This window comes from Cupriavidus sp. DB3 (assembly GCF_020418465.1).
GTDB classification, from domain to species: Bacteria; Pseudomonadota; Gammaproteobacteria; order Burkholderiales; family Burkholderiaceae; genus Cupriavidus; species Cupriavidus cauae.
In genome coordinates this window covers 229514-283674 of sequence record NZ_JAIZPL010000005.1, presented here as the reverse complement: position 1 = coordinate 283674, position 54161 = coordinate 229514, and the positions used below count along the sequence as shown (strand labels likewise).

The following is a 54161-nucleotide window of genomic DNA, read 5'->3' as shown; positions in this document are numbered from 1 at the left end:
GGATTGCAACAGCGGCAATGGCAACAACTGCGGCAACCAGCGGCGTCGGCAACAAGCATCGACAAACGGCGACTAACCGCAACACCCTCACGCCGCCGCGAAGCAACGCCTCAGCGCTTGCCGTTGGTCGAGCTGACTTCGGCCAGCACGTCGGAGAACTCCGACACGTCCTCGAAGCTGCGGTACACCGAAGCGAAACGGATATAGGCGATCTTGTCGAGCTTGCGCAGCTCGCGCATCACCAGTTCGCCGACCTGGCTGCTCGGGATTTCCTTCTGTCCCAGCGCCAGCAGCTTTTCCTCGATGCGCGCGATCGCCTCGTCGATGGCCTCTGCCGAGACCGGCCGCTTGCGCAGGGCCAGCCGCATCGAATCCTTCAGCTTGCTGCGTGCGTAATCGACGCGGCTGCCGTTCTTCTTGACGATGGCGGGGAAGAACAGCTCGATCCGCTCATAGGTGGTGAAGCGCCGATCGCAGGCCTCGCAACGGCGGCGCCGGCGCACGGTATCGCCTTCCTCGGACATGCGGGTGTCGAGCACCTGGGTATTGGAGTGACCGCAGAAGGGACATTTCATCGGACCACCTGGAGGCGGAGGTTGAGCGGCCGCGCGCCGCCCGCCGAAGCGGCCGCGCGCGGCGACGGCCGATCAGCCGTAGACCGGGAAGCGCTTGGTCAGCGCCGCAACCTGCTCGCGCACGCGCGCGATGTTGTCGGCATCGTGCGGGTTGTCGAGCACGTCGGCGATCAGGTTGGCGACCTGGCGGGCTTCCTCTTCCTTGAAGCCGCGCGTGGTCATCGCCGGCGAACCCAGGCGGATGCCCGAGGTGACGAACGGCTTTTCCGGATCGTTGGGGATCGCGTTCTTGTTGACCGTGATATGCGCGTCGCCCAGGATCTTCTCGGCTTCCTTGCCGGTGATCTGCTTGGCGCGCAGGTCGACCAGCATCACGTGGCTCTCGGTGCGGCCCGAGACGATGCGCAGGCCGCGCGCGATCAGCGTCTCGGCCAGCGCCTGGGCGTTCCTGACGACCTGCTGCTGATAGGCCTTGAACTCCGGCGACAGCGCTTCCTTGAACGCGACCGCCTTGCCGGCGATCACGTGCATCAGCGGGCCGCCCTGGATGCCGGGGAAGATCGCCGAGTTGATGGCCTTCTCATGCTCGGCCTTCATCAGGATCACGCCGCCGCGCGGGCCGCGCAGGCTCTTGTGCGTGGTGGTGGTGACGAAGTCCGCGTGCGGCACCGGGTTCGGGTAGACGCCCGCGGCGATCAGGCCGGCGTAGTGCGCCATGTCGACCATGAAATAGGCGCCGACCGACTTGGCTACGGCGGCGATGCGCTCGAAGTCGATGCGCAGCGAGAAGGCCGACGCGCCGGCGATGATCAGCTTCGGCTTCTTCTCCTGGGCCAGCTTTTCCAGCGCGCCGTAGTCGATGTCCTCGTCGGCGTTCAGGCCGTAGCTGACCACGTTGAACCACTTGCCGCTCATGTTCAGCGCCATGCCGTGGGTCAGGTGGCCGCCTTCGGCCAGGCTCATGCCCATGATGGTGTCGCCCGGCTTGAGCACGGCGAAGAACACGCCCTGGTTGGCCTGCGAGCCCGAGTTGGGCTGCACGTTGGCGGCCTCGGCGCCGAACAGCTGCTTGACTCGGTCGATCGCGAGCTGCTCGACGACGTCGACGTATTCGCAGCCGCCGTAGTAGCGCTTGCCGGGATAGCCCTCGGCGTACTTGTTGGTCAGCTGCGAGCCCTGCGCGGCCATCACGGCCGGCGAGGTGTAGTTCTCGGAGGCGATCAGCTCGATATGGTCTTCCTGGCGCTGATTTTCCTGCTGGATGGCGGACCAGAGTTCGGGATCGATCTGGTCGATCGTGTAGCGGCTGCGTTCGAACATGGCGAAAACTCGTCTGTAGAAGGATCGGTGAAAACCGTGCAATGACGGCGGATTGACCGAAGGATACGGGAACGGAACGACGGTAGGGCGCGCGGGGAAGACGCATGCGAACCGCGTCGCCGGCCTGGGCGGGGGCCCGGGACTGGCGGCGCAGGGCGCACCCTGCTTCCCATTCGCTGGCCCAGGCGAGCGGCAGGCGCGGCGGCTATCGCAAGGGGCCGGGGCCGGGCGTTGCGCCCTGGCTTCGGACCGCTTCCGGTGGCTTGGCGCCAGAGATCTTGCGCTTCCTCGTGGTAGTACCCACTGACTTCGCCAGTCGCGCAAGGTGGAATGGTTGGCCGGAGTTTACGCGAGGCCCCGGCTCGCCGCAAGCCGGCCAGGCCGCCTGGGACGGGGGCTGGGGACGGGCCTGGCGGGCGGGAAGGGACCCGCCCGTCTGTAGGACGGCCCGGCGTTGCGTTGTCGGACGCCGTGTGACACCGAAGCCGCGCCCGCGTCCGTTACAATCGCGGCCATGACGAATTTCGTATGGCCGCTGCGCGTCTACTGGGAAGACACCGACGCCGGCGGGGTGGTGTTCTACGCCAACTACCTCAAGTTTTTCGAACGTGCGCGCACCGAATGGCTGCGCTCGCTCGGTATCGAGCAGCAGGCCCTCGCCGACGAATCGGGCGTGGTCTTTGTCGTGCGCAGCACGGCGGTGGAATACAATGCGCCCGCCCGGCTGGACGACCTGCTGGAGATCCGCACCCGTATTGAACGGGTCGGGCCGGCCTCGGTCCAATTCGCCCAGGAAGCGTGGCGCGGGCCGCTGATGCTGGCCGCGGGCACGATCCGGGTGGGATGCGTGGACCGCGACAGCTTCCGCCCGGCGCCGATTCCCGCATCCGTCCTCGCAACCATCAAGACCGCTCGATGAATCCCGTGACCGTCACGCAAGACATGTCGATCCTTACGCTGGTGATGCACGCCAGCTTCCTGGCGCAGGCCGTGATGGCCTTGCTGGTCGTCATGTCCTTGTTCTCCTGGACCTATATTTTCCGCAAGCACATGGCGCTGCGCGCCGCGCGCACCCAGACCGAGGGCTTCGAGCGCGATTTCTGGGCGGGCGGCGACCTGCAGGCGCTGTATCACAGCGCGGCCAACAACCGGCACAGCACCGGCGCGCTCGAGCGGATCTTCGAGTCCGGCATGGGCGAATACCTGAAGGCGCGCGAGCGCAGCAACGACGCCGGCGCGCTGCTCGACGCGGCCCGCCGCGCGATGCGCGCCGCCTACCAGCGCGAGATGGACGTGCTCGAGTCCCACCTGCCGTTCCTCGCCTCGGTCGGCTCGGTCAGCCCCTACATCGGCCTGTTCGGCACGGTCTGGGGCATCATGAACGCGTTCCGCGGCCTGTCCAACGTCCAGCAGGCGACGCTGGCCTCGGTCGCGCCCGGCATCGCCGAAGCGCTGGTGGCCACCGCGATCGGCCTGTTCGCGGCGATTCCGGCCGTGATCGCGTACAACCGCTACGCGACCGAGATCGACCGGCTGGCGATCCGCTTCGAGAGCTTCATGGAAGAATTCCTCAACATCCTGCAGCGGCAGACCCGCTGAAGGCCAGGCCAAGGAGAAGCGCAGCATGGCAGCCATTCAGCGCCGCGGCGGCTCGCGCCGCCGGGCCAGCGCCGACATCAACGTCGTGCCGTATATCGACGTGATGCTGGTTCTGCTCGTCATCTTCATGGTGGCGGCGCCGATCGTCAGCCCCGCCGTGGTGGACCTGCCGACCGTGGCCGACGCCACGCCGCAGCAGAAGACCCCGCCGATCGTCGTCACCGTGCACGAGGACGGCACGCTGACCGCGCGCGGCAAGAGCCCGGAGGGCGCCTCGTTCGAGCGCAAGCTCGACACCAAGGGCCTGCTGGACTTCGTGCACCAGCGCCAGAACGAGAACCCGGACCAGCCGGTGGTGATCGCCGCCGCCCGTGCGGTGAAGTACGAGGCGGTGCTCGACGTGATGTCCGAACTGAAGGCCGATGGCGTCAAGCGCGTCGGCCTGATGGTCAAGTCCAAGTAATCGCTGGATGACGACCGGATGTCGCCCGGAACCTTGCCGTTAGCCTTTCCCATGAAGACCGCCGACTCCTATCCGTATCAGCCGGTCAAGGAACGCGGCACGCTGCGCTCCTTCCTGCTGGCGCTCTTCATGCATCTGCTGCTGGCCATCGTGCTGTACTACGGTGTCAACTGGCAGATCAGCACCCCCGCCGGCGTCGAAGCCGAGCTGTGGGAGGAAGTCCCCGATACCCCGGCCCCGGAGCCGACGCCGCCGCCCCAGCCCCGGCCGACGCCGGCGCCGCCGGCGCCCGTGGCGCAGCCCAAGCCCGAGGAGGACGCCGACATCGCGCTCGAGCGCCAGAAGCGCCGCGAAGCCGAGGCGCGCGAGGCCGCGCGCAAGCAGGCCGAGCTGAAGGCGCGCCAGGAGCGCGAGGAACGCGAGGCGGCCGAGCGGCGCGAGGCGCAGCGCAAGGAAGAACAACGCAAGGAAGCCCTGCGCAAGGAAGAGCAACGCAAGGAAGCCCTGCGCAAGGAAGAACAGCGCAAGGAGGCCCAGCGCAAGGAAGACCAGCAGCGCGCCGAGGAGCAGAAGCGCAAGGAACAGGCCGAGCGCAAGGAAGAGCAGGCGAAAAAGGCCAAGGCGGACGCCGAAGCCAAGGCGAAGGCGAAGGCAGACGCGGAGGCGAAGGCCAAGCGCGAGGCCGCCGCCAACGCCCAGCGCCAGGCCGAACTGGCCCGCCTGAAGGCGCTGGCCGGCGGCAGCGGCTCGGGCGGCGGCACCTCCGACAACGCCGGTTCGGGCGGCCGCGCCTCGCCGGGCTACGCCGACAAGGTGCGCCGCCGGGTCAAGCCGAACATCGTCTTTACCGAGGACGTGCAGGGCAACCCGACCGCCGTGGTGTCGGTTTCGCTGGCGCCGGACGGCTCGCTGCTGTCGGCCCGCCTGTCCAAGTCCAGCGGCAATTCGGCCTGGGACAACGCCGTGCTGCGCGCGGTCGAGCGTTCCGACCCGCTGCCGCGCGACGACAACGGCAAGGCGCCGTCCAGCTTCACGATCACTTTCCGGCCCAAGGACTGAGGCAGGGAAGCGTATGATTTGCAACATAGTGCAACCGGGATCGCTGGCCGCCGGGCGGCTGGCTACCATCGACGGTTGCCTGGCGCGGCCCGGCGGCGCCTCGCTCCGCGCGCCGTTGCCGACGCGTCCGATGCATCGATTGACGATCTCGATATAGATAGAGGAGCAGCATGCGACCGCTTTTGGCCCTCCGCCAACGCACCCCAGCCAACCCCCTCGCCAACCGGCGCACCGTCCGTGCGGCCGTACTCGCCTGGATCACCATGGCGCTGGCCATGATGCTGACGATGGGCCCGGCCCACGCGCAGCTGAACGTCGAAATCTCCGGCGTCGGCTCCAGCCAGTTCCCGATTGCCGTCGCCAACTTCCAGAATGAAGGCGCGGCGCCGACCAATCTGACGGCGATCATCCGCGCCGACCTGCAGCGCAGCGGGCGCTTCCGCAACGTCGACGTGGCCGGCGCCACCGTCCCGGAAACCGCCAACGTCGACCTGGCCGGCTGGAAGACCCGCGGCGCCGACGCCTTCGTGGCCGGCAGCGTCACGCCGGCCGGCGGCGGCCGCTACGAGGTCCGCTTCCGCCTGTACGACACCGTCAAGGGCGCCAGCCTGGGCGGCCTGGCCTTTACCGTCGGCCAGGACCAGCTGCGCGTGACCGCGCACAAGATCGCCGACTATATCTACGAGAAGCTGCTGGGCGAGCGCGGCGTGTTCGCGACCCGGCTGTCCTACGTCTCGCGCGTCGGCAACCGCTTCCAGCTGCTGATCTCGGACTCCGACGGCCAGAATTCGCGCGTCGCGCTGACCAGCAACGAGCCCATCATCTCGCCGTCGTGGTCGCCGGACGGTGCCAAGGTGGCCTATGTCTCGTTCGAGGCGAAGAAGCCGGTGGTCTATGTGCATGACCTCGCCACGGGCCGCCGCACGCTGGTGTCGAACCAGAAGGGCAACAACAGCGCCCCGGCATGGTCGCCGGACGGCCGCCATCTGGCGCTGGCGCTGTCGCGCGACGGTAATACGCAGATCTATCAGGTCAATGCCGACGGTTCGGGGCTGCGCCGCCTGAGCCGCAGCAGCGCGATCGATACCGAGCCGCAGTATTCGCCGGACGGCCGCCATATCTATTTCACCAGCGACCGCGGCGGCGCGCCGCAGATCTACCGCATGCCGGCGGCCGGCGAGGAGTCGGGCGCGGCCCAGCGCGTGACCTTCAAGGGCAACTACAACGTCAGCCCGCGGGTTTCGCCGGATGGCAAGCAACTGGCGTACATTAGCCGCGGCGGCGGCTTCAAGCTGCAGCTGATGGACCTGGGCAGCGGCGATGTCACCGCGCTGACCGACACGGCCAACGACGAGGCGCCCAGCTTCGCCGCGAACGGCAAGTACATTCTCTACGCCACTCGCGTCGGCGGTCGCGCGGTGCTGGCGGCGGTGTCGACCGATGGACGTACCAAGCAGGTTTTGTCGCTCCAGTCCGGCGAGGTTCGCGAGCCGTCCTGGGGACCCTTCATGCAATAACAGAAACAGGAGCCTCCTACCATGTCCAACATGATCACCAAGTCTCTCGCCATCACCGTTCTGCTGACCCTCGGCGCCTGCTCGTCGGGCGTCAAGCTCGACGACTCCGCCAAGGCCGGTGCCGGCACCGGCGGCACCTCGACCACCGATCCGCGCGCCGTCGCGCCGGTCGACGTCTCGCGCGATCCGCTGAACGACCCGAACAGCCCGCTGGCCCGCCGCAGCGTCTATTTCGACTTCGACAGCTACAGCGTCAAGCCGGAATACCAGGGCATGCTGAACGAGCACGCCAAGTACCTGCAGGGCAACCGCAGCCGCCGCATCCTGATCCAGGGCAACACCGACGAGCGCGGTACCAGCGAGTACAACCTGGCGCTGGGCCAGAAGCGTGCCGAGGCGGTGCGCCGTTCGCTGGCGACCATGGGCGTGCCCGAGAGCCAGATGGAGGCCGTGAGCCTGGGCAAGGAAAAGCCCAAGGCGCTGGGTCATGACGAAGCGTCGTGGGCCGAGAACCGCCGCGCCGACATCGTTTATTGATCCCCGTCTGGATTCGTTTCGATCCGTTGATCCCGCGCTGAAGAAAGTCGATCCATGAAAGCACGCGTCTCTACTCTGTCGTGGCTAGTCGCCGCAGTTTGTGCCGGCCTGTTGCCGGCCGCCCAGGCACAGGCCGGTGTCTTCGACGATGACGAGGCGCGTCGCGCCATCATCACGCTGCGAGAGCAGTTCAATGGCTTCCAGGCCACTGCCTCGCAGCGGATCGACCAGAACAGCCGGGCCCAGATCGATATCCAGAACCAGCTCGAAGGGATGCGCCAGGAAGTGGCGCGCCTGCGGGGCCAGAACGAGGTGCTGCAGAACGAGGTCGCCAATCTGCAGCGCCAGCAGAAGGACTACTACGCGGACCTGGACGCGCGGCTCAAGAAGTTCGAGCCGCAGCAGGTCACCGTGGAAGGCCAGCAGGGCCTGGCCCAGCCGGGCGAAAAGACCGAGTACGACGCCGCGCTCAAGCAGTTCCAGACCGGGGACTTCAAGGGCGCCGGCGCCAACTTCTCGGCCTTCATCAAGAAGTATCCGCAGAGCCCGTACCTGCCGCTGGCGCAGTACTGGCTGGGCAATTCGCTGTATGCCCAGCGCGACTACCGCGGCTCGATCACGGTGCTGCAGAACATGGTGCAGGCCAATCCGACGCACCCCAAGGTGCCCGACGCGATGATCGCCATCGCCAACAACCAGCTGGAATCGAACCAGAAGGCGGCGGCGCGCAAGACGCTCGAGCAGGTGGTCGCCAAGTATCCCGGCACCGAGGGCGCCCAGGCGGCCAGCAACCGGTTGAAGACGCTGAAGTAAGGCACGCCGAAGCAGCAAGGCGCGCCGAGGTAAAGCGCCGAAGTCGGGCGCCGAAGTCGAGCGATTCTCGCGGCGGCGACGCCGGCGTCCCAGGTGCCAAGGCCCGCGCAAGCGGGCCTTTTTTCGTGGTCGCGCTAAAATAACGGGTTCCCCGATATACCGCGAAGGCCTGCTGGTCCTTCGCCGCTACCCGGCACGCGCCGCCCCGAGATGACCCAACGCGCAATCGTCCTGCTTTCCGGCGGTCTGGACTCCGCCACCGTGCTCGCCATGGCCAATGCCCAGGGCTTCGAGACCTATGCGCTGTCGATGCGCTATGGCCAGCGGCATTCGTCGGAGCTCGAGGCCGCCAAGCGCGTCGCCGCGGCGCTGGGCGCGAAGCGGCACGAGATCGTCGACCTCGATCTGCGCCGCTTCGGCGGCTCGGCGCTGACCGACGACGCGCTGGATGTGCCGACCGACGGCGCGGCCGGCGGTATCCCGGTGACCTACGTGCCGGCGCGCAATACCATCATGCTGTCGCTGGCGCTCGGCTGGGCCGAGGCGATCGGCGGCCGCGACCTGTTCTTCGGTGCCAATGCGGTGGATTATTCGGGCTATCCCGACTGCCGTCCGGAATACGTCCAGGCCTACGAGGCGCTGGCCAATCTGGCCACCAAGGCCGGCGTCGAGGGCGAGCGCATCCGCGTCCACGCGCCGATCATCGACATGACCAAGGCGGAGATCATCCAGGCCGGGGTCCGGCTAGGCGTCGATTACGGCATGACCGTATCGTGCTACCAGGCCGACGAGCAGGGCCGCGCCTGCGGCGTCTGCGATTCCTGCCGGATCCGCCGCGCGGGCTTCGAGGCCGCGGGCGTGCCCGATCCGACCCGTTACCAGAACGCCGCGTGATGCTGCTCGCCGCGGTCCGGCTTTTCCGCCTGTTCCGCCCGTTCCGCCTACCCCTTACCGTCCTGCCACCGGCAATCCGCCATGCCTGAAATCGACGTCCCCGCGCTGACGCGCACCGTGCTGGTCTGCACCTTCGCCCTGACCTTCCTGTTCGGGGCAGTCCTGCAGCGCACGCACTTCTGCACCATGGGCGCCGTCTCCGACATCGTCAACATGGGCGACTGGACTCGCATGCGCATGTGGGTGCTGGCGATCGGCGTCGCCATGATCGGCACCGGCGTGCTGGCGTGGTCGGGTCTGATCGATCCGGCGCGGACCATCTACGCGGCCGACAAGCTGGCCTGGCTGTCGGCGCTGGTGGGCGGGCTGCTGTTCGGCTTCGGCATGGTGCTGGCCTCGGGCTGCGGCAGCAAGACGCTGGTGCGGATCGGCGCCGGCAACCTGAAGTCGCTGGTGGTGTTCGTGTTCCTGGGCCTGTCGGCCTATATGACGCTGCGCGGCCTGTTCGGCGTCATTCGCGTGAACACCGTCGATGCCGTCGCGATGCAGCTGCCGACCTCGCAGGACCTGCCGTCGCTGCTGGCGCAGACCGGCCTGTCGCGCGGCACGCTGCAGCTGGTGCTGGGCTTGCTGCTCGGCGGCGTGCTGTCGCTGTGGGCGCTGGCCGGCAAGGGCTTCCGCACGTTCGACAACCTGCTCGGCGGCATCGCGGTCGGCCTGATCATCGTGGCGATGTGGTACGTGTCGGGCCATCTCGGCTTCGTGCCGGAAGATCCCAATACGCTGGAAGAGGTGTTCGTCGCCACCAACAGCGGCCGCATGGAAAGCCTGAGCTTCGTCGCCCCGTACGCCTATACGCTCGACTGGCTGATGATGTTCAGCGACAAGAGCAAGGTGCTGACCGTCGGCATCGTCAGCGTGATCGGCGTGATCGCCGGCGCGGCGGCCTATGCGCTGGCCTCGCGCACCTTCCGCTGGGAAGGCTTCGGCAACGCCGAGGACGTCGCCAACCATATCGTCGGCGGCATCCTGATGGGCGCGGGCGGCGTGACCGCGCTGGGCTGCACGATCGGACAGGGCCTGTCCGGCGTGTCGACGCTGGCGATCGGTTCCTTCATCGCGCTGGCCGGCATCCTGCTCGGCGCCGTGCTGGCGTTCCGCTATCAGATGTGGCGGCTGGAGAAGATGGTCTGAACGGCCATGCCGACGCCGCCAAGGGCAGTGCCGTTGACATGATCAGTCAGCAATGACTATAATCGCGGCTTCGGTTTTTTCGGGTCGTTAGCTCAGCCGGTAGAGCAGCGGACTTTTAATCCGTTGGTCGCAGGTTCGAATCCTGCACGACCCACCAAGTATTGAAGAAGGGCCTGTGGCGCAAGTCACAGGCCCTTTTTGCATGGTGTCCCGGGCGTGCTGGTGTCTCCGAGCCGTGCATGGTGTCCCGACCCGACCGTTGCGGCCGGGCAAGGCAAGGCTTTCAGCGGCTCGGCGTCGGAGGCTGGGTCGGCGGGGTGGGCGGGGTCTTCGTCGTCGTGTTCGACTCGGTCTCGCGCATCGACACGAACAGGTCCCAGCTGGCGATGAACAGCGCCGCGATCAGCGGTCCGATCACAAAGCCGTTGATGCCGAACAGCGCCATGCCGCCCAGCGTCGAGATCAGGATCACCCAGTCGGGCATCTTGGTGTCCTTGCCGACCAGGATCGGGCGCAGCACGTTGTCGACGGCGCCGATCACCAGCGCGCCGAACGCGATCACCGTGATGCCCTTCCACAGCACGCCAGTCAGCAGGAAATAGATCGCGACCGGTCCCCAGATCAGCCCCGCGCCGACCGCCGGCAGCAGCGACAGCACCGCCATCACCACGCCCCACAGCACCGCGCCCTGGATGCCGAGCACCGCGAACAGCACGCCGCCGAGCAGGCCCTGCAGCGCGGCCACGGCGAGATTGCCCTTGATGGTCGCGCGGATCACGCCGGTGAACTTCAGCAGCAGCATCTGCTTGTGTTCCTCGCTCAGCGGCAGCGCCAGGCGAATGCGCCGGGTCAGCTTGGCGCCGTCGCGCAGCAGGAAGAACAGCAGATACAGCATCACGCCGAAGCTGATGACGAACTGGAAGGTGTTCTGGCCGATGCTGAGCGCCTGCGTGGCGAGGTACTGGCTGATCTGTCCGGCCGCGGTGGCGAGCTTTTCCTGGATCGAGGCGACGTCGTTCAGCTCGAGCCGGGTCAGCGCCGAGTTCAGGCTCGACGGCAGCGCCGCCACGGCCTGTTCGAAATAGGCGGTGAAATTGATATGGCCGGAGCGGATCTGGTGCACCACCGCGGTGGTTTCATTGAGCAGCGAGGCGGTGACCAGGAACATCGGCAGCACCACCACCAGCAGGCACAGCAGCAGCGTGATCAGCGAGGCCAGGTTGGCGCGGCCGCGCATCTTGCGCGTCAGCAGATTGTTCAGCGGGGTGAAGATGATCGCCAGGATCACGCCCCAGAATACCGCGCCGAAAAACGGCTGAAGCACCCAGAAGAAGGCGATGGTGACGATGGCCAACAGGATGTAGAAGGCCTTCTGGTGCATGGCGGCTCAGTGTCGAGGTGTCGAGGTGTCGAAGACACGCGATGAATGGGCGATGCGCGGGCGAGCCCGCGCCCGGTTGCCGCGCGGATGCCAGTGCAATCGGGCTTCCCGCGGCGGGCGCGACGGCTCAGCGTACCAGCGGATCGTGAAAACCGGTATCGGTGCGCGCGGCGGCGTCGCCGCGGGCGGTGCTCGGCGCGGGGACATTGCCCTCGGGCGTCTGCGAGCGCGCCTGCTGCCAGGTCCGGTAGGCCCAATAGCCGGCGCCGGCGACGGCACCCAGCTTGGACAGCTTCCAGCCCCAGCGCAGCACCGGCACGCGGCGCATCAACGGCAGCGCCAGCGACAGGGCCGATCCCACGATCGGATAGTCCTTGGCCAGGCCCAGCAGCTTCCACATCGACTGCGGCCGCGCCATGCGCGGCAACCAGGCGCCGATTCGGCCGATGTTGCGGACGCTGGCGCGCACGTCGGCGAGCGACTGCGCGCAGTCGTAGCGCTCGAGCGCCGCGCGCGTGATCAGCAACTCCTTGCGGACCGCCAGCGGCAAGCGGACTTCGCGGGCCGTGCGCCGGCGTGCCGGCGGTTCGGAGCGCGCGGTCCGCGCGCCGACACCGGTCGGCGGCATCGGCGGCAGGCCGGCTTCGTCCAGCGCCGTGGCCGACGGCGCGGCGTAGGCGTCGGCGGACGATCCCGCGGATGGTGTTGGCGCCGGGACCGGCGCAGCGCCCGCGGTCGGGGCCGGGGAAGGGGACGGAATCGGAGTCGGAGCGGGGGTCGGGGTCATTGGCGCAGGCTCTCCCGGTCCTTGTCGATTTCGGCCAGCGTGGCTTCGAACATCGGCGGGGAATGGCGAACGATATTGCGCGCGGCGAGCAGGCAGCCGCCGCCGAGCAGCAGATAGACCACGATCACCGCGCCCAGCGCCTGCACCCGGTAGTTGTCCCAGAACAGCAGCACGACCAGGCCGGTCAGCGCGAACAGGGCGAGGCCGAAGAACACCAGGCCGACCAGGGCCAGCAGCGCCATGCGCAACAGCCGTGATTTTTCCTCGGAGAGTTCGACGCTGGCCAGTTCCAGCCGGGTCTGCACCATCGCCGCCACCGAGCTGCCCAGCGTGCGCAGCGAGTCCAGTAACTTGGGTGAGGAGGTGTCGTCGGTCATGCGGTTCCGCTGATTGGAGTGTCGTCATGCGCCGCGTTGCGGCACCCGGCAGGAGGGGGCCTGCGCGATCGGCGCGCCGGGAGCGCCCGCGAACGGGGTGCTCCGGAAGGGCGCCGGCGCGCAGGCCGGCAAGTCGCGGTCGGGCGCGGGAACCCGCGGGTTGCGGGTCCAGCGGTCCGACCGGCTGGCTTTACTTGCGGTTCAGCAACAGGCCGATCAGCAGACCGGCGCCGGCGGCGATGCCGACCGCGCGCCAGGGATGGTCGTGTACGTAGTCGTCGGTGGCGCGGGCCGCGGCCTTGCTCTTGGTGACGACGGCGTCCTGCAGATCCTGCGCTTTTTCCTTGGCTTGCTTCAGCAGGCCCATGCCACGCTCGCGCAGTTCGGCGGCCTTCTCGCCGGTGGTCGAGGCGGCTTGCTTGAGCAGTTCCTCGGCATCGGACAGGACGGTTTTGACATCGCTCATCAGTTTCTCCTGGTTGCGGGCGGTTGTTTCGGATAGTTGCATGTTGGCCTTCCTCGCTCTCGTAGGGTGTCTTCGCCTTGCTGCGGTCCAAGCATTTCCTAGGATATGCGGCGGTCTGCAATGGTTTCAAGACAGCGAGTCCTACAAGTCATGTAGGACATCGGCGCAGCGCGATGCAAACCTGAGCGGTTTTTATCGGCCGGCACGCCGTCGGGCGTCGCGCGCCCGTCCGGCGCGTCCCCGGATCGCGAGGTGGCGGCGGGTTTCGGCGTCACGCCAAAGCCTTCGACCATCGATTCGGCAAATGACTTCGCGTGATGTTGTAGTGACTTTATATTTGTTTGTGTCTCACCGCAATCGGAATAGACTGGTCTGAGTCCGGGCGCTGGCGGCCCGGAGGCAAGCAACATCCGACAGACCACTGACGACCGACAGGCAAGGAGGCAACCATGGCACTCAGGCTAGGCGACATTGCGCCGGACTTCGAACAGGATTCCAGCGAAGGCCGCATCCGCTTTCATGAATGGCTGGGCAACAGCTGGGGCGTGCTGTTCTCCCATCCGGCGGACTTCACCCCGGTCTGCACGACCGAACTGGGACTGACGGCCAAGCTCAAGGACGAGTTCGCCAGGCGCAACGTCAAGGCGATCGCGCTGTCGGTCGACCCGGTCGAGTCCCATCAGCGCTGGATCGAGGACATCAACGACACCCAGGGCTGCCAGGTCAATTTCCCGATCCTGGCCGACGCCGACCGCAAGGTGTCCGAGCTCTACGACATGATTCATCCGAACGCCAACGAGACGCTGACGGTGCGCTCGCTGTTCGTGATCGATCCGAACAAGAAGGTGCGGCTGATCATTACCTATCCGGCCAGCACCGGCCGCAACTTCAACGAGATCCTGCGCGTCATCGATTCGCTGCAGCTGACCGACAAGCACAGCGTGGCGACGCCGGGCAACTGGCAGCAGGGCGAGGACGTGGTCATCGTGCCGTCGTTGAAGGACGAAGAGGTGATCAAGCAGAAGTTCCCGAAGGGCTACAAGGCGCTGCGCCCGTACCTGCGGATGACGCCGCAGCCGGACAAGCAGCAGTAAGCCATCGGCTGCACGAGAAACAGCGCAAGAATCGCGGCGAGAAACCGCAACGATAAACGCAGCGGGAAACCGCAGCGATAAACAGAAGCGAGAACCAGAAACGAGAAACGCCGCGCCGCCCCGCGCGATGCAAGCGGGGCCGGCGCGGCGCCAACGGTGTCGTACCGACGGGTTCGCCCGTCGTCTCCTTGGTAGTGTGCTTTGGCCCGGCGACAGCCGGGCCTTTTTATTGGGCCGTGCGCACTGGCTCGGCCGGGGTCATTCCGGAGCCGTTCAGAAGAAGGCCTGGATGCCGGTCTGCGCGCGGCCAAGGATCAGCGCGTGGATGTCATGCGTGCCCTCGTAGGTGTTGACCACCTCGAGGTTGACCACATGGCGGATCACGCCGAACTCGTCCGAGATGCCGTTGCCGCCCAGCATGTCGCGCGCCACGCGGGCGATGTCGAGCGACTTGCCGCACGAATTGCGCTTCATGATCGAGGTGATCTCGACCGCCGCGGTGCCCTCGTCCTTCATCCGGCCCAGGCGCAGGCAGCCCTGCAGGCCCAGCGTGATCTCGGTCTGCATGTCGGCCAGCTTCTTCTGCACCAGCTGGGTCGCGGCCAGCGGGCGGCCGAACTGCTTGCGGTCCAGCGTGTACTGGCGCGCGGTATGCCAGCAGAATTCGGCGGCGCCCAGCGCGCCCCAGGCGATGCCGTAGCGGGCCGAGTTCAGGCAGGTGAACGGACCCTTCAGGCCGCTGACGCCCGGCATCAGGTTCTCTTCCGGAACGAACACCTGGTCCATGACGATCTCGCCGGTGATCGAGGTGCGCAGGCCGACCTTGCCGTGGATCGCCGGCGCGCTCAGGCCCTTCCAGCCCTTTTCCAGGATGAAGCCGCGGATGGTTTCCTTGCCGCCGTTCTGCGGATCGTCGGCGAGCTTCGCCCACACCACGAACACGTCGGCGATCGGCGAGTTGGTGATCCACATCTTGGCGCCGCTCAGCTCGTAGCCGCCGTCGACCTTCTTCGCGCGCGTCACCATCGAGCCGGGGTCGGAGCCGTGGTTCGGCTCGGTCAGGCCGAAGCAGCCGATCCATTCGCCGGTGGCCAGCTTGGGCAGGTACTTCTGCTTCTGCGCCTCGCTGCCGAATTCGTAGATCGGCACCATCACCAGCGACGACTGCACGCTCATCATCGAGCGATAGCCCGAATCGACACGCTCGACCTCGCGCGCGATCAGGCCATAGCTGACGTAGTTCAGTCCCGGGCCGCCGTACTGTTCGGGAATGGTCGGGCCGAGCAGGCCGAGTTCGCCCATCTCGCGGAAGATGGTCGCGTCGGTCTTTTCATGCCGGAACGACTCCAGCACGCGCGGCATCAGCTTGTCCTGGCAGTAGGCCGCGGCGGCGTCGCGCACCATGCGCTCGTCGGCGGTCAGTTGCTGATCGAGCAGCAGCGGGTCGGCCCAGTGGAATTCGGCGTTGGCGGCCATCGAGGTCTCCTTCGGTAGAGCGGTGAACGCGGGTCAGCGTGATTGGACTTGAAACGGAATGAGTGATCGGGCGCGGCGGACCGGCTGGCGGGGCGCTGCCGGTCTCGTTTTAAGGTTCCGCATTGCGGAACCGTGTTCCGATGCGTTAGTATAGCGCAAAGCGTCCGGCCGGCAACAGCCCGCCCGGGCCTCCCGACTTCGTTCACCGCCTTTCGACCAGGAGCCCGCCGTGGCCAACTCCGACGTGCTTTCCTCCGCCGCCAGCACCGGGAATGCGGCCGCCGCAGCCACCCCGGCCGCAAAGAGCCCTCCGGCCGCGGAGGCCACCAAGGCCACCAAGGCCACCAAGGCCACCGAGCCCGGGTCGGAGCGCGCCGCGCGCGAGAGCGACCCGAACTTCGTCACCGCGCTGGCCCGCGGCCTGGAGCTGCTGCGGTGCTTTCGCACCGGCGAGTCGATGCTCGGCAACCAGGACTTCGTGCGCCGCACCGGGCTGCCGAAGGCGACCGTCAGCCGCCTCGCCGGTACGCTGGTGCAACTGGGGTATCTGCGCTACGACGACAGCCTCGGCAAGTACGCGCTGGATGCCGGCGTGCTGGCGCTGGGCTTTGCCTATCTGTCGGCCTCCGATGTGGTGGCGCTGGCGCGGCCACATATGCTGGCGTTCGCGCAGACCCATGGCGTGTCCGTGTCGCTCGGCAAGCGCGAGCGGCTGGAGGTGATCTATCTGGAGTCGATCCGTAACGACGCCGGCTCGATGCTGGGCCTTGGGGTCGGATCGCGGCTGTCGCTGGTGTCGAGTTCGATGGGGCGGGCCTATCTGGCGGCGCTGCCCGGGCCGAAGCGGGAACGGCTGCTGGCCGAATTCGCGCAGGCCTATCCCGAGCAATGGAAGGCGCAGGAGGCGCCGATGCGGGCGGCGGTGGCCGAGGCCGAGCAGCGCGGTTACGCGGCCTCGTTCCGCGACTGGCATCCCGCCATCCACGCCTGCGCGGTGCCGTTCCGGCCGATCGGCGAAAAGGACATCCACATGCTGAGCTGCAGCGCGTCGTATGGCAGCGTCGACGAGGCGGTCTTCCACGAGACGCTTGCCCCGGCGCTGCGCGCGCTGGCGGCGCGGTTGTCGGAGGGCGCCGCGCGCTGAGCGCGGCGGCGTCCCGGCCGATGTGGTTGCTCGGGCCGCTGAGGCGGCCGAGGCGGCCGAAGCCGCTGAGCCGCCGAGGTGGCCGGGCCGCTGAGCAGCCGAGGTGGCCGGGCCGCTGAGCCGCTGAGGTGGCCGGGCCGCCGGGCCGCTGAGGTGGCCGGGCCGGCCGGCCGCAGAGGCGGCCCCGGTCATCCGAGTCGCTCGGGTCGCCGGGGCGGCTCAGCGAGCGATCGCCATCACAGGTCCGTGCGCAGCTTCCACAGTTCGGGGAACAGCACGATGTCGAGCATCTTGCGCAGATAGCTGACCCCCTCGGTGCCGCCGGTGCCGCGCTTGAAGCCGATCACGCGTTCCACCGTGGTGACATGGCGGAAGCGCCATTGGCGGAAGGCATCCTCGAGATCGACGAACTTCTCGCCGAGCTCGTACAGCTCCCAGTGCGCCTCGGGCTTGCGATAGACCTCCAGCCAGGCGGCTTCGACCGAGGCGTTGTAGCCGGCCGGCTCGGTCCAGTCGCGCTCGAGGCAGGCCGCGTCGATCCCGAAGCCGCGCCGCGCCATCAGCCGGATCGCCTCGTCGTACAGCGACGGCGTGCGCAGCGCCTCCTCGACCAGCGCATGGTGCTGCGGACGGTGTGCGTGCGGGCGCAGCATCGCGGCGTTCTTGTTGCCGAGGATGAATTCGATCTCGCGATACTGGAACGACTGGAAGCCGGACGACATCCCCAGATAGGGCCGCATCGCCGAATACTCCGGCGGCGTCATCGTCGCCAGCACGTTCCACGCCTGCACCAGCTGGTCCATGATGCGCGACACCCGCGTCAGCATCTTGAACGCCGGCGGCAGGTCGTCGCGCCGCACCGCCTCGCGCGCGGCGCGCAGCTCATGCAGCATCAGCTTCATCCACAGCTCGGTGGTCTGATGCTGGACGATGAACAGCATCTCGTTGTGATCGGGCGAGAGTGGATGCTGGGCGTTCAGGATCTGGTCGAGCGCCAGATAGTCGCCGTAGCTCATCTGCTGGCGCATGTCGAGCTGCGCGCCATGCCATTTGTCCCCGGGAGCCGACTTGTCGCCGGATGGAGATTCGGATGGAGATCCACCCTCGCGCGATGTTTCCCCGTGGTGCGCCCCGCCGCCCGACATCGGGCAGCCGCCGTGCCCGGCCTTGATGTTCTTCGATTCCATGGTCATCGTTTCGCTCGCTGCTCAGGTCACCGCCGTGCGCGTCTGGAAGCGCGCCGCTTCGTAGGCGCCGCTGTCGAGCACGTCGCGCAACACTTCCACCGCATCCCAGACGTCCGCAAAACCAGTGTAGAGCGGCGTGAAGCCGAAGCGGATGATCCGCGGCTCGCGGTAGTCGCCGATCACGCCGCGCTCGATCAGCGCCTGCATCACGGCATAGCCCTGCGGATGGGCGAAGCTGACCTGGCTGCCGCGGCGCGCGTGCTCGCGCGGCGTGACCAGCGTCAGCGGATGGTGGCCGCAGCGCGCTTCCACCAGCGCGATGAACAGATCGGTCAGCTGCAGCGATTTGGCGCGCAGCGCCTGCATGTCGGTGCGGCCGAAGATTTCCAGTCCGCATTCGACCATCGCCAGCGAGGTCATCGGCTGCGTGCCGCACAGGAAGCGCGAGACGCCGCTGCGCGGGCGGTAGTCGGGCTCCATCGCGAACGGCGCGGCGTGGCCCCACCAGCCCGACAGCGGCTGCCAGAACGCGTCGCGCAGCGCCGGTGCGACCCACAGGAAGGCCGGCGAGCCCGGGCCGCCGTTCAGGTACTTGTAGGTGCAGCCGACCGCGTAGTCCGCGCCGGACTCGCGCAGCGCGACCGGCACGGCGCCAGCCGAATGCGCCAGGTCCCAGACCGTCAGCGCGCCGCGCGCATGCGCCAGTTCGGTCAGCGCCGCCATGTCGAGCATCTCGCCGGTCTTGTAGTTGACGTGGGTCAGCATCAGCACGGCGGTATCGTCGCGCACCGCCGCGTCGATCTCGTCGGGGCTGTCGACCAGGCGCAGCGAATAGCCCTGCTGCAGCAGATCGGCCAGGCCCTGGGCGATATACAGATCGGTCGGGAAATTGCTGCGCTCGGAGACGATCACCCTGCGCGCCGGGCTGCGCAGCCCCTGCACGCGCAGCGCGGCGGCCAGCACCTTGAAGAGGTTGACCGAGGTGGTGTCGGTGACGACGACCTCGTCCTCGCCGGCGCCGACCAGCGGCGCCAGCAGATTGCCCAGGCGCTGCGGCAGTTCGAACCAGCCGGCGGTATTCCAGCTGCGGATCAGGCCTTCGCCCCATTCCTGCTCGACGACCTGAGCGGCGCGGGCGGCGGCCGCGCGCGGGCGGGCGCCCAGCGAATTGCCGTCCAGATAGATCACGCCGTCGGGCAGCGCGAAGGCGTCGCGCAGCGGGCGCAAGGGGTCTTGCCGGTCCAGCGACAGGCATTGCTCGCGGGTAGTTGCGGTCATGGCTTCCTTGATGATGGTTTGGCGATCGCCGCCAGCGGCGGTCGCGATCGGTGCGCAGATGCGGAAAGGCGGGGACGCCGGGGCGGTCGGCCCTCAGGACAGGCTGCGCAGCACCGCCCGCACCGGGCTGGCGTCCAGCGCGGCAAGGCGCAGCGGCAGCGCGATCAGTTCGTAGTCGCCGGGCGCGACGGCGTCGAGCACCAGCCCTTCGAGAATCGCCATCCGATGCGTTCGCACCATCCGGTGCGCATCCATGGTCTTGGACTGCTGCGGATCCAGCGACGGCGTGTCGATGCCGATCAGGCGCACGCCGCGTTCGGCCAGCAGCGCGATGGTTTCCGGCGCCACCGCGCAGAAGTCGGGGTCCCATTCGGTCAGCGGCGCGCTGCGATAGGTGCGCAGCAGCACGCGCGGCGGCACGCCGTCGAGCGCGTCCGCGACCTGTTCCGGCCGCACCAGCGGCGCCGCGCCGATGCAATGGATCACCCGGCAGGGGCCCAGGTACGGGTCCAGATCCACCTCGCCGATCGGCGCGCCGTCGGCCGCGTAGTGCAGCGGCGCATCCGCGTGCGCGCCGGTGTGCGGCGACAGCGTGATGCGGCCGACGTTGACCGGGCATTGCTCGTCCATCTGCCAGGCGCTCTGCTGCTGGAACGGCGTGTCGCCGGGCCACACCGGCGTCGCCGGCGACAGCGGGGGGCTGATGTCCCACAGCGCGCGGGCCGTGGTCGGGGAGGTCGAAAGGGCGTCGGACATTGGGGCGCGTCGAGGGGCTTGCGATGGGCCGATAGGGCGATAGGCGATAAAGCGACAGGCCGGTAATGCGGGAGGCGGGTAAAGCCATCGGCCGGGGACAGCAAAAGGCCGGCATAGCATTAGGCGGCGGTGGCGCCGATCCCGGCATGATAGTCAAGATTTCGGGAAAGAGGCTTGCTATTTCGACGGCTGGTTGAGCCGTAATTCGCATAGAATTCGATAAATCGAACACATTGCGAAAGGATCTGCGACATGACGCTCGACCCCATCGATCTGCGCATCCTGACCTGCCTGCAGCAGAACGGCCGCATCAGCAACCAGGACCTGGCCGAGCGCGTCGCGCTGTCGCCCTCGGCCTGCCTGCGGCGGGTGCGGCTGCTGGAGGAAAGTGGCGTGATCGGCGGTTATCGCGCCTGGTTCGACGCCGAGCGGCTGGGGCTGGAGCTGGAAGCGATCGTGCAGGTGTCGATGCGGCCGGCGGTCGAGGGCTGGCATGACACGTTCAACGCGGCGGTGCAATCGTGGCCGGAAGTGCTGTCGGCCTATGTGATCACCGGCGACAGCAACTACATCCTGCGCGTGCAGGCGCGCAACCTGAAGCACTACTCCGATTTCATCGTGAACCGGCTCTATCGCACGCCGGGCGTGATGGACATCCGCTCGAACATCGTGCTGCAGCGGATCAAGACCGAGGGCTCGCCACTGGAGCTGGTGCAGCCGCGCGGGCAGGGTTAGCCCGCCCGGCGCGGCGAAGGCGCGCGCCTGCCGCCGCGCGCGCGGCGCGATCAGCCAGCCGCGTGCCTACCGCCGCGCGTGCAGCGCGATCAGGCGCCGCAGCGTTTCCTTCAGCTGGTCGCCCTGGCTGGCACCGAAGGCGGCCAGCACCTGGGCCTCGTGTTCCGCGGCCTGGGCCAGCAGCGGCCGGGCCCGTTCGCGTCCGCGCTCGGTGATCGACACCAGCGCCTGGCGCCGATCGGGCGCGCCGTCGCGGCGGCGCTCGACCAGGCCGTCGGCCGTCATGCGGTCGAGCAGCTTGGTCAGCGTCGGCTGCTTGGTCAGGGTGATATCGGCCAACGTGCCGACCGTGCAGACGTCGCGGTCGGCCAGCGTCGCCAGCACGCGCCATTCGGGCACGCTCAGGCCCGCCAGTTCGACCTTGCGGTGGAATTCACCCGAAACCAGATGGCTGGCGCGCGCCAGCAGATAGGGCAGGTAGCCGTCGACGAAGGGCATGGTCACGTTGGGCCGGGGGCGGAGAAGCGCGCGGGGCGATCAGTCGCGCAGCGGGCTGGTGGTGGAGAACGCGCCGCCCTGGAATACCAGCGGCAGGCCGCCGCTGCTGTGGATGCCGCAGCGCTCGACTTCGCCCACGAAAATCACGTGATCGCCCTCGTCGTAGCGGCTGCGGTTGTGGCATTCGAACCAGGCCAGCGCATTGGCGAGGATCGGCAGGCCATTGGCCGACAGCCGGTAGTCGACGCCGGCGAAGCGGTCGCCCTTGAGCGTGGCGAAGCGCTGGCACAGGTCCAGCTGGGTCGCGGCCAGCACGTTGATGATGTAGTGCGAGCCGCCGCGGAACATCGGCAGGCTGTTGGCGCGGTTGGCCATGCTCCACAGCACCAGCGGCGGATCGAGCGAAACCGAGTTGAACGAGCTGGCGGTGATGCCGACGAAGGGCGGATCGGCCGGGGATTGGCGCATCGCGCGCGTGGTGATGACCGTCACGCCGGTGGCGAACTGCGACAGCGCGCGGCGGAAATGCAGGGCGTCGAAGTCCGGCGCGGCGGCTTGGCCGTGCGGGCTCAGGTTCCCGTCAGGCGGGTTGGCGTCGGGAAATCCCATAGGTCGGGTACCGCTGATTTCCATGAAATTTCATATATTATTTGCCGCAGAACGCAGAATCACAAGCCAAGAAACACGGCCAGGAAACCCGGCCAGGAAATTCGGGCGAAGAAGTTCGGGCGAAAAAACACAAGCGAAGAAACACGGCGCGGGATCGCAAACGGCAAGGCAGGACTTTGCTGCGAACGCCGCGGAACACCGAGGGGCAGGCCCGGCCTCAATCAGCAGCAGAGGAGGAGTGTCATGCTCGTCGAGCAGATCGAACACCGCTGGCTGGCGGCCTTTCGCCGGACGCTGGAGCTGTGCGCGCTTTCCGCGGGTGAAGTTGTCGGCATTGTAGCGGAGTCGCAATCCCGACAAGTCATCGTGGACTTGGCCGAACTGGCGGTGCAGTCCCTGGGCGCGACCCCGATCCGCGTGCGGGTGCCGACCCCCGGGTTGCAGGCGCCGGCGCCCGTGCGCTCGACCGGCGCCAGCGATGCACTGCAGCAACTGGAGCCGGTGATCGCCGCGCTGTCGCGCTGCCACCTGGTGCTGGACTGCACCGTCGAAGGGCTGCTGCACGCGCCGGAATTGCCGCGGATCCTGCAGGGCGCCGACGGCGTGGTGCCGCGGCTGCTGATGATCAGCAACGAACATCCCGAAATCCTCGAACGCTGCGTGCCCGATCCCGCGCTGGAGACCGCCGTGCGCGCGGCGATGCGCCGGCTGCGCGGTGCCGCCGAAATGCGCGTGACCTCCGGCGCCGGCACGGACCTGCGCATCGGCCTGGCCGGCGCGCGCGTCGGCGGGGTCTGGGGCTATTGCAACAAGCCGGGCCAGGTCGCGCACTGGCCGGGCGGACTGTGCCTGGCGTTCCCCGCCACGGGGCAGGTCGATGGCACGCTGGTGCTGGCGCCCGGCGACGTCAACCTGACCTTCAAGACCTATCTGCGCGATACGGTCGTCTGCCATGTCGAGCGCGACTACATCGTCGGCATCGAGGGCAACGGCGTCGATGCCGACATGATGCGCGGCTACTACGCGGCCTGGGCCGACAAGGAAGGCACGCGGGACGCCTACGCGGTCTCGCATGTCGGCTGGGGCATGAACCCGCAGGCGCGCTGGGACGCGTTGACCTTCTACGACAGGCGCGATTGCAACGGCACGGAGCTGCGCGCGTTTGCCGGCAATTTCCTCTATTCGACCGGCGCCAACGAAGTGGCCGGCCGCCATACGCTGGGCCATTTCGATCTGCCGCTGCGCGGCTGCACGGTGACGCTGGACGGCGTGGCCGAGGTCGAGCAGGGGCGGCTGGCGGAGATGGCACGCTGAACCGCTGGCGCGCGGACCCGCTGACTCGCCGACACGCTGACTCGCCGACACGCCGACACGCCGACACCCGCAAGGAGCCTCGATGCCCCCCTCCGACTCCCATCGCGAATCCAACCGCGATTCCCTGATCCGCCACCCCAACGGCATCGCCACCGTGGCCCGCGGCGACGGCCCCGTCGCCGTGGTGATGCTGCACGGCATCGGCGGCGGCAAGGCCGCGTGGCCCGCGCAATTCGATGCCCTGACCGATGCCGGCTACCGCGCCGTCGCCTGGGACATGCCGGGTTACGGCGACAGCGCGACGATCGCCCCGTACGACTTCGCCGGCCTTGCCGCGGCGCTGGCCCCGGTGCTGCAGGCCGAGCGCGACGCCGGCCGCCGCGTGGTGCTGCTTGGCCACAGCATGGGCGGCATGGTCGCGCAGCAGGCCTATGCGGCGATGCCCGCGGCGATCGGCGGCATGGTGCTGTCGGGCACCTCGCCGGCCTTCGGCAAGGCCGACGGCGACTGGCAGCGCGACTTCGTCGCGGCCCGCACCGCGCCGCTCGACGCGGGCCGGACCATGGCCGAGATGGCCGCCGGCCTGGTGCGGGGCATGGTTGCGCCCGATGCGCCAGCGGACGCGGTGGCCTTCGCCACGCGCGTGATGGCGCAGGTGCCGCCCGACACCTATCGCGCCGCGCTGCATGCGCTGGTGCGGTTCGACCAGCGCGCCGCGCTGGCCGGCATCGCGGTGCCGGTGCTGGCCTTGGCCGGCGAGCACGACGCCAATGCCGCGCCGGCCGTGATGGAACGGATGGCGGCGCGCATTCCCGGCGCCGAGTACCGCTGCCTGCCGGGCGTCGGCCATCTGGCCTGCATGGAGCGGCCGGCGCGCTTCAACGAGGCCGTGCTCGATTTCCTGGCGCGGCATTTCCCGGTCCGCTGACGTCGACCGGGACATCGCCGGCACGCACCATCGCACCGAACGTACCGACGTACCAACGCACGAACGCACGAACGCACGAACGCGCTCGACGCACAACAAGCTGACCACGAGAGACACCATCATGCCCCTGGACTTCGTTCCCGCTGTCGGCGAGGCCGATTTCACCGACGATCAGGTCCGCCTGCTGACGCTGGCCAACCGGCTCGGCCGCGAACGCTTCGCGCCGCGCGCGGCGCAATGGGACCGCGAGGCGAGCTTCCCGTTCGCCAACTATGACGACCTGCGCGAGGCCGGCCTGCTGGCGCTGTGCGTGCCGCGCGCGTTCGGCGGCGAGGGCGCGGACTTCGCGACCTACTGCATGATCGGCGCGGAGATCGGCCGCTTCTGCGGCGCCACCGCGCTGACCTACAACATGCATATCTGCTCGACCATGTGGACGGGCATGCTGGCCGACGGCATCGCGATGACCGACGAACAGCGCGCCGAACACGCGGTCCGCCGCGAGCTGCATTTCTCGCGCGTGGTCAAGGACGGCGCGGTCTACGCGCAACCCTTCTCGGAAGGCTCGGCGGCCGCGGCCGGCAAGGCGCCGTTCGGCACCACCGCTCGCAAGGTCGAGGGCGGCTGGCTGTTGAACGGCCGCAAGATCTTCGCCTCGCTGTCGGGCGCGGCCGACTACTACGGCATCCTCTGCACCGAGGACCGCGGCGACCACCATCCCGACATGCGGGACACGCTGTATATCGCGGTGCCCGGCAAGGCCGAGGGGCTGACCGTGACCGGCGACTGGGACCCGATGGGCATGCGCGGCACGGTCTCGCGCACGCTGCTGCTCAAGGACGTGTTCGTGCCGGACGACGAGCAGCTGATGCCGCGCGGCGTCTACTACAAGGCCGCGCAGACCTGGCCGGCGATGTTCTTCACGTTGTCGCCCACGTATCTCGGCGTGGCGCAGGCCGCCTACGACTTCACCGTGCAGTACCTGCGCGGCGAGGTGCCGGGCCAGCCGCCGGTCAAGCGCCGCATGTATCCGACCAAGCAGATCGCGGTGGCGCAGATGCGCATCCAGCTCGAGTCGATGCGCTCCCTGTTCTGGCGCGTCATTCACGAGGCGCGGCCCAATCCGTCGAAGGACCAGCGCATGCGTCTCTATGCGGCGCACTACGCGGTGATGGAGGGCGCCAACGATATCGCGCGGCTGGCGATCCGGACCTGCGGCGGCCAGTCGATGCTGAAGGACCTGCCGCTCGAACGGCTCTATCGCGATTCGCGCTGCGGCGCGCTGATGTTGCCGTGGACCGCCGAGCTGATCCTCGACCGCATGGGCCGCGAGACGCTGTACGAACCGGGCGAGCGCGACGAATGAGCGGCGCCTGCGGAGGGCGGCCGCATCTGGATGCGGCCAGCGTCGGCGCGCTGCTGCGGCCGCTGCACACGCTGGCCGACACGCAGCCGCAACGGCCGGCGCTGCATTTTCGCGGCCGCACGATCGGCTATGCCAAGCTGTGGAGCCGCATCGAGCGCGTCGCCGCGCACCTGCTGGCAGACTGGGGCGTCGCGCGCGGCGACCGCGTGGCGACGCTGTGCCTGAACCACGATCTGCAGCTGGCGCTGCTGTTCGCCTGCGCGCGGCTGGGCGCGATCTTCGTGCCGCTGAACTACCGGCTGGCGGTGCCCGAACTCGCCGCGATCGCCGCGCATGCCGGCGTGCGGGCGATCTTTCATGACGATGCGCATGCCGATGTCGCGGCCGCGGTCGCGCGCGCCAGCGAAGGGGCGGTCGCAGATGAGGGCGCTGGTGCAATTGCGGGCGAAGTGGCCGGTCAAGTCGCCGGTCAAGTTGCCGGTGAAGTCGCCAGTGCCGTGGTGAGGGCAGTTGCGGATGAAGCCGGCGCGGCTGGCCGGCGCAGTGCCGTGCGCCACGCCCATATCGACCGCCTGATCGACAGCCCGGCGCCGCCGGAGCCCATCGACGCGCCGATCGGCCCGATGCCCGACGACACGCCGCTGCTGCTGGTCTACACCTCCGGCACCACCGGCCAGCCCAAGGGCGCGCTGCATACGCAGGCCGCACTGCTGGCCAATGCGCGCGCCAGCTGGTGGGCCCACGAGATGCGCGATACCGACCATGTCCTGTCGACGTTGCCGATGTTCCATGTCGGCGGGCTATGCATCCAGACCGTGCCGGCGCTGCTGCTCGGCGCGCAGGTGACGCTGCACGAGCGCTTCACGCCCGACGCCTGGCTCGAGGCGCTCGCGCAGGCGCGTCCGACGCTGTCGCTGATGGTGCCGGCCACGCTGCGCGCGGTGCTCGAACATCCCGGCTGGGCTGATGCCGATCTGGGCGTGCTGCGCGGCGTGATGGCCGGCTCGTCGACGATTCCCCGCGCCTATATCGACGCCTTCCATGCGCGCGGGGTGCCGCTGGGGCAGGTCTACGGTGCCACCGAGACCGGCCCCGTCTCGATCGTGCTGCGCCTGCACGAGGCGATGGCGCGGCCCGGCTATGCCGGCTGGCCGCAGCCCGAGGCGCAGGTACGGCTGCTCGGCCGCGACGGCAAGGAGGTGGCCGACGGCGAGGTCGGCGAGATCTGCATCCGCGCCAGCAATCTGATGCGGGGCTACTGGCGCGAGCCTTTCCATCCCGGCTTCGTCGACGGCTGGTTCCGTTCGGGCGATCTCGCCCATCGCGACGCCGACGGCTGCATCGAGGTGGTAGGCCGCAGCAAGGACATGATCATCTCCGGCGGCGAGAACATCTATCCGGCCGAGATCGAGAACGCGCTGGTCGCGCTGCCCGGCGTGGCCGAATGCGCGGTGGTGGGTTTGCCCGATCCGCGCTGGGGCGAGGTGCCGGTCGCTGTCATCGTGCCGGCGCCGGGCGCCGACCGCGCCGCGCTGGCGACCGAACCGCTGCGCGAGACGCTGGCGGGGCGCATCGCCCGCTTCAAGCTGCCGCGCGAGGTGGTGCTGCTCGACGCGCTGCCCAGGAGCGCGCTCGGCAAGGTCCTGAAGCCGCAGCTGCGCGCGACGCTGGAGGCGGCGCGGGGCGCCAGCGATGGCAGTGGCGGCAGCTGCGCGAGTGCTGGCAGCGGCGGCAGTGGCGCGAGCGGTGGCAGCGGCGGCAGTGGCGCGAGCGGTGGCAGCGCTGCCGGTGTCGGCAGTGTGGGCAGTGGCGGTGGCGGCCGCGGCGGCATGAACTGAGCGCGGCGGGTATCATCGTTCGATCGCGCCTTGCGGCGCATCCAACGGGTAAGCATCCATGGAAGATCGAACCGAAATCGCCACGCTCGGTGGCGGCTGCTTCTGGTGCCTGGAGGCGGTCTATCAGCAGGTCGAAGGCGTGACCGCGGTGGAGTCCGGCTATACCGGCGGCCATGTCGACGATCCCAGCTATGAGCAGGTCTGCAGCGGCGATACCGGCCATGCCGAAGTGGTGCGGGTGTCGTTCGATCCGTCGGTGATCTCCTATCGCGAGATCCTGGAGATCTTCTTCGCGATCCACGATCCGACCACGCTCAATCGCCAGGGCAACGACGTCGGTACGCAGTACCGCTCGGTGATCTACACCCACTCGGACGCGCAGCGCGCGACCGCCGAACAGGTGATGGCCGACATCGCCGCGCGCCAGCTCTACGACGGGCCGCTGGTCACGCAGCTCGAGCCGGCGCAGCGCTACTGGCGCGCCGAGGCCTATCACCAGAACTACTTCCGCAATCATCCCGAACAGGGCTACTGCGCCTTCGTGATCTCGCCGAAGGTCGCCAAGTTCCGCAAGAGTTTCGCGCACCGGTTGCGGGCACAGTAAGCGCAGCAGCGGCGGCACCGCAGCGACGGCGCAGAGTCGGCAGCGACAGCGGCAGCAAAAGCGACTGCGGCGGGCCCAACGACGCCGGCAACCTTGGCAGCGACAGCGACAGCGACAGCGACAGCGACAGCGGCAGCGGCAGCGGCAGCGGCAGCAAGCGCGGCAGCCGCGGCAGTGGCACAGGCGGCCGTGGCGGAGGCTAGACGTCCAGCCGCTGCGCGATCGCCTCCGCCAGCCGCGCCAGCGTCAGCGGCGCGCAGCCCTCGGCGTTGTTGCTGACGATCAGATAGGCCGGCTGCCCGGCCTGCAGCGTGCGCACCGCCAGGTCGGCGGCGGCGGCCAGCGTCTGCGGATCGAGCGCGCGCAGCCGGTCGAACGGCTCGAACGCCGCCTCGGCCTGCTCGTAGCCGTAGCCCTCATGCAGCAGCCAGCGCAGCACCAGCGGCCCCGGCTCGCCTTCGTCGCGCAGCGCCTGCGCCGCGGCCTGGCGCGTCAGCGGCGGCATGCGGTCGCGCGCCGCGCAGCCGAAACGCACGCCATGCGTACGCAGCAGCTTGATGAAGCGCGGCGTCAGCAGTTCGGGGTCGCGCAGCTCGACCGCATAGCAGGCGTTCGGCGTCTGCGCCGGGTCGAGCGCGGGCAGCGCCGACAGGAAGGCGTCGAGCCGCGACAGAAAGCCCGCGGCATCGGCCGCCATCGCGCGCAGCGGCGACAGCTGGAACAGCAGCGGCCCGCATTTGGCGCCGAGCCCTGCGGTGGCCGGCGCGATGAAATCGCGGACGGCGATCTCCACATCGAGGAACGCCGCGTTGGCGAGCCGGCCTGCGCCATTGCTCGCGCGCAGCCACGGATCGCAGACGCTGGCGGGCGCCTTGACCAGGAAGCGGAAATCGTCGGGCACCTGGGCCGCATACGCGAGATAGTCGGCCAGCGGAATCGGCGCGTAGAAGCCGCGGTCGACGCCGGCGGCGCGCAGCAGCGGATGGGCGGCATAAGCGCTCAAGCCCTTGCGCGACAGCAGGCTGTCGCTGTAGTCGCCGTCGTAGACCAGGCCTTTCCAGCCAGGGTAGGACCAGGTCGAGGTGCCGAGATGGAGATGGGCGGGCAGCCGCGCGGCCAGCGCCGCCAGTTCGGGAGAGGCGGCGACCGGCTGGACCGTCTTGCCGCGCCGGGCCGGTTTGGTGGCCGCCGCCGACGCGGCCGGCGCCGCGGGAGCAGGAGCGGCGGCGGGAGAAACGATGCGACCCGATGTCTTTTCGGACACCGGGTCGCCGAACAGGTCTTCAGTCAAAGGTGGTTCAGTCGAGCCTGATTGAGTCAGCGAGTCAGCGAGTCAGCGAAGATCAGCGAAGCCAGCGCGCACAGCGCGCACAGCGAAGTCTGGCGTCATGCCGGCCGCCTCAATCCAGCGTCTTGTCGTAGATGTAATGGCGCGACCAGGGCAGCGTGCTCGACGGCTGGGTGGCCTTGTGGCAGACCACCTGGTAGATCGACATCTTCTCGCTGTCGAACGCCTGCGCGCAGCCGGCCAGATAGACGCGCCAGATGCGGTATTTCTTCTCGCCGACCATCGCGCGAATGGTCTCGCCGTGCGTCTCGAAGTTTTCGGCCCAGTGCCGCAGCGTCTGCGCATAGTGCCGGCGCAGCAGCTCCACGTCGTAGGCCTCCAGTCCGCCCTTGGCGAGCGTATGCAGCACCATGCTGATGTGCGGCAACTCGCCCTGCGGGAACACGTAGCGGTCCATGAACTGGGCACCGTCCATCGGCACCTTGCCGCTGTCCGGATCGGGCGAGGTGATGCCGTGGTTCATCGCGATACCGTCGTCGGCCAGCAGCTCGCACATGCGGCTGAAGTAGGTGACCAGGTTTTCCTTGCCGACATGCTCGAACATGCCGACGCTGGTGATGCGGTCGAAGGTGCCGCCGACATCGCGATAGTCCTGCAGGCGGATCTCGATGCGGTCCGACAGCCCGGCCTGTTTGACCCGTTCGGTGGCCAGCGCGAACTGGTTTTCCGACAGCGTGATGCCCACACAGCGCGCGCCGAACTTCTGCGCGGCGCGCAGCACCAGCGCGCCCCAGCCGCAGCCGATGTCGAGCAGTGTCTGGCCCGGCTGCAGGCGGATCTTGGTCAGGATGTGGTCGATCTTCTTGAGCTGCGCGGTGGCCAGGTCCTCGGTGCCGTGCTCGAAGTACGCACAGGAGTAGACCATGTTCGGGTCCAGCCACAGCTTGTAGAAGTCGTTGGAGACGTCGTAGTGGTATTCGATCGACGCCTTGTCTTCCTGCTTGGTATGGGTAAAGCGTTGCGCGACGCGGGCCAGCGTGCTGCCGGCCAGTTGCGTGGTGGCGCGCGAGAAGCCGTAACCGACCGCGATGATGTCGGCGAGCTTGCCCTCCAGATCGATCTTCTGCTGGACGTAGGCCTCGCCCAGGTTGTCCAGCGTCGGCGTCAGCAGCAGCGGCAGCGCGCCGGCCTCGCGCACGGTCAGCGTGACCGCCGGCTGCTCGAAGTTGCCCAGCGCATATTCGTGGCCATTCCAGAGCCGCAGCTTGACGGGGAGGTTGGCCTTGTCGCGCAGTTCCGCGACCCAGCGCTCCAGTTGCGTGTCCAGTGCTTGCTTGAAAAACATGCGGCTTTCCTCCTGATGAATGGCGGCATATTTCCGAACGAACAGCGCTCCAACCACAGCTGTGGGCGGCCTGGCCTTCCGATATATCAGGCTGTGCCATACCCAACGCCAGAGCCCGCTGCCTGGTGCGTCTGGCGTTTCACTTTATACGCCAAACCGCGCAGGTGTGCAGTGCACTGCCTAGACCCCATATCAATGACAGGGGCAAAACGGTGCGCGCCCGATGAGGACCATCGAGGCCACGCCACGGCGACGCTTCGGGTCGCCGTCGGGCGATCCTCAGGACGACCTCAGGCGATCCTCGGCGACCTCAGGCGCCCTCAGGCGACCTCACGGCGACAGCCGCGCGATGCGCCAGCTGCCGTCGGGCTGGCGCAGATAAGCGATGCGATCGTGCAGCCGCGACGGGCGGCCCTGCCAGAATTCGACGCGCGTCGGCGCCACGCGATAGCCGCCCCAGTGCGGCGGCCGCGGCGGGTTCTCGCCGAAGCGCTGGCGGAACTCGGCCTCGCGCTGTTCGAGCAGCGCGCGGTCGCTCACCTCCTGGCTCTGCGCCGAGGCCCAGGCGCCGATGCGCGAGCCCAGCGGCCGCGAGGCAAAGTAGGCATCGCTCTCGGCGTCGCTGACTTTCTCGACGGCGCCTTCGATGCGGACCTGCCGCTCGAGCTGTACCCAGTGGAACAGCAGCGCGGCGCGCGGATTGACCGCGAGGTCCAGCCCCTTGCGGCTCTCGTAATTGGTGAAGAAGGTGAAGCCGCGCTCGTCGATGCCCTTGAGCAGCACGATGCGGGCCGAGGGCTGGCCGCTGGCGTCGACCGTGGCCAGCGTCATCGCATTCGGCTCGGGCAGCTTGGCGGTCAGCGCTTCCTCGAACCAGCGTTCGAATTGCGCGATGGGTTGGGGCGCGACATCGGCTTCGGTGAGGGAACCGAGCACATAGGTACGACGGAGATCGGCGAGTTGCGTCATGGCGGGAAGGGCAGCGGCATGGCCGCGGCGGGGATGGCTGAAGATTCCTGAACGGGTCTCCGATTGCGTCGGCACAGCGTCTTGCGTGCGGTCGACAAGCGGATCCGGATGCCTGGAGTATAGCGAAGGCATCCCGGCCCGCGAGCCGGCCCGGACCGCGCTCCAGCCAGGCTTCAACCGCGCTCCGACCGTGTTTCAACCGCGCTACGACCTGAAGCGGCCTCAGGCGGCGGGCGGCGGCAGCTTGCGCGTCTGTCCGCGCGAATAGTAGCCGGCCACGCCCATCGCGCCGGCCATCGACAAGAAGATCGGCAGCATGCCCAGCGCGGTGCCGACCACGCCGAAGGTCAGCGGCCATACCACCTGGCTGGTGTTCAGCACGGCCGAGCGCAGGCCCAGCGCCTCGCCGGCGCGGCCCGACGGCGACGCGCTATGCAGGATGTTCATCACGTTGGGCTGCGCGCTGCCCAGCGCCAGGCCCAGCACGAACGCCAGGCAGCACATCAGCCAGAACGTCGAGACGAAGGGGTAGAGCAGGTACGCGATGCCGCCGACCAGCAGCGCGCCGCGGATGATCTTCCATTCGGACAGATGGCGCGTGACCAGCGGCATCGCGATGCGGATCGCCAGCGTGGCGATGGCGAAGGCGCCGAGCACCCAGCCGATCGACGAGGGCGACAGGCCGACGCGTGTGCCCTGGATCGGGATCAGGAAGGCATGCAGGTCCCAGGCGGCGGACAGCACCGCGCTGGCGACGAAGACGGCGCGCAGCTCGGGCACCTGCAGCAGATCCAGCGCGGAGCCGCGGCTGCCGTCGAGCGCGGCCTGGCGCGCGGCGCCGGCGCCTTGCGCGGGCAGGCGGTCATGGACGAGCCGCAGGCCGATCTGACCGATCAGCGCGACGCCGACCAGCAGCAGGAAGGCGGGGCGATAGCCGGCGTGCTCGATCACGTAGCCGACCGCCACCGGGCCCAGCGTGCCCGATACCGACAGCCCCAGCGCATGCCAGGTGTAGTTGCGAAGACGGGTCTCGTCGGTCGACAGCTGCCCGATCAGCAACTGCATCGCGACCTGGACCAGCATGAAGCCGACGCCGATCAGCGCGCACGACGCGTACAGCGCGGCGACGCTCGGCCAGATCGCCGGCAGCAGCGTGCCGCCGACCACCATCAGCGAACCCGCGGTCATCGGCCGGCGCGGCCCGATCTGGTCGATGCGGCGCCCGGCGCGGATCGCCAGCAGCATCGGCAGCAGCGCGTACAGCGACATCAGCACGCCGAGCGTGATGGTCGAGGCCTTCAGCGAAATGGCAAACAGGGAAACGACGACGCGGCTGGCGTTGAACGCCACGTGGTTGCACACCGTCAGCGCGATCAGAACACTGATCGGCATGGCGGCGGCGGAATACGGCGTCATTCGTGCAAGGACCGGAGCGGAGGGGGTGAAACGGCAGACCGGAACAACCGGGAAAAGACGAACGGGGGGCGGCATGCGCCGCGCCCCGCAACAGGCCGCGCCCTGACGGGCGCCACCTGCAAATTGCCATCCGTTTACAGCGTGGTGTTGTGCATCGAGGCGCCGCTACCGCTGGGCGTCTCCATGTAAATGGCCATTTAATTATGGGACGCTTGTTGACAGCGTGCAACGGTCTTTTAGGTTTTGGTGCACGGAAACGGGGCGTTGGTCCGCGAGTGTTGCGCTGGAGCATCGGTGGACGACGCAGCAGCGCGGGGAAGTGCGTCGCGCAGCGCGTCAGCCGCCCTGGTACATCGGCGTTCTGTTGGGTCCGGGCGACGGTGCGGCCGGCGCGGCGGGATTCTGGCGGCGCGGCTCCGGCTCGTTGCCGCCCGCCGGCGCCTGGCCCGTGGGAGCCGCCGCAGCCGAAGCCGGGGCACGGCGATCGCGGTAGGTCTTGCCCGGCGGCGGCGCGGTCGGCCGCTTGCGCAGCTCCGCCAGCAGCTTGCCGCACTGGCTGTCCTCGGCCGGCGACAGATCGATCAGCGGGAGCACCGTGGCGACCGGCGCCAGCAGCGCCAGCGCCACCGCGCCGCCGGCCCGCAGCGCCAGCACGCCGATGTCCGGGCTGACGCGCGGGTCCTTCAGCGTGCCGCCGACATACAGCGGCGAGCGCAGCGAGAACACGCGCATGCCCTTGGAGTCGGGGTTGATCGTCAGGCCCAGCCGCTCGCTGGACAGGTCCACCACGCCGGTGGCCGTGATGGTCGCGTCCTGCGTGTCGATGACGAAGGTGCGAGCGCGGCCCATGCCGTTGGTGAAGGTGAAGTCCGCCACCCCGCAGTTGATCTGTACCGGCTTGTCGCCGAACAGCTTGGCGATGATCACGCTGCCGACGTTCAGCCCCATCGCCTCGAGGATGAACTTGCTGATGGTGCCGTTCTCGACCAGCAGCCGCGCCTCGCCGTTGGACGAGCCGAGCAGCGCCGCCACCGAATTGCCGGTGGCCGACAGCTTGGCGGCCCCGTTGATCTCGCCGATGCTGGCGCGCATCGATTCGAGGTTGGGGAACAGCTGCTTGATCTTCAGATGGCGCGCCGTCATGTCGATGGTCGCGCCCATCGGCGTGCGCTTGCCATTGAGCTGCAGCATCGAACTCAGGGTGCCGCCGGCCACGCCGAAGTTCAGCGGCTTCAGGTTCAGCACGCCGTCCTGCAGCACGATATGGGTCTGCAGGTTGTTGATCGGCAGGTCGACGTCGCGAATGATGCGCTGGCCCGTGAAGCGCACGTCGGCATCGATATCGTCCCAGCGCTCGGTGCGGAACGGCGCCACCGGCAACGCCTTGTCGGCCGGCTGGCGCACCGGGCTGCGCGCCGCGGCCTGGCCCGGCTTGGCGTCGGCGCCGATCAGCGGCGCCAGGTCCTCGAAGCGCAACTGCCTGGACACCAGTTCGCCGGCGAGCAGCGGGCGCGGCTCGCGCTGCGTATAGGTCAGCGTGCCGCCCAGGTCGCTGCCGCCCACCCGGCCGGTGAAGTTCTGATAGCGATAGACCGACGCGCCCTTGCGCAGCGTCGCGGTCAGGCGGCCGTTGGTGCGATACGGCGGGGTTTCGGGCAGCACGACGCCGGTCAGCGAATACAGGTCGGCCATGCTCTCGCCGGACAGCTGCAGCATCAGGTCCAGCGCGGCGAGCCGGGCCGGCTCCGTCAGCGTGCCCTCGATCTGCGCGCGGGTGCTGCCGACGCGCACATCGGCCTGCAGCGGGTAGGGCCGGCTGGCGTCGCGCAGGTTCAGCACCGCGCCGGCCTTGCCGTTGGCGTTGATGGTGGCCTTGTTGTAATGGCCGACCGCGCGCCAGCGGATGCCGTAGACCGGTTCGCCCTTGCTGTTGGCCGCTGCCGCCGAGGCCGCGGCCGCCGAAGCCCCGGTCGCGGTGGGCACGCTCGCGCCGCGCGCGGGGGCCGCCGATGCGGACGGCGCGGACGAGGGTGCGGAGGTCGGTGCCGAGGTCGGTGCGGATGACGGCGCGAGGGGTCCGTCGCGGTCCTTGTCGTACAGCGCGGCATCGCCGATGGTCTCGAGCGTCGCGCGCAACTCGATCTTGCTGGCCGCATCGTTCAGCGCCAGATGGCCGCGCGTCAGCACCACCTCGCCGATTTCCAGGTGCCATTGCGATGGCTCCTTGTCTTCGCGGGTGGGGAAGGTCCAGTTGTTGCGCTTGTCGGCCAGCCGTTCGAGCGCGACGGAGGGGCCATCGATGGTGATGGTCGGCAGCGAGATCTCGCGCGCCAGCAGCGGCAGCGGGCGCAGCAGGAACACCAGCTCCCGCGCGGTGGCGAGATTGGGCTGCTGGGTCCAGTCGGGGTTGCCGATCGTGATGTCGCGGGCGGACAGCCGCGGCCACGGCACCAGGCGCCGCCAGCCGCTCTCGCCTTCGGGCCGGCGCCAGGTCAGGATCAGGTCGCCGTTGACGGCGAACGGGCGCCCGATGGCATCGCTGACCTTCTCGTTGAGCCAGGGCTTGAGGCGGTTCCAGTCGAACAGCAGCACGAAGGCCACCACCGCCGCAATCAACACCAAGGGCGTCAACACACTCCACAGCACGGCCTGGCGGCGCATCGACATGAGGGGCTCCTGGCCGGCGCACGCGCGAACCGGACCGGTGCGCTGGCGCGGCTGACGTACCACGTTGCGGCTATTGTATAGTTGCGCGCCGGGCCCTCCTGTCGGCATGCGACTGACATTGATGCCCGCGCTTTTCGCATTTTTTGCCCGCCGCCGTGCTCGCATCGCTTCGGCAGGCGGGTCCAAGCCGATGGTGAAGTCCTCGATGGCCGACGACCCTAACGCAGACTCCCGGGCCGACTTCCGGGTCGATTCCCGGAGCGATTCCCGGAGCGATTCCCCGGTCGAAACCCGGGCCGACTCCCGGGCTGCCTCCAGCTCCGACTTCCGGGCCGACGCCAGCCCCGACCGCAACGACGATCCCGTCGCCGCGCATGCGCTGGCGGAACTGCCTGCCGCGCTGCCGCATGACCGCGCCGAGGACGACGACTACCACCGGCGCTTCGGCGGCGTGGCTCGCCTCTACGGTGCCGATGGCCTGGCGCGGCTGGAGGCGGCCAGCATCTGCGTGGTCGGCATCGGCGGGGTCGGCAGCTGGGCCGCCGAGGCGCTGGCCCGCAACGCGGTGGGGCGCATCACGCTGATCGACCTCGACCATATCGCCCCGTCGAACACCAACCGGCAGATCCACGCGCTGGGCGACGAGTATGGGCGCGCCAAGGTCGAGGCGATGGCGCAGCGGCTGCTGCAGATCAACCCGCGCGTGCGGGTGCGGCCCGTCGACGATTTCGTCACGCCCGACAACGTCGAGGCGCTGCTGGCCGGCCATGACTACGTGATCGACGCGATCGATGCGGTCAAGGTCAAGATCGCGATGCTGGGCTGGGCCCGGCGCCAGCGGCTGCCGATCGTCACCTGCGGCGGCGCCGGCGGCCAGCTCGACCCGACCCGCGTGCGCGTGGCCGACCTGTCCCGCACCATCCAGGACCCGCTGCTGGCCAAGGTCCGCGCCGGGCTGCGCAAGCAATGGGGGCTGCCGCGCGACCCGAAGAAGCCGTTCGGGCTGCCGGCGGTGTATTCCGATGAGCCCTTGCGCTATCCCGAGCCCGAGCAGCAGGCCTGCGAAATCGACGAGGCGCCCTTTGCCGACGCCGCCCATCCGCGGCAGGGGCCGCAGGGGCTGGCCTGCGCGGGCTTCGGCTCGTCGGTGGCCGTCACCGCGGTGTTCGGCTTCGTCGCCGCATCGGTGGCGCTGAGCGCGATCGCGCAGCCTGGCTGACCGGCCCGGTTCCAACGGCTGGCGGTTTTCTCCGCTCGCCGCTTGCGGGAGAGGGGCCGGGAAGATGGCCGGGAAGATGGGCCGGGGAGATGGGCCGGGAAGATGGGCGCGGCGGCACCGATACCTGCGATATCGCCCGGCAACCGCCGTTGTCCCCCTTCGCGACGAGTTCGTGCGCTCAGGCCCGCAGCGCGTCAAGCAGCCGCGCCACCTCCGCCTCGCCGGGCGCAAGGTTGTCGAAGTAGATCAGTTCGGGATACTCGGCCGGATCGGGCATGAAACGCCGCTGCCGATAGTCCTCCCAGTGCGCCAGCTTGTAGGCATCGTTGGGATTGCCGCGCCGCACGATGCGCGCGTGCGCCTCGTCCTCGGGCAGATGGACCCAGACCACACGCACCGTGGTGCCGGCCGGCAGCGCGAGCCACTGCGGGTCGCTGAGGCGATGCTCGCGGATCTCGCGCGACAGCGGGCCGATCACGATCGCGCTGATGCCCAGCGCCAGGTTCTCGCGCGCGGTATCGAGCAGGCCCTGGTATTCCGGATCGCGCAGATGCTGCAGATAGAGCGGGCTGTCGCGATCGTTCGGATCGCCGGTCAGCGCGCCCATCGCGGCGGCGCTGTAGCGGCCGTACAGCGTGTCCTTGTCGAGCAGGCAGAACGGTTCGCCGGTGGCCTCCATCAGCGGGCCGATCAGGCGATGGGCCAGCGTGGTCTTGCCGGTGCCGGCATGTCCGCAGAAGAAGATCAGTCTTGGCATCGAAGGGGAGCGGGCGAGGAAGCAGGGAGGAAGATTGGCGGGCAACCAGCTGGCAACTCTGCAGACGAAGCGGGGAGCCAGCGGGAACGAAGCGGGCGGCCTGCGGAGACGACGCGGGCAACCAGCGGAGTCCACGCGGGCGCCGGGCGCGGGATTCGGTATCCTTGCGCGTATCCCTGTGCCTTCGGGCATTCCGCGCAGCATAACCGATCGCCTTCATGACCGTTTCCGCTCCCGCTTCCGCTTCCCCGGCCTCCACGGCCTCCACGGCCTCCACGGCCTCCACGGCCTCCCCGGCCTCCACGGCCTCCACGGCCTCCACGGCCTCCACGGCCACGCCGCCCGATCTCGACAGCAGCGCGCTGCCGGCCGACCTGCATCTGGGCGAGCCCGTCACCGACCATACCCATGCGGAGTTCGTGCTGCTGCTGCAGGCCGCCCAGCGCGCCAGCGACGAGGGCTTTCTGGCCGCGCTGGACGAGTGGATCGACCACACGCGCTACCACTTCGACATGGAGGAAGCGTGGATGGAGGCGATGAACTTCGGCCCGCGCCAATGCCATGCCGGCGAGCACCGGCAGATGCTGGAGATCGTCGACAAGGTCCGCGCGAAGGTCGAGCAGGAAGGGGACTTCGAGACCGGGCGCCGCCTGGTGGTGGAACTGCCCGGCTGGTTCGCGCTGCACGTGCGCAAGCAGGACGCCGCGATGGTGGCCTATATGCGGCAGAACGGCTTTACGCTCGTGGAGGGGCCGGCGGGGTAAGGGGAGAGGGCCGGGGGGAGAGGGCCGGGAGAGAGGGCCGGGAGAGAGGGCCGGGAGAGAGCGCAACCGCGCCCTCTCGGCCCCGCCACCTCAATTCAACGCCGCACTCAACTGCCGGCGCCAGCGCGACACCGCCTCGGGCGTGTCGCCCATCATCTCGAACACCGACAGCATCGTCTTGCGGCCGACATCGTCCTCGAAGCCGCGGTCGGTGCGCACGATCGCCAGCAACTGCTCCAGCGCCGGTTCGTATTGGCGGTGGGCGATCAGCAGCCGGGCCAGATCGAGGCGCGCCCGCAGATCCGCGGGGTCGGCGGCGATGCGGCCGGTCAGCGTGCCCTCGTCGGGCAGGTCGCCCAGGCCCTTCATTGCCTCGAGCCGGGTCTGCAGCGCGGCGTAGGCATCCTGCTGCGGCGCGCGCGGGGTCAGCATGCCGAACTGGGCCTCGGCTTCCTCCAGCGCATTGCCGTCGAGCAGGAAGGCAATGTAGTCGAGGCGCGCTTCGTCGAAGCCGGGATCGAAGGCCAGCGCGGCCTGGAAGGCCTCGCGCGCGATCTGGCGATTGCCGGCGGCGGCCGCATGGCGCGCCTCGCGCAGCGCGATCTGGCCCGGGTTCGGCGTGACCCGCGCGATGAACTCGCGCAGGCCCGATTCGGGCAGCACGCCGATGAACTGGTCGACCGGCTTGCCGTCGACGAAGGCCACCACATGGGGAATGCTGCGCACGCCGAAGTGGGCGGCCAGCTCCTGGTTCTCGTCGACGTTGATCTTGGCCAGCTTCCACTTGCCGCCGGCCTCGCGCTCGAGTTTCTCCAGCAGCGGGCCCAGCGTGCGGCACGGTCCGCACCATGGCGCCCAGAAGTCCACCAGCACGGGGACGCTGCGCGACAGCGCAATCACGTCGTGGTCGAAGTTCTGCAGGGTGACGTCGCTCATTCCTTGCCTCGCTGTTCGTGAATTCGCCTGATATCGCGTGGATCCGCGGGAGTCCCGGGAAATCCTTGGGAGTCGCCGGGACTCGCGGGTCGCATGATTCGGCCCAAGGCGCGGAATCGCGCCGCACGGCCGTTTCCTTGTGTGGATGTGGGGACGGCGCCGCTCATCTCAACCCCGCTTGCGGGAATCTACCCCCTTGGAAATAGAACGGTCGTTCGGTTATATTGCTTGACGATTCGCCGCCGGGGCTGCTTGCCGGCCGCGGCAGCGCCGGTGCCCGTCGTTCGACAACGATGGCTCGGCAACGACGCACGAGAACCGGTTGCAAAGACCGCTCAGGAGACAAACGCATGCAGACCCAGAAGCCCGCCGCGCGCCCGCATTTCCAGTTCTGGCCCAAGCGGGCGCCCACCGCCATCGTGCTGCCCGAGACCTCGCTGTGGGTCAATCTGGAGGTGTCGGCGCGCCGCTATGCCGACAAGGCCGCGATCCGCTATTTCGGCAAGGCCATCACCTTCCGCGAACTGGAGGCGCAGGCCACCGCGCTGGCGGGCTGGCTGCAGCGCGAGGCCGGCGTGGCCAAGGGCGACCGGGTGTTGCTGTACATGCAGAATTGCCCGCAGTTCATCGTCAGCTACTACGCGATCCTGCGCGCCGACGCGGTCGTGGTGCCGGTCAATCCGATGAACCGGGCCGAGGAATTCAAGCACTACATCACCGACGCGCAGGCCCGCGTGGCGATCTGCTCGGCCGATCTGGCCGGCGGCGCCGCGGCCGCCAACGCCGAGCTGCCGCAGGACCAGCAGCTGCAGCATCTGCTGGTGACGCAATACGCCGATGCGCTGCCCGAGCGCCACGAGCACCCCGAGGACGCGCCGCCGGCCTGGCTGACCGCCGAGCATGCGTTGCCCGCCGGCGCCGTGGCCTGGCGCGACGCGCTGGCGGCCGGCCACCAGCCCGGCCCGCATACCGCCGGTCCCGACGACATGGCGGTGATGCCCTATACCTCGGGCACCACCGGCTTCCCCAAGGGCTGCATCCATACCCATCGGTCCGTGATGCACAACGTGGTCGGCGGCTCGACCTGGTCGGGCTCGGGCGCCGAGTCGGTGATCCTGTCGGTGCTGCCGCTGTTCCACGTGACCGGCATGCAGTACGGCATGAACGGCCCGATCTACAGCGGCGCGACCGTGGTGATGCTGCCGCGCTGGGACCGCGAGGTGGCGGGCCGGCTGATCTCGCGCTACCAGGTCACGCACTGGACCAATATCCCGACCATGGTGATCGACTTCCTGGCGAGCCCCAACCTGGCCGAGTTCGACCTGTCGAGCCTGCGCTATATCGGCGGCGGCGGGGCGGCGATGCCGCAGGCGATCGCCGAGCGGCTGCGCGAGCAGTTCGGCCTGAACTATCTCGAGGGCTACGGGCTGTCCGAGACGATGGCGCCGACCCACAGCAATCCGGCGGACCGGCCCAAGCTGCAGTGCCTGGGCGTGCCGACCTTCAACACCGACGCACGCGTGGTCGACCCGGTCACGCTGAAGGAGCTGCCGCCGGGCGAGGTCGGCGAGATCATCGTCTGCGGCCCGCAGGTGTTCAAGGGCTACTGGGGCAAGCCGGACGCGACGCGCGAGGCCTTCATCGAGTTCGAGGGCAAGACCTTCTTCCGCACCGGCGACCTGGGCCGGATGGACGAGGAGGGCTATTTCTTCATCACGGACCGGCTCAAGCGGATGATCAACGCGTCGGGCTTCAAGGTCTGGCCGGCCGAGGTCGAGAACCTGCTGTACAAGCATCCGGACGTGCAGGAGGCCTGCATCATCGGCACGCGCGACGCCTATCGCGGCGAGACGGTCAAGGCGGTGGTCGTGCTGAAGGCGCACGCCAGGGGCAAGACCACGGCGGACGACATCATCGCCTGGGCCAAGGACAATATGGCCGCCTACAAGTACCCGCGCGTGGTCGAGTTCGTCGACGCGCTGCCGAAGTCGGGGACCGGCAAGGTGATGTGGCGCCAGTTGCAGGAAGCGGAGAACGCGCGCCTGGGTTGAGGGCGCGCGGCGCCAGGGCGGGGCGGCGCGTCCTGCCCGGCCGCTCAGTGCCCGCGCACCCGCATCAGCATCTTCACCATCGTCTTGTAGCCGCGCTCGCGCGCATGCCGCGTGGGGGTGACGCCGTCGCGATCGGCCAGGTTGGCGTCGGCGCCCGCATCGAGCAGCAGCTGCACCACGTGCTCGTAGCGCGCGCTGCCGTCGCCGAGCACGATGGCTTCCAGCAGCGCGGTCCATCCCAGCGCATTGACATGATCGACCGGCACGCCGGCCTGCAGCAGCAGCTTGACCACCTCGGGGTTGCCATGCTGCGAGGCCGCCGTCAGCGCGGTGCCGCGATAGCGGTCGGTGCTGTGCGGATCGGCCCCGTGTGACAGCGTCAGCCGCACCAGCTCCACTTGCCCGCTGGCGGCGGCCAGCAGGAAGGCGCTGTTGGCCTGGTCGTCCTTGTGATTGACATCGGCCCCCGCGTGGATCAGCGCGCGGGCGGCCTCGCCATGCCGTTGATAGAGCGCGAGCAGCAGCGCGGTGCGCCCGCGCTCGTCGGCGGCATGCGGCGAGGCGCCGGCGCCCAGCAGCTTGCGCACCAGCGCCGCATCGCCGAGCGAGGCGGCGGTCAGCAGATTGCGGTTCAGCGCGCTCAGCGCGTTGTGCGGCCGGCCGGCGCTGCCCGGCTGCGTGGCGGGCCGCGGCGAGGACGACGGCGAGGCCGGAGCGGAGGAACCGGGACGGGCCGCCATCGACACGCCGGCCGGCCCCGACAGCAATGCGCCGCCGAGCAGCAGCCCCGACAACCCCAGCGCTTCGGCAACCATCAGGCGGCGGGCTCGAGCGGCGGGGGCGGGCATGGCGGTCTCCGGTTCAGGCGGCGTTGGCCGGTTCGCTGTCCGCGGCCGGCTCGCCGGCCGGTTCCGCGTCGGCGGCCTGGATCTGCCGCCACAGCCGGCCGAGATAGGGATCGTCGACGCCGTGGGTGGCCAGGCCCAGCAGGGTCTGGTGTAGATAGTCGCGCGCCGGGCCGTACAGGCCGGTGGCGCGCCGCAGGCAGGTGACCACGCGCTCGTCGGGCAGGCGGCCGGCATAGGCCTCGTGGGCGCGGTTCATCACGAAGGCGAGCGCCCGCTGCGGGGCCGCCTCGCCATCGAGCTTCACGCGCAGCCAGCGCGGATGGTAGGCGCCGGTCATCATTTCGCGGCGCCACAGCACGCGGAATTCCTGCTCGACCACATGGCTGGGGATGCGGAACACCATGCCGTGGCAGCTGCCGCCACGGTCCAGGCCCAGCACCAGCCCGGGGTTGTCCCAGGTGCCGCGATTGATGCGCGAATAGAGGTAAAACCCGCGGTGATAGCCGTGCACGGTCGCGAGCCGGCGCTCGGTGTGCACCACCATCGGGTTCCAGATCAGGGAGCCGTAGCCGAACAGCCAGACGTCACCGTGCATGTCCGGCTGGTCGGGCCGGTGATCGAGCGTGGAGCGCAACGAGCGCTCGAGCGCGTCTTCCGACAGCAGCGAGGAAGCCACCGGGGTACCGCCCAGCGTGGTCCGCAGCCGGTCCGCTTCGAGATCTTGTCGGGTGATGGCCATGGTGCAAGCATAATGCAAAGCCGGGCAGCGGGAGGCTTGCTACACCACATGGCGGTGGGATGTCGGCGTGGGGCAACGGTACGGCGCCACCCGCTGCCGGCGGGGTGGCGGCCGATGTTGCGCCGTCCTTACAATGGCTGCCAACTACCAGGAGGGATGGACTATGGCGCGAACGCTTACGGTGGCCTTCGGCACCGGCAAGGAATTCGAGTTCACCATCGGCGATACCGAACTTGCGGGCATCAGCGACGATGCCGGCTGGCGCTGGTTCGATCGGGAGTATGCGGAGCTTGACTGCCAGGCTTCCAGCCCGGTGGGCAAGGTGCTGGTCATCGACAAGATCCTCAGCGTGGCGCGCTTCTCGGGCGAGCAGCGCTTCACCGGCGATCCGGACTGGGCCCGGGAGTACGCGCGGCATGCCGCGCATATCCTGGGCCGCGATCGGGTCCGCGTCGACGTCGGCAACGCGTCGATCGGCTTCTGAGCCGGCCTGCCGGCTCAGTCTTTCTGGAGCGTCAACCGCCTCAGACGGCCAGCAGTTCCACTTCAAACAGCAGCGTGGCGTTCGGCGGAATCACGCCGCCGGCGCCGCGTGCGCCATAGCCCAGGTCGGCGGGAATCACCAGCCGGCGCGTGCCGCCCACCTTCATGCCCTGCACGCCTTCGTCCCAGCCGCGGATCACATGACCGGCGCCCAGCGGGAACACGAAGGGATCGTTGCGATCCTTGCTCGAATCGAATTTGCGGCCGGCCTGGCCGTTCTCGTACAGCCAGCCGGTGTAATGGACGGTGACGTGCATGCCCGCGGTCGCTTCGGCGCCCTGGCCGGTCACGGTGTCTTCGTATTGCAGGCCGGAAGGAGTGGTGATCATCGGTCTTTCCTTTGTGTGACTGCGCGGCGCGGCCTGGGGGGCCGCGATGCGCGTGGTGATTCGGCGCACGGGCCGCGCGGCCATGGCTGGCGCGCGCGGTGCTGCCGAGCCGGCAGTGTACCCGCAAGCGTTGAGGGGTTTGGCGTCTGGCGTCTGGCGTCAGACGTCAGGCGTCAGGCGTCGGCCCGTTGCCAGGTATCCAGGCGCAGCTGCACGCTGCGCTCGTCGTCGCTGAACCAGATCTCGCCGTCCTGGATCGTCACCGTCAGCCGCATCGCCCGGCGGGCCATGCCGGCCAGCGCGTCGACCGCCTCGCCCGGCACCGCATGCACGGTCAGGTTGCGCAGCTTGCCGGCCTTGCCGGCGATGCCCTTCCACCATTCGCGCGCGCTGGCGGGCTGGTAGGCGAACACGGTCACGCGCGCGGCGCGCGAGGCGGCGCGCTTGAGCCGCGTCTCGTCGGGCTGGCCCAGGTCGATCCAGTGTTCGATCTCGCCGGTCAGGCTGCGCTCCCACAGGTCCGGCTCGTCGGGTTCGTCGAGCCCGCGGGTCAGGCTCAGCGTCTCGCTGGCCTCGCAGGCGAACGCCAGCAGCCGCACCATCATGCGGGCGTCGTTCTCGGACGGGTGCTGCGCGACGGTCAGCGCGTGGGTGCCATAGTAATGCCGGTCCATATCGGAGATCGACAGCTCGGCTTTGCAGATGGTGGACTTCAGGGCCATGGGGGAAGAGGGAGGCGGCGCGCCGGCCGATGGCGCGGGCAGGATGCCCGGCATGGCCGGCAAAGCGCGCATGTTACCCGATCACCGCCTGCATGACGGTGCGGATGGCATGGTGAGGAAGCGGGAAGGGAAGGGTGCCGGAACCAGCAGCCGACACCGCAGCACAAACGGCAGAGAAGGCGGCAAAGGAAACCGCAGCGGGATCGACTGCGGAATCGACGGCGCCCGCGCGCGGGATGCTCCGCACGCGCGGCGCGGCGCGGCGGTCAGCGTGACTTGCGGTAATCGCTGAAGTAGAAGCGCAGCACCGCGGAGGCGATCACCAGCGCGAGGAAGGCGGCGGCGATCACCATCGCCTGCCCGGCGGGACTGTCGATCTGCCCGTTGACGCCGAGCTCGACCAGGCGGCCGACGACCAGCATCACCAGCACCGGGATCACCAGGGCGCGGCGGCCGTAGGTGCGCATCACCCAGGCGGGGAAGTTGCGCAGATGGCCGACAAAATCGCGCGGAATGCTGCAGATCAAGCACGCCCCTGCGGCAGCGAGCGAAGCCGCCACCACATCCCCCAGTCCAATCCCGATCATGATTCCCCGTCCCGTCGCACCCGGGCGAAAGAGCCGGGGCCAAATTTTGCAAAGCGCTGATTCTACAGAAGATTTCGGGATTTCAGGTGTCGCCGGGTCGACCTGTGACAGAAGTCAACGGTCTCCTTCAGGGCACCAGCACGGGGAGCAGGAAAATGCCCAGCACGCAGAGGAAGCCGAGCGTCCAGCACAGCGAACGCAGCGTGGCGCGGTCGGCCAGGTAGCAGACGGTGTAGAGCACGCGGATCACGATGAAGGCGACCGCCAGTTCGTCGATGCGCGCCTGCGGCGCCTGCAGGTGGCTGGCGCACAGCACCGCGGCGGCGAACAGCGGAAAGGCCTCGAAGTGGTTGCGGTGGGCGAGGTCCGCGCGGCGGGCGCGGCCGGTCTGCCGCTCCAGCCAGGCGCGCGGATCGTGGTTGTCGAAGCCGGGCGCGCCCCATTTGGCGATGCCCACCGTGACGATGGGCAGGATGCCGGCGATCAGCACGCACCAGAAAGCGATCGGCATGGCGTTGTCCTTTGGTTCTGTCGTCGGCGCATCGCCGGCGGTCACGTAGCGAGATAGCGCCCGATGGGGCGCTTATGTGGTGCCCGGATCCTGCTCCAGCAGCGCTCGAGTTGCCTCCGAGTGCTCCTCGAGCGGTCCTCGAGCGGCGCTCAAGCGGTCCTCGAGCGGCGCTCAAGCGGCCCTCGAGCGGCCCTCGGGTGGTCTCGAGCAGCGCTCGGCTCCCAAGCAGCCCTCAGGCCGCCACCACCCGGATCGTCACGCCAGGCAACGTCACCACCTGGCCCGCGCGGATCTTGGCGGTCTTGCGCGATTCGGGCACACCGTCGACCGCAACCTCGCCGGCAGCGACCAGCGCCTTGCCGGCGCCGCCGCTGTCGGCCACGCCGGCCAGCTTGAGCAGATCGTTCAGCGCGATGTGCTCGCGGTCCAGCGGGAAGGTCAGGGTCTGCATGATGAAGTTTGGGGTTGGAGATGGCGCCGGGCGCCGATTCCTCGGCGCGCCGGCGTGGGCCGCGGCAATTACTTGCCCCAGCTGTCCTTCAGTCCGACGATGCGGTTGAAGACCGGACGGCCCGGCTGGCTGTCGACGCGGTCGGCGACGAAATAGCCGTGCCGCTCGAACTGGAAGCGGTCCTCGGCCCTGGCCTCGCGCAGGCCCGGCTCCAGATACGCTGTGACCACGCGCTTGGAGTCCGCGTTCAATGCATCGAGGAAGTTCTTGCCGCCGGCATCCGGATGCGGGTCGTTGAACAGCCGGTCGTACAGCCGCACCTCCGCCTGCAGCGCGTGCTGCGCGCTGACCCAGTGGATGTTGCCCTTGACCTTGACGCTGTCCGCGCCCGGCGTGCCGCTCTTGGTGTCCGGCAGGTAGTTCGCGTGCACGGCGACGACATTGCCGTCGGCGTCCTTGTCGACGCCGGTGCATTCGATCACGTAGCCGTAGCGCAGCCGCACCTTGTTGCCCGGGAACAGCCGGAAATAGCCCTTCGGCGGGTTCTCGTTGAAGTCCTCGCGCTCGATCCACAGCTCGCGCGACAGCGGGAACACGCGCTTGCCCAGCTCGGGCTGCTTCGGATGGACCGGCGCCGAGCACTCCTCGCTCTGGCCTTCCGGGTAGTTGTCCAGGATCAGCTTGAGCGGATCGAGCACCGCCACGCCGCGCGCCGCGCGCGCATCGAGGTCGTCGCGCACCGCGCCTTCCAGCGTGCTCATGTCGATCCAGCTGTCCGACTTGGCCACGCCCACGCGATCGCAGAACAGCTGGATCGATTCGGGCGTATAGCCGCGCCGGCGGATGCCGACGATGGTCGGCATGCGTGGATCGTCCCAGCCGTCGACGCGGCCCTCGTTGACAAGCTGCAGCAGCTTGCGCTTGCTGGTGATCGCATAGGTCAGGTTCAGCCGGGCGAATTCGTACTGATGCGGCAGCGGCTCGCGCAGCAGGCCGCAATCGCGCAGCTGGGCCAGCACCCAGTCGTACAGCGGGCGGTTGTTCTCGAACTCCAGCGTGCACAGCGAGTGCGTGATGTTCTCGATCGCATCCGAGATGCAATGCGTGAAGTCGTACATCGGATAGATGCACCACTTGTCGCCGGTGCGATGGTGGTGCGCATGGCGGATCCGGTAGAGCACCGGGTCGCGCATCACGATGTTCGGCGCGGCCATGTCGATCTTCGCGCGCAGCACGTGCTCGCCGTCGGCGTACTTGCCGGCGCGCATGTCGCGGAACAGCTGCAGGTTTTCCTCGACGCTGCGGTCGCGGTAGGGCGAAGGCGTGCCCGGCTCGGCGAAGTTGCCGCGGCTGGCGGCGATCTGCTCGGCGCTCTGGCTGTCGACATAGGCGACGCCGCGCTCGATCAGCTTCTCGGCGAAGGCGTACAGCTGATCGAAGTAGTCGCTGGCGTAGTACAGGTGGGCCTGCGGGCCGCCCTGCGCATCGTTGCTGTCCCAGCTGAAGCCGAGCCAGTGCACCGCGTCGATGATCGAATCGACGTACTCGGTGTCTTCCTTGACCGGATTGGTGTCATCGAAGCGCAGGTGGCAGCGGCCGCCGTAGTCGCGCGCCAGGCCGAAATTCAGGCAGATGCTCTTGGCGTGGCCGATGTGCAGATAGCCGTTGGGCTCCGGCGGGAAGCGCGTGATCACGGCGGGCAGCGGCCGGCCCTGCGCGTCGGTGCGGCCGGCGTAGGTGCCGGCGGCCAGATCCTGGTCGATGATGCTGCGCAGGAAGTTCGAGGCGGCGGGCGTGCTGTCTTGGGCTTTCGGGTCGTGGCTCATGGTTTGGCCAGGTTGGGCCGCGGGTCGCGCGGCCGGCTACAGGGCGGATTCGAATTCGTGGTAAGGAACGGCGCAGATTTGCGCCGGGCCAGCGCGCCGGCGCCCCGGAGGGCCCGGCAGGTTGGCGGGAACCGGTGATTTTACCGTGCCGGCGCATCCGCCGCGCGCGCAATCTTGGGCGGCGCGCTAGCATGGAGTTCCTGTGCATCCCGAAGCGGCCCGGCCGCGCGCGCCCGCGCTGCAGCCACCGATTCGATTTGCCGATTCGATTTGCCGATTCGATTTGCCGATTCGATGTGCCGACCCCACCGTCGCCATCGCATTGCCATCCCACCCCCATCGTTCACGAGGAGCGCCATGCCATCGCCCGATCCCGCCGCCACCCTTGCCGCGCTGTGGCGCGTCACCGGCCTGCCCGAGGCCGCCCTTGCGCAGGCGCGGCTGAGCGGCGCCGAACCGGTGCTGCCGTCGTCGTTCGCGGTCGGCACCGCCGCGCAGGCCAGCCTGGCCGCTTCCGCGCTGGCCGCCGCCGCGCTGTGGCAGCATCGCACCGGCCGCTGGCAGCAGGTCGCCGTGGACATGCGCCACGCCATCGCGGAATTTCGCAGCGAACGCTATCTGCGCGTCGACGGCGGCCCCGCGCCGGAGCTGTGGGACAAGATCGCGGGCGCCTATCGCTGCGGCGACGGCCGCTGGGTCCGGCTGCACACCAACTTCCTGCATCACCGCGACGGCGTGCTGCGCCTGCTCGGCTGCGCCAACCAGAAGGACGAGGTGCAGGCTGCGCTGGGCAAATGGGACGCCGAGGCCTTCGAGACCGCCGCTTCCGATGCGGGCCTGGTGGTCGCGGCGATGCGCAGCTTCGACGAGTGGGATCGCCATCCGCAGGCGGCCGCGTTGCGCGAGCTGCCGCCGATCGTGATCGAGCGGATCGGCGACGCGCCGCCGATGCCCTTGCCGGACCTGCCGGCGCAGGATGCACGCCCGCTGTCGGGCGTGCGCGTGCTCGAATTCACGCGGATCATCGCCGGCCCGGTTGCCGGCCGTACGCTGGCCGCGCATGGCGCCGACGTGCTGCTGGTCACCGCGCCGCATCTGCCGTCGATCGCGCCGCTGGTGATCGACACCGGCCGCGGCAAGCGCTCCTGCCAGCTCGATCTGCGAGATGCCGACGACAAGCACACGCTGCACAAGCTGCTGCACGGCGCCGATGTCTTTCTGCAGGGCTACCGGCCCGGCGGGCTCGCCGCGCTGGGCTTCGGCCCGGAGGCGGCGGCGCGCGCCCGGCCGGGCATCGTCTATGTCTCGCTGTCGGCCTATGGCCATGTCGGGCCGTGGGCGGGCAAGCGCGGCTTCGATTCGCTGGTGCAGACCGCGACCGGCTTCAACGATGCCGAGGCCCGCGCCGCCGGCAGCGCCGCGCCGCGCCCGTTGCCCGCCCAGGTGCTCGACCACGCCGCCGGCTATCTGCTGGCGGTGGGAGCGATGGCGGCGCTGCATCGGCGCGCCACCGAGGGCGGCAGCTGGCACGTGCGCGTGTCGCTGGCGCAGACCGCGCAATGGGTGCGCGGTCTGGGGCGGATCGAGGAGGGGCTGCAGGCGCCGGATCAGCGCATCGACGACATCAGCGACCTGCTGGAAGCAGTGCCGTCCGGTTTCGGCATGCTGACCACGGTGCGCCACGCCGCGCAGTTGTCGGAGACGCCCGCGCGCTGGGAGCAGCCGTCCGTGCCGCTGGGCAGCGACGCGGCGGAGTGGCTGCCGCGCGGCGGGGCCAGATAGGTGGGGTCGAAATCCTGCAGACTTTTTGCGTGCGGTGGCGGTTCCGTCCGGTCCAGGCCGGTCCGCTCCCGGTCGCGGCCGCAGCCCCGCGGCCACAGTCCTTCCCTGCCGACGCTGCGCCATGCCGCGTCGGTATTTTTTTGACGCACTAAAACCTACCGAGTAGTATGTTCTCGCAACGAAGGCCGACCTTCGACAAGAACGACCAGAAGAAAGACAACAAACGACGACAAGGAGACAAAGGCATGCGGGTTCTGATCACGGGCGCGGCCGGCTTTATCGGCACCGCGCTGCAACGCGCGTTGATCGAGCGCGGAAGCCTGGCCGACGCCGGCGGCACGCCGTGCCGGATCGAGGAACTGGTGCTCGCCGACCGGGCCGATGTGCCGCTGGCCGGCGACGCGCCGTGCCGGCGCAGGGTGCTGCGCGGCGACCTGGCCGAGCCCGGCTTTGCGGCCCAATTGGCGGCCCTGGCGCCGGACAGCGTGTTCCATCTGGCGGCCAGCCTGACGCTGGAGGCCGAAGCCGACGAGCCGCGCGCCTATCGCCTGCATGTCGAGGCCCTGCGCGAGCTGATCGCCGGCTTCGGCAAGCCGCCCCGGCTGGTGCTGGCCAGCTCGATCGCGGTCTTCGGGGGCGACCTGCCCGCGACGGTCGGCGATGGCCTGCGCGCCGAGCCCGACACGACCTATGGCACGCACAAGGCCATCGCCGAACTGCTGCTGGCCGACTACAGCCGCCGCGGCCGCGTCGACGCACGCGCGCTGCGCCTGCCGATCGTGCTGATCCGCGACGGCGCGCCATCGCCGGCGGTGTCCGACCGCATCGCCGCGATCGTGCGCGAGCCGCTGGCCGGCCGCGATGTCGTCTGCGGCCTGCATCCGGACACGCGGATGCCGGTGGCGTCGGCGCAGGCCGTGGCCCGCGCCCTGATCGCCATGCACGATCTTCCGGCGGAACGACTGCCGCACGACCGGGCGCTCAACCTGCCGTCGCTGTCGATCACCGTCGCGGAGATGGTCGCCGCGCTGCGTCGCGTGGCCGGCGATGAAGCCGCGGCGCGGGTCCGCTACGAGCCCGACCCCGCGCTCCAGCGGGTGGTCGACGGGTGGCCGCGGGCCTTCACGTCGGACAGGGCCAGCGCGCTGGGCCTGCATGCCGATGCCGATTTCGACGCGATTCTCGGCGCCTACCTCGGGGCCTACCTCGGGGCCTACCTCGGGGCCTACCTCGGGGCCGACCTCGGGGCCAACCTCGGCGCCAACCTCGGCGCGTCCCTGCGCGGCAAGGGGACGGCATGAGGAACCCCGCGATCGGATTCCGCCGCAGCGGCCCGCTCTCCACCAGTGAACAGGAGCGGCAGGCCGACACCCCGATGCGCTTCGACGACCGGCTGTCGCCCGAGGTTGCCGCGCTGCCGGTCTGCATCGTCGGCGCGGGCTCGTCCGGGGTGACCGCCGCCAAGGCGCTGAAGGAGAAGGGCATCGCGTTCGATTGCTTCGAACTGGGCTCGAAGATCGGCGGCATGTGGCGCTACGAAAACGACAACGGCATGTCGTCGGCCTATCGCAGCCTGCATATCGATACCAGCCGCACCAACCTCGGCTATTCCGATTTCCCGATCCCCGACCACTATCCGGATTTCCTGTCGCACTACGAGGTCATCGAATATCTGGAAGCCTATGCCGAGCGCTTCGGCATCCCGCCGCATATCCGCTTCAACACGCGGGTCGAGCGCGTGGAGCCGGCCGGCGACGGCAGCTGGCGCGTCACGCTCGGGGATGGCAGCAGCCGGCGCTATCGCGCGGTGATCGTCGCCAACGGCCATCTGTGGGACCCGCGCTGGCCCAGCTTCGACGGCGCGTTTTCCGGCGAGCAGATCCATTCGCATCACTACCGCACCGCCGAGCCGTTCCGCGACAGGAACGTGCTGATCGTCGGCATCGGCAATTCCGCGGTCGACATCGCCGTCGACGTCTGCAAGTCGGCGAAGCAGACGTGGATCTCCACGCGGCGCAGCGCGTGGATCATGCCGAAATACATCATGGGCCATCCGACCGATCGCTGGTCGGCCTTCTTCGCGCGGCGCCTGCATCTGCCGACGCGCGTCACCCGCATGCTGGTGCGCTGGCTCGCGTATCTGGCTACCGGCGACCAGGCGCGCGTCGGCATTCCGCGGCCGCGCCACGAGATCTGGCGCGAGCATGCGACGCTGAGCCAGGAGCTGATCCCGTACTGCGGTCATGGCTGGATCCGCATCAAGCCGAACATCCGCAGGCTCGATGGCCACCATGTCGAGTTCGAGGACGGCACGCGCGAGGCCGTCGATGCGATCATCCACGCCACCGGCTATCGGGCCAGCTTTCCGTTTCTCGATCGGCAGGTGTTCGAGGTCGCGGACGGCAAGGCGGAACTCTATCGCCGCATGATGCCGCCGGGGCGGCACGGGCTGTTCCTGCTCGGGCTGGTGCAGCCGATCGGCCCGACCATTCCGCTGGTCGAGATCCAGGGCAAATGGCTGGCCGCGGTGCTCGCCAACGAGGTGCGGCTGCCGGGCCCGCACGGCATGATGGCGGAGATCGATGCCAATCGGCGCTACGTGTCGCGCCGCTTCGTCGGCTCGGCGCGCTATACGCTGGAGGTGGACTTCCGCCGCTACGCCAGAGAACTGTTTCGCGATATCGCCCGGGGAGGGGCGGCATGACCCCAAGCAAGCAGGAAATCCTGATCCAGGCCGCCGAATGTTTCATGGAACAAGGGTTCCATGCCACCAGCATCGACGACGTCGCGCGGCGGCTCGGCGCGACCAAGGGACGCATCTACCATCATTACGCGTCGAAGATCGACCTGTTCTTCGAGGTGCATCGCGAAGGCATGCGGCTGTTGTTCGAAGCGGTGGAGCCTGCCCGCAAGGTCGAGGGCGATGGCGTCACCGTGCTGGCGGCGATGCTGCGCGCGCATGCGGTTGCCGTGCTTGAACACCATACCTTCGAGAGCGTGGTGGCGCAGGGCGTGCAGATGCATCGCTTCGGCGCGACCACGCCGTCGCAACGGCAGACGCTGGACGAACTGATCGCGAGCCGCGACCGCTTCGAGCGTCTGTTCAAGGACCAGGCCGCGGCGGCGAGGCGCGATGGCTCGCTGGCCGCCGATGCCGATCTGTCGATCGCGGTGAAGACCTTGCTGGGCGGCATCCAGTGGTCGCTGATCTGGTATCGCCCCGAGGCCGATGCCGACGAGCACGCGCGCGAACGCCTGGCCGATGCGATGGTGCGTACGCTGGTCGAGGGCATCCGGGCGCGGCCCGAGCGGGCCCCGGCCGCGGCCGCCGCCAAGGGCAAGGCGCGCAGCGCGGCGGGCTGAGGCCTCGCTTGAGGTCTCGTTTGAGGGCTCGTTTGAGGTCTCGCCTGAGGCCCCGCTTGGGGTCTCGCTCGAGATTTCGTTGAGGACGCTTGAAGCCTCGTTTGAGCCCCCGCACTTCCAGCATCGGTTCTCAGACCGACTCGCTCAGCAGCCGCTCCACCAGCCACAGCCGATCGACGCCCCACACCGGCTCGCCGTCGACGATAAAGAAGGGCGCGCCGAAGACGCCTTGCGCAACGGCATGGTCCACCGCCGCTTCGAGCCGTCGCTTGCCCTCGGGCGAGGCGATCTCGGCCGCCAGCCAGCCGGTATCGGCGCCGACCGCGGCGGCTTCCTCCAGCACCGCGTCGAGATCCGTGATGTCCTCCCCGCGCGCCCACAGCCTGGCGAAGACCCGCTGCGCGAAACGCTTCGCCTGCGCCGGATCGCGTTCGTCCAGTGCCAGAAAGGCCCGTGAGGCCTTGACCGAGCTGACGCCGCGCATATCGCGCTGGACGAAGGGCACGCCCAATATCCGCGCCATGCGGGGCTTGTCGAGCCGCAGATAGTCCGACTTCAGCGGCGTCTCCATCAGCGGCTTCAGACCCATGATCTTGACCACCGTGACGCCAAGCAGGAAAGGGCGCCACAGCACGGTGCGGCCATGACGGGCCGCGAGCGCATCGATCTGCGTCGAGCCGAAGTAACCGTAGGGCGAGATGAAGTCGAAATAGAAATCGATGGGACTGGCCATCGCCGCCTCATTCCATCCTGATGTTCAGTTGCTCGATGGTCCGCCGCCAGTACGCGGATTCGCGCTGCACGCGCGCGCGGATCTGCTCGGGCGACAGGTCCGAGGCGACCATGCCCTGCGCCTGCAGCAGCGGCGCGAAGTCCGGCGCGTGGGTGACGCCGCGGATGGCGGCCGCGAGCCGTTCCACCGTCGCGCGCGGCGTGGCGGCCGGCACATAGGTCGCGATCCAGTAGCCGGGGGCGGCGATATCGGGGTAACCCGCTTCGGCCAGCGTGGGCACGTCCGGGAACAGCGTGTTGCGGCGCTCGCCCGCCACGGCCAGCACGCGGATCTTGCCGGCCTTCTGCTGCAAGATCGCCAGGCTCGCGGGCGGGAACGAGAAGCTGTAGCGGCCGGACAGCAGTTCCACCATCGCCGCGCCGGCACCCTTCATCGGCACATGCTGGGCCGATGCCTTGGCCTCGCGCTTGTACAGTTCGCCGACGACATGGCTGGGAAAGCCGGCG

Annotated in this window: 55 protein-coding genes and 1 tRNA gene (2 of these 56 running past the window's edge); 26 read left to right on the top strand and 30 right to left on the bottom strand. The window is 68.9% G+C overall.

Translation table 11 applies throughout. From position 1 onward, the window contains the following. The 3 genes from K7G19_RS17685 to glyA all read right to left on the bottom strand — a co-directional run. Nucleotides 1–59, bottom strand: the 5' portion of a protein-coding gene (locus K7G19_RS17685) for a hypothetical protein (RefSeq protein ID WP_226108347.1). The gene continues 337 nt to the left of window position 1, outside the view; only the first 59 of its 396 coding nucleotides appear in the window; its start codon is at nucleotides 57–59; its stop codon lies off the left edge, out of view. 51 nt (nucleotides 60–110) lie between these two features. Then, on the bottom strand, nucleotides 111–575 hold the full coding sequence (gene nrdR / locus K7G19_RS17680; RefSeq protein ID WP_149317782.1) for a transcriptional regulator NrdR: 465 nt from the start codon (nucleotides 573–575) through the stop codon (nucleotides 111–113). A 72-nt stretch (nucleotides 576–647) separates the two neighbouring features. After that, entirely contained in the window at nucleotides 648–1895 is a 1248-nt protein-coding gene (gene glyA / locus K7G19_RS17675; protein WP_150084233.1) for a serine hydroxymethyltransferase, read from the bottom strand. A 514-nt stretch (nucleotides 1896–2409) separates the two neighbouring features. On the opposite strand from glyA, the gene ybgC reads away from it, so the two are divergent. The 10 genes from ybgC (at nucleotide 2410) to K7G19_RS17625 (ending at nucleotide 10128) form a co-directional block, all read left to right on the top strand. Next, nucleotides 2410–2814 (top strand): tol-pal system-associated acyl-CoA thioesterase, encoded by a 405-nt coding sequence (gene ybgC / locus K7G19_RS17670; protein WP_149317784.1) that lies wholly within the window; start codon nucleotides 2410–2412, stop codon nucleotides 2812–2814. After that, nucleotides 2811–3494, top strand: a complete 684-nt coding sequence (gene tolQ, locus K7G19_RS17665) for a protein TolQ (RefSeq protein ID WP_023264902.1) — start codon at nucleotides 2811–2813, stop codon at nucleotides 3492–3494. Before ybgC ends, tolQ begins: the two co-directional genes overlap by 4 nt. Nucleotides 3495–3519: 25 nt before the next feature. Further along, complete coding sequence (gene tolR / locus K7G19_RS17660; RefSeq protein ID WP_149317785.1) at nucleotides 3520–3957, top strand: protein TolR; 438 nt, start codon at nucleotides 3520–3522, stop codon at nucleotides 3955–3957. 51 nt (nucleotides 3958–4008) lie between these two features. Beyond that, nucleotides 4009–5016 (top strand): cell envelope integrity protein TolA, encoded by a 1008-nt coding sequence (gene tolA / locus K7G19_RS17655; RefSeq protein ID WP_226108346.1) that lies wholly within the window; start codon nucleotides 4009–4011, stop codon nucleotides 5014–5016. Nucleotides 5017–5279: 263 nt separating this feature from the next. Next, complete coding sequence (gene tolB / locus K7G19_RS17650; protein WP_226108345.1) at nucleotides 5280–6533, top strand: Tol-Pal system beta propeller repeat protein TolB; 1254 nt, start codon at nucleotides 5280–5282, stop codon at nucleotides 6531–6533. A gap of 30 nt (nucleotides 6534–6563) precedes the next feature. Further along, complete coding sequence (gene pal, locus K7G19_RS17645) at nucleotides 6564–7070, top strand: peptidoglycan-associated lipoprotein Pal (RefSeq protein ID WP_370639578.1); 507 nt, start codon at nucleotides 6564–6566, stop codon at nucleotides 7068–7070. A 54-nt stretch (nucleotides 7071–7124) separates the two neighbouring features. Beyond that, complete coding sequence (gene ybgF, locus K7G19_RS17640) at nucleotides 7125–7883, top strand: tol-pal system protein YbgF (protein WP_149317788.1); 759 nt, start codon at nucleotides 7125–7127, stop codon at nucleotides 7881–7883. 210 nt (nucleotides 7884–8093) lie between these two features. Continuing rightward, on the top strand, nucleotides 8094–8777 hold the full coding sequence (gene queC, locus K7G19_RS17635; protein ID WP_149317789.1) for a 7-cyano-7-deazaguanine synthase QueC: 684 nt from the start codon (nucleotides 8094–8096) through the stop codon (nucleotides 8775–8777). An 81-nt stretch (nucleotides 8778–8858) separates the two neighbouring features. After that, nucleotides 8859–9971 carry a YeeE/YedE family protein gene (locus tag K7G19_RS17630; RefSeq protein WP_149317790.1) on the top strand — a complete coding sequence of 371 codons (1113 nt, stop codon included), beginning with the start codon at nucleotides 8859–8861 and terminating at the stop codon, nucleotides 9969–9971. Between the two features lie 81 nt (nucleotides 9972–10052). Continuing rightward, nucleotides 10053–10128, top strand: a tRNA-Lys gene (locus tag K7G19_RS17625). Nucleotides 10129–10254: 126 nt separating this feature from the next. Here the strand turns inward: K7G19_RS17625 and K7G19_RS17620 are convergent. The 4 genes from K7G19_RS17620 to K7G19_RS17605 all read right to left on the bottom strand — a co-directional run bounded on the left by K7G19_RS17620 (nucleotide 10255) and on the right by K7G19_RS17605 (nucleotide 13024). Continuing rightward, nucleotides 10255–11352 carry an AI-2E family transporter gene (locus K7G19_RS17620; RefSeq protein WP_149317791.1) on the bottom strand — a complete coding sequence of 366 codons (1098 nt, stop codon included), beginning with the start codon at nucleotides 11350–11352 and terminating at the stop codon, nucleotides 10255–10257. Nucleotides 11353–11479: 127 nt separating this feature from the next. Next, nucleotides 11480–12139, bottom strand: a complete 660-nt coding sequence (locus K7G19_RS17615) for a DUF3318 domain-containing protein (RefSeq protein ID WP_223819782.1) — start codon at nucleotides 12137–12139, stop codon at nucleotides 11480–11482. Then, nucleotides 12136–12516, bottom strand: coding sequence for a phage holin family protein (locus K7G19_RS17610; protein ID WP_149317792.1), 381 nt, complete (start codon nucleotides 12514–12516; stop codon nucleotides 12136–12138). The genes K7G19_RS17615 and K7G19_RS17610 overlap by 4 nt, the downstream gene beginning before the upstream one ends. Before the next feature lie 190 nt (nucleotides 12517–12706). Then, nucleotides 12707–13024 carry a DUF883 family protein gene (locus K7G19_RS17605; RefSeq protein ID WP_315904136.1) on the bottom strand — a complete coding sequence of 106 codons (318 nt, stop codon included), beginning with the start codon at nucleotides 13022–13024 and terminating at the stop codon, nucleotides 12707–12709. 407 nt (nucleotides 13025–13431) lie between these two features. Here K7G19_RS17605 and K7G19_RS17600 point away from each other — a divergent pair, with 407 nt between their 5' ends. Further along, entirely contained in the window at nucleotides 13432–14076 is a 645-nt protein-coding gene (locus K7G19_RS17600) for a peroxiredoxin (protein ID WP_149317793.1), read from the top strand. Between the two features lie 273 nt (nucleotides 14077–14349). Here K7G19_RS17600 and K7G19_RS17595 read toward each other — a convergent pair whose 3' ends face one another. After that, the gene (locus tag K7G19_RS17595) at nucleotides 14350–15552 is read right to left on the bottom strand and encodes an acyl-CoA dehydrogenase (RefSeq protein WP_053821223.1); all 1203 of its coding nucleotides are present in this window, start codon (nucleotides 15550–15552) and stop codon (nucleotides 14350–14352) included. A gap of 409 nt (nucleotides 15553–15961) precedes the next feature. Here K7G19_RS17595 and K7G19_RS17590 point away from each other — a divergent pair, with 409 nt between their 5' ends. Beyond that, on the top strand, nucleotides 15962–16696 hold the full coding sequence (locus tag K7G19_RS17590; RefSeq protein ID WP_149318010.1) for an IclR family transcriptional regulator: 735 nt from the start codon (nucleotides 15962–15964) through the stop codon (nucleotides 16694–16696). Nucleotides 16697–16932: 236 nt separating this feature from the next. Here K7G19_RS17590 and kynA read toward each other — a convergent pair whose 3' ends face one another. From kynA to kynB, 3 genes are all read right to left on the bottom strand, one after another. After that, the gene (gene kynA, locus K7G19_RS17585) at nucleotides 16933–17724 is read right to left on the bottom strand and encodes a tryptophan 2,3-dioxygenase (RefSeq protein ID WP_187829167.1); all 792 of its coding nucleotides are present in this window, start codon (nucleotides 17722–17724) and stop codon (nucleotides 16933–16935) included. Nucleotides 17725–17904: 180 nt separating this feature from the next. Further along, complete coding sequence (gene kynU, locus K7G19_RS17580; protein ID WP_150084230.1) at nucleotides 17905–19161, bottom strand: kynureninase; 1257 nt, start codon at nucleotides 19159–19161, stop codon at nucleotides 17905–17907. Nucleotides 19162–19254: 93 nt separating this feature from the next. Continuing rightward, nucleotides 19255–19917, bottom strand: coding sequence for an arylformamidase (gene kynB, locus K7G19_RS17575; protein ID WP_150084229.1), 663 nt, complete (start codon nucleotides 19915–19917; stop codon nucleotides 19255–19257). A gap of 252 nt (nucleotides 19918–20169) precedes the next feature. Between kynB and K7G19_RS17570 the strand changes: the two genes are divergently transcribed. Next, complete coding sequence (locus K7G19_RS17570; protein ID WP_149317797.1) at nucleotides 20170–20652, top strand: Lrp/AsnC family transcriptional regulator; 483 nt, start codon at nucleotides 20170–20172, stop codon at nucleotides 20650–20652. Nucleotides 20653–20718: 66 nt separating this feature from the next. On the opposite strand, the gene K7G19_RS17565 is transcribed toward K7G19_RS17570, so the two are convergent. Together K7G19_RS17565 and K7G19_RS17560 are read right to left on the bottom strand one after the other, a co-directional pair. Then, a complete protein-coding gene (locus tag K7G19_RS17565) occupies nucleotides 20719–21150 on the bottom strand; it encodes a MarR family winged helix-turn-helix transcriptional regulator (RefSeq protein ID WP_149317798.1) in 432 nt (143 codons plus the stop codon). Nucleotides 21151–21189: 39 nt separating this feature from the next. Then, nucleotides 21190–21759: a flavin reductase family protein gene (locus tag K7G19_RS17560; RefSeq protein WP_149317799.1), complete on the bottom strand. Its 570-nt coding sequence runs from the start codon at nucleotides 21757–21759 to the stop codon at nucleotides 21190–21192. Between the two features lie 243 nt (nucleotides 21760–22002). Here K7G19_RS17560 and K7G19_RS17555 point away from each other — a divergent pair, with 243 nt between their 5' ends. From K7G19_RS17555 to msrA, 5 genes are all read left to right on the top strand, one after another. Beyond that, nucleotides 22003–23073 carry a peptidase M29 gene (locus K7G19_RS17555; protein WP_149317800.1) on the top strand — a complete coding sequence of 357 codons (1071 nt, stop codon included), beginning with the start codon at nucleotides 22003–22005 and terminating at the stop codon, nucleotides 23071–23073. Between the two features lie 82 nt (nucleotides 23074–23155). Continuing rightward, complete coding sequence (locus K7G19_RS17550; RefSeq protein ID WP_226108343.1) at nucleotides 23156–24001, top strand: alpha/beta fold hydrolase; 846 nt, start codon at nucleotides 23156–23158, stop codon at nucleotides 23999–24001. 121 nt (nucleotides 24002–24122) lie between these two features. Further along, a complete protein-coding gene (locus K7G19_RS17545) occupies nucleotides 24123–25367 on the top strand; it encodes an acyl-CoA dehydrogenase family protein (protein WP_149317802.1) in 1245 nt (414 codons plus the stop codon). Further along, nucleotides 25364–27205: a class I adenylate-forming enzyme family protein gene (locus K7G19_RS17540; RefSeq protein WP_226108342.1), complete on the top strand. Its 1842-nt coding sequence runs from the start codon at nucleotides 25364–25366 to the stop codon at nucleotides 27203–27205. Before K7G19_RS17545 ends, K7G19_RS17540 begins: the two co-directional genes overlap by 4 nt. A gap of 58 nt (nucleotides 27206–27263) precedes the next feature. Then, the gene (msrA, locus tag K7G19_RS17535; RefSeq protein ID WP_149317804.1) at nucleotides 27264–27809 is read left to right on the top strand and encodes a peptide-methionine (S)-S-oxide reductase MsrA; all 546 of its coding nucleotides are present in this window, start codon (nucleotides 27264–27266) and stop codon (nucleotides 27807–27809) included. Nucleotides 27810–28008: 199 nt separating this feature from the next. Here the strand turns inward: msrA and K7G19_RS17530 are convergent, their stop codons facing one another. From K7G19_RS17530 to K7G19_RS17510, 5 genes are all read right to left on the bottom strand, one after another. Beyond that, nucleotides 28009–29100 carry a DUF72 domain-containing protein gene (locus K7G19_RS17530; RefSeq protein WP_226108340.1) on the bottom strand — a complete coding sequence of 364 codons (1092 nt, stop codon included), beginning with the start codon at nucleotides 29098–29100 and terminating at the stop codon, nucleotides 28009–28011. 109 nt (nucleotides 29101–29209) lie between these two features. Then, nucleotides 29210–30442: a cyclopropane-fatty-acyl-phospholipid synthase family protein gene (locus tag K7G19_RS17525; protein ID WP_150084225.1), complete on the bottom strand. Its 1233-nt coding sequence runs from the start codon at nucleotides 30440–30442 to the stop codon at nucleotides 29210–29212. Nucleotides 30443–30772: 330 nt separating this feature from the next. Next, on the bottom strand, nucleotides 30773–31411 hold the full coding sequence (gene pdxH, locus K7G19_RS17520; RefSeq protein ID WP_149317806.1) for a pyridoxamine 5'-phosphate oxidase: 639 nt from the start codon (nucleotides 31409–31411) through the stop codon (nucleotides 30773–30775). Nucleotides 31412–31633: 222 nt separating this feature from the next. After that, nucleotides 31634–32827 (bottom strand): MFS transporter, encoded by a 1194-nt coding sequence (locus tag K7G19_RS17515; RefSeq protein ID WP_370639569.1) that lies wholly within the window; start codon nucleotides 32825–32827, stop codon nucleotides 31634–31636. A 336-nt stretch (nucleotides 32828–33163) separates the two neighbouring features. Beyond that, nucleotides 33164–35494, bottom strand: a complete 2331-nt coding sequence (locus K7G19_RS17510) for an AsmA family protein (protein ID WP_150084223.1) — start codon at nucleotides 35492–35494, stop codon at nucleotides 33164–33166. Between the two features lie 205 nt (nucleotides 35495–35699). Here K7G19_RS17510 and K7G19_RS17505 point away from each other — a divergent pair, with 205 nt between their 5' ends. Beyond that, nucleotides 35700–36713 carry a ThiF family adenylyltransferase gene (locus tag K7G19_RS17505; protein WP_226108336.1) on the top strand — a complete coding sequence of 338 codons (1014 nt, stop codon included), beginning with the start codon at nucleotides 35700–35702 and terminating at the stop codon, nucleotides 36711–36713. Nucleotides 36714–36891: 178 nt separating this feature from the next. Here K7G19_RS17505 and K7G19_RS17500 read toward each other — a convergent pair whose 3' ends face one another. Next, nucleotides 36892–37470, bottom strand: a complete 579-nt coding sequence (locus K7G19_RS17500) for an ATP-binding protein (protein ID WP_149317809.1) — start codon at nucleotides 37468–37470, stop codon at nucleotides 36892–36894. A gap of 218 nt (nucleotides 37471–37688) precedes the next feature. On the opposite strand from K7G19_RS17500, the gene K7G19_RS17495 reads away from it, so the two are divergent. Continuing rightward, nucleotides 37689–38234 carry a hemerythrin domain-containing protein gene (locus K7G19_RS17495; protein WP_226108334.1) on the top strand — a complete coding sequence of 182 codons (546 nt, stop codon included), beginning with the start codon at nucleotides 37689–37691 and terminating at the stop codon, nucleotides 38232–38234. 90 nt (nucleotides 38235–38324) lie between these two features. Here K7G19_RS17495 and trxA read toward each other — a convergent pair whose 3' ends face one another. Further along, nucleotides 38325–39170 (bottom strand): thioredoxin, encoded by an 846-nt coding sequence (gene trxA / locus K7G19_RS17490; RefSeq protein WP_226108331.1) that lies wholly within the window; start codon nucleotides 39168–39170, stop codon nucleotides 38325–38327. 350 nt (nucleotides 39171–39520) lie between these two features. Here trxA and K7G19_RS17485 point away from each other — a divergent pair, with 350 nt between their 5' ends. Next, nucleotides 39521–41221 (top strand): long-chain fatty acid--CoA ligase, encoded by a 1701-nt coding sequence (locus tag K7G19_RS17485; protein ID WP_149317812.1) that lies wholly within the window; start codon nucleotides 39521–39523, stop codon nucleotides 41219–41221. A gap of 44 nt (nucleotides 41222–41265) precedes the next feature. Here the strand turns inward: K7G19_RS17485 and K7G19_RS17480 are convergent, their stop codons facing one another. Further along, on the bottom strand, nucleotides 41266–42069 hold the full coding sequence (locus K7G19_RS17480; protein ID WP_187829154.1) for an ankyrin repeat domain-containing protein: 804 nt from the start codon (nucleotides 42067–42069) through the stop codon (nucleotides 41266–41268). Nucleotides 42070–42082: 13 nt separating this feature from the next. Further along, nucleotides 42083–42808, bottom strand: a complete 726-nt coding sequence (locus K7G19_RS17475) for a gamma-glutamylcyclotransferase (RefSeq protein ID WP_149317813.1) — start codon at nucleotides 42806–42808, stop codon at nucleotides 42083–42085. 163 nt (nucleotides 42809–42971) lie between these two features. Here K7G19_RS17475 and K7G19_RS17470 point away from each other — a divergent pair, with 163 nt between their 5' ends. Then, nucleotides 42972–43292, top strand: coding sequence for a hypothetical protein (locus K7G19_RS17470; RefSeq protein WP_149317814.1), 321 nt, complete (start codon nucleotides 42972–42974; stop codon nucleotides 43290–43292). A 40-nt stretch (nucleotides 43293–43332) separates the two neighbouring features. Here K7G19_RS17470 and K7G19_RS17465 read toward each other — a convergent pair whose 3' ends face one another. The 6 genes from K7G19_RS17465 to K7G19_RS17440 all read right to left on the bottom strand — a co-directional run bounded on the left by K7G19_RS17465 (nucleotide 43333) and on the right by K7G19_RS17440 (nucleotide 47777). Next, a complete protein-coding gene (locus K7G19_RS17465) occupies nucleotides 43333–43680 on the bottom strand; it encodes an FKBP-type peptidyl-prolyl cis-trans isomerase (protein ID WP_226108329.1) in 348 nt (115 codons plus the stop codon). 173 nt (nucleotides 43681–43853) lie between these two features. Further along, the gene (locus tag K7G19_RS17460; protein ID WP_053821239.1) at nucleotides 43854–44402 is read right to left on the bottom strand and encodes a YaeQ family protein; all 549 of its coding nucleotides are present in this window, start codon (nucleotides 44400–44402) and stop codon (nucleotides 43854–43856) included. Nucleotides 44403–44668: 266 nt separating this feature from the next. Further along, the gene (locus K7G19_RS17455) at nucleotides 44669–44989 is read right to left on the bottom strand and encodes a hypothetical protein (RefSeq protein ID WP_226108327.1); all 321 of its coding nucleotides are present in this window, start codon (nucleotides 44987–44989) and stop codon (nucleotides 44669–44671) included. Nucleotides 44990–45116: 127 nt separating this feature from the next. Beyond that, nucleotides 45117–45500, bottom strand: a complete 384-nt coding sequence (locus tag K7G19_RS17450) for an MAPEG family protein (RefSeq protein WP_149317816.1) — start codon at nucleotides 45498–45500, stop codon at nucleotides 45117–45119. Between the two features lie 232 nt (nucleotides 45501–45732). Then, complete coding sequence (locus K7G19_RS17445) at nucleotides 45733–45951, bottom strand: RNA-binding S4 domain-containing protein (protein ID WP_226108325.1); 219 nt, start codon at nucleotides 45949–45951, stop codon at nucleotides 45733–45735. Between the two features lie 68 nt (nucleotides 45952–46019). Next, complete coding sequence (locus K7G19_RS17440; RefSeq protein WP_150084220.1) at nucleotides 46020–47777, bottom strand: glutamine--tRNA ligase/YqeY domain fusion protein; 1758 nt, start codon at nucleotides 47775–47777, stop codon at nucleotides 46020–46022. A gap of 357 nt (nucleotides 47778–48134) precedes the next feature. On the opposite strand from K7G19_RS17440, the gene K7G19_RS17435 reads away from it, so the two are divergent. The 4 genes from K7G19_RS17435 to K7G19_RS17420 all read left to right on the top strand — a co-directional run bounded on the left by K7G19_RS17435 (nucleotide 48135) and on the right by K7G19_RS17420 (nucleotide 52922). Next, entirely contained in the window at nucleotides 48135–49559 is a 1425-nt protein-coding gene (locus K7G19_RS17435; RefSeq protein ID WP_226108323.1) for a CoA transferase, read from the top strand. 245 nt (nucleotides 49560–49804) lie between these two features. Further along, on the top strand, nucleotides 49805–50860 hold the full coding sequence (locus tag K7G19_RS17430; RefSeq protein WP_226108321.1) for an NAD-dependent epimerase/dehydratase family protein: 1056 nt from the start codon (nucleotides 49805–49807) through the stop codon (nucleotides 50858–50860). Continuing rightward, complete coding sequence (locus K7G19_RS17425; protein ID WP_226108320.1) at nucleotides 50857–52263, top strand: NAD(P)/FAD-dependent oxidoreductase; 1407 nt, start codon at nucleotides 50857–50859, stop codon at nucleotides 52261–52263. The genes K7G19_RS17430 and K7G19_RS17425 overlap by 4 nt, the downstream gene beginning before the upstream one ends. Then, a complete protein-coding gene (locus tag K7G19_RS17420; protein WP_226108319.1) occupies nucleotides 52260–52922 on the top strand; it encodes a TetR/AcrR family transcriptional regulator in 663 nt (220 codons plus the stop codon). The genes K7G19_RS17425 and K7G19_RS17420 overlap by 4 nt, the downstream gene beginning before the upstream one ends. Nucleotides 52923–53052: 130 nt before the next feature. Here the strand turns inward: K7G19_RS17420 and K7G19_RS17415 are convergent, their stop codons facing one another. Continuing rightward, nucleotides 53053–53655 (bottom strand): 2-hydroxychromene-2-carboxylate isomerase, encoded by a 603-nt coding sequence (locus K7G19_RS17415; RefSeq protein WP_226108318.1) that lies wholly within the window; start codon nucleotides 53653–53655, stop codon nucleotides 53053–53055. A 7-nt stretch (nucleotides 53656–53662) separates the two neighbouring features. Continuing rightward, nucleotides 53663–54161, bottom strand: the 3' portion of a protein-coding gene (locus K7G19_RS17410; RefSeq protein WP_226108317.1) for a tripartite tricarboxylate transporter substrate binding protein. 470 nt of this gene lie beyond the right edge of the window; 499 of the gene's 969 nt are visible here — the last part of the coding sequence; its start codon lies off the right edge, out of view; the stop codon is at nucleotides 53663–53665.

What these genes read in the sequence shown, in the direction of transcription:
- nrdR (WP_149317782.1), bottom strand. Translation starts at nt 575, where the DNA reads ATGAAATGTCCCTTCTGCGGTCACTCCAATACCCAGGTGCTCGACACC.
- glyA (WP_150084233.1), bottom strand. Translation starts at nt 1,895, where the DNA reads ATGTTCGAACGCAGCCGCTACACGATCGACCAGATCGATCCCGAACTC.
- ybgC (WP_149317784.1), top strand. Translation starts at nt 2,410, where the DNA reads ATGACGAATTTCGTATGGCCGCTGCGCGTCTACTGGGAAGACACCGAC.
- tolQ (WP_023264902.1), top strand. Translation starts at nt 2,811, where the DNA reads ATGAATCCCGTGACCGTCACGCAAGACATGTCGATCCTTACGCTGGTG.
- tolR (WP_149317785.1), top strand. Translation starts at nt 3,520, where the DNA reads ATGGCAGCCATTCAGCGCCGCGGCGGCTCGCGCCGCCGGGCCAGCGCC.
- tolA (WP_226108346.1), top strand. Translation starts at nt 4,009, where the DNA reads ATGAAGACCGCCGACTCCTATCCGTATCAGCCGGTCAAGGAACGCGGC.
- tolB (WP_226108345.1), top strand. Translation starts at nt 5,280, where the DNA reads ATGGCGCTGGCCATGATGCTGACGATGGGCCCGGCCCACGCGCAGCTG.
- pal (WP_370639578.1), top strand. Translation starts at nt 6,564, where the DNA reads ATGATCACCAAGTCTCTCGCCATCACCGTTCTGCTGACCCTCGGCGCC.
- ybgF (WP_149317788.1), top strand. Translation starts at nt 7,125, where the DNA reads ATGAAAGCACGCGTCTCTACTCTGTCGTGGCTAGTCGCCGCAGTTTGT.
- queC (WP_149317789.1), top strand. Translation starts at nt 8,094, where the DNA reads ATGACCCAACGCGCAATCGTCCTGCTTTCCGGCGGTCTGGACTCCGCC.
- K7G19_RS17630 (WP_149317790.1), top strand. Translation starts at nt 8,859, where the DNA reads ATGCCTGAAATCGACGTCCCCGCGCTGACGCGCACCGTGCTGGTCTGC.
- K7G19_RS17620 (WP_149317791.1), bottom strand. Translation starts at nt 11,352, where the DNA reads ATGCACCAGAAGGCCTTCTACATCCTGTTGGCCATCGTCACCATCGCC.
- K7G19_RS17615 (WP_223819782.1), bottom strand. Translation starts at nt 12,139, where the DNA reads ATGACCCCGACCCCCGCTCCGACTCCGATTCCGTCCCCTTCCCCGGCC.
- K7G19_RS17610 (WP_149317792.1), bottom strand. Translation starts at nt 12,516, where the DNA reads ATGACCGACGACACCTCCTCACCCAAGTTACTGGACTCGCTGCGCACG.
- K7G19_RS17605 (WP_315904136.1), bottom strand. Translation starts at nt 13,024, where the DNA reads ATGCAACTATCCGAAACAACCGCCCGCAACCAGGAGAAACTGATGAGC.
- K7G19_RS17600 (WP_149317793.1), top strand. Translation starts at nt 13,432, where the DNA reads ATGGCACTCAGGCTAGGCGACATTGCGCCGGACTTCGAACAGGATTCC.
- K7G19_RS17595 (WP_053821223.1), bottom strand. Translation starts at nt 15,552, where the DNA reads ATGGCCGCCAACGCCGAATTCCACTGGGCCGACCCGCTGCTGCTCGAT.
- kynA (WP_187829167.1), bottom strand. Translation starts at nt 17,724, where the DNA reads ATGCGCCAGCAGATGAGCTACGGCGACTATCTGGCGCTCGACCAGATC.
- kynU (WP_150084230.1), bottom strand. Translation starts at nt 19,161, where the DNA reads ATGACCGCAACTACCCGCGAGCAATGCCTGTCGCTGGACCGGCAAGAC.
- kynB (WP_150084229.1), bottom strand. Translation starts at nt 19,917, where the DNA reads ATGTCCGACGCCCTTTCGACCTCCCCGACCACGGCCCGCGCGCTGTGG.
- K7G19_RS17570 (WP_149317797.1), top strand. Translation starts at nt 20,170, where the DNA reads ATGACGCTCGACCCCATCGATCTGCGCATCCTGACCTGCCTGCAGCAG.
- K7G19_RS17565 (WP_149317798.1), bottom strand. Translation starts at nt 21,150, where the DNA reads ATGCCCTTCGTCGACGGCTACCTGCCCTATCTGCTGGCGCGCGCCAGC.
- K7G19_RS17560 (WP_149317799.1), bottom strand. Translation starts at nt 21,759, where the DNA reads ATGGGATTTCCCGACGCCAACCCGCCTGACGGGAACCTGAGCCCGCAC.
- K7G19_RS17555 (WP_149317800.1), top strand. Translation starts at nt 22,003, where the DNA reads ATGCTCGTCGAGCAGATCGAACACCGCTGGCTGGCGGCCTTTCGCCGG.
- K7G19_RS17550 (WP_226108343.1), top strand. Translation starts at nt 23,156, where the DNA reads ATGCCCCCCTCCGACTCCCATCGCGAATCCAACCGCGATTCCCTGATC.
- K7G19_RS17545 (WP_149317802.1), top strand. Translation starts at nt 24,123, where the DNA reads ATGCCCCTGGACTTCGTTCCCGCTGTCGGCGAGGCCGATTTCACCGAC.
- K7G19_RS17540 (WP_226108342.1), top strand. Translation starts at nt 25,364, where the DNA reads ATGAGCGGCGCCTGCGGAGGGCGGCCGCATCTGGATGCGGCCAGCGTC.
- msrA (WP_149317804.1), top strand. Translation starts at nt 27,264, where the DNA reads ATGGAAGATCGAACCGAAATCGCCACGCTCGGTGGCGGCTGCTTCTGG.
- K7G19_RS17525 (WP_150084225.1), bottom strand. Translation starts at nt 30,442, where the DNA reads ATGTTTTTCAAGCAAGCACTGGACACGCAACTGGAGCGCTGGGTCGCG.
- pdxH (WP_149317806.1), bottom strand. Translation starts at nt 31,411, where the DNA reads ATGACGCAACTCGCCGATCTCCGTCGTACCTATGTGCTCGGTTCCCTC.
- K7G19_RS17515 (WP_370639569.1), bottom strand. Translation starts at nt 32,827, where the DNA reads ATGACGCCGTATTCCGCCGCCGCCATGCCGATCAGTGTTCTGATCGCG.
- K7G19_RS17510 (WP_150084223.1), bottom strand. Translation starts at nt 35,494, where the DNA reads ATGTCGATGCGCCGCCAGGCCGTGCTGTGGAGTGTGTTGACGCCCTTG.
- K7G19_RS17505 (WP_226108336.1), top strand. Translation starts at nt 35,700, where the DNA reads ATGGCCGACGACCCTAACGCAGACTCCCGGGCCGACTTCCGGGTCGAT.
- K7G19_RS17500 (WP_149317809.1), bottom strand. Translation starts at nt 37,470, where the DNA reads ATGCCAAGACTGATCTTCTTCTGCGGACATGCCGGCACCGGCAAGACC.
- K7G19_RS17495 (WP_226108334.1), top strand. Translation starts at nt 37,689, where the DNA reads ATGACCGTTTCCGCTCCCGCTTCCGCTTCCCCGGCCTCCACGGCCTCC.
- trxA (WP_226108331.1), bottom strand. Translation starts at nt 39,170, where the DNA reads ATGAGCGACGTCACCCTGCAGAACTTCGACCACGACGTGATTGCGCTG.
- K7G19_RS17485 (WP_149317812.1), top strand. Translation starts at nt 39,521, where the DNA reads ATGCAGACCCAGAAGCCCGCCGCGCGCCCGCATTTCCAGTTCTGGCCC.
- K7G19_RS17480 (WP_187829154.1), bottom strand. Translation starts at nt 42,069, where the DNA reads ATGCCCGCCCCCGCCGCTCGAGCCCGCCGCCTGATGGTTGCCGAAGCG.
- K7G19_RS17475 (WP_149317813.1), bottom strand. Translation starts at nt 42,808, where the DNA reads ATGGCCATCACCCGACAAGATCTCGAAGCGGACCGGCTGCGGACCACG.
- K7G19_RS17470 (WP_149317814.1), top strand. Translation starts at nt 42,972, where the DNA reads ATGGCGCGAACGCTTACGGTGGCCTTCGGCACCGGCAAGGAATTCGAG.
- K7G19_RS17465 (WP_226108329.1), bottom strand. Translation starts at nt 43,680, where the DNA reads ATGATCACCACTCCTTCCGGCCTGCAATACGAAGACACCGTGACCGGC.
- K7G19_RS17460 (WP_053821239.1), bottom strand. Translation starts at nt 44,402, where the DNA reads ATGGCCCTGAAGTCCACCATCTGCAAAGCCGAGCTGTCGATCTCCGAT.
- K7G19_RS17455 (WP_226108327.1), bottom strand. Translation starts at nt 44,989, where the DNA reads ATGATCGGGATTGGACTGGGGGATGTGGTGGCGGCTTCGCTCGCTGCC.
- K7G19_RS17450 (WP_149317816.1), bottom strand. Translation starts at nt 45,500, where the DNA reads ATGCCGATCGCTTTCTGGTGCGTGCTGATCGCCGGCATCCTGCCCATC.
- K7G19_RS17445 (WP_226108325.1), bottom strand. Translation starts at nt 45,951, where the DNA reads ATGCAGACCCTGACCTTCCCGCTGGACCGCGAGCACATCGCGCTGAAC.
- K7G19_RS17440 (WP_150084220.1), bottom strand. Translation starts at nt 47,777, where the DNA reads ATGAGCCACGACCCGAAAGCCCAAGACAGCACGCCCGCCGCCTCGAAC.
- K7G19_RS17435 (WP_226108323.1), top strand. Translation starts at nt 48,135, where the DNA reads ATGCCATCGCCCGATCCCGCCGCCACCCTTGCCGCGCTGTGGCGCGTC.
- K7G19_RS17430 (WP_226108321.1), top strand. Translation starts at nt 49,805, where the DNA reads ATGCGGGTTCTGATCACGGGCGCGGCCGGCTTTATCGGCACCGCGCTG.
- K7G19_RS17425 (WP_226108320.1), top strand. Translation starts at nt 50,857, where the DNA reads ATGAGGAACCCCGCGATCGGATTCCGCCGCAGCGGCCCGCTCTCCACC.
- K7G19_RS17420 (WP_226108319.1), top strand. Translation starts at nt 52,260, where the DNA reads ATGACCCCAAGCAAGCAGGAAATCCTGATCCAGGCCGCCGAATGTTTC.
- K7G19_RS17415 (WP_226108318.1), bottom strand. Translation starts at nt 53,655, where the DNA reads ATGGCCAGTCCCATCGATTTCTATTTCGACTTCATCTCGCCCTACGGT.